Annotated in this window: 47 protein-coding genes; 15 read left to right on the top strand and 32 right to left on the bottom strand. The window is 72.1% G+C overall.

The window, feature by feature from the left end; translation table 11 throughout:
- Positions 1-13: 13 nt before the first annotated feature.
- Positions 14-886, bottom strand: a complete 873-nt coding sequence (locus AB0B72_RS26760) for a DMT family transporter (protein WP_367741805.1) — start codon at positions 884-886, stop codon at positions 14-16.
- A 117-nt stretch (positions 887-1,003) separates the two neighbouring features.
- Entirely contained in the window at positions 1,004-1,363 is a 360-nt protein-coding gene (locus AB0B72_RS26755; RefSeq protein ID WP_367741720.1) for a VOC family protein, read from the bottom strand.
- Positions 1,364-1,499: 136 nt separating this feature from the next.
- Here AB0B72_RS26755 and secA2 point away from each other — a divergent pair, with 136 nt between their 5' ends.
- A complete protein-coding gene (gene secA2 / locus AB0B72_RS26750) occupies positions 1,500-3,776 on the top strand; it encodes an accessory Sec system translocase SecA2 (RefSeq protein WP_367741719.1) in 2,277 nt (758 codons plus the stop codon).
- A gap of 48 nt (positions 3,777-3,824) precedes the next feature.
- On the opposite strand, the gene AB0B72_RS26745 is transcribed toward secA2, so the two are convergent.
- Positions 3,825-4,682, bottom strand: a complete 858-nt coding sequence (locus AB0B72_RS26745; protein ID WP_367741718.1) for a cellulose binding domain-containing protein — start codon at positions 4,680-4,682, stop codon at positions 3,825-3,827.
- A 168-nt stretch (positions 4,683-4,850) separates the two neighbouring features.
- Positions 4,851-5,723, bottom strand: coding sequence for an alpha/beta fold hydrolase (locus tag AB0B72_RS26740; protein ID WP_367741717.1), 873 nt, complete (start codon positions 5,721-5,723; stop codon positions 4,851-4,853).
- 71 nt (positions 5,724-5,794) lie between these two features.
- Between AB0B72_RS26740 and AB0B72_RS26735 the strand changes: the two genes are divergently transcribed.
- Positions 5,795-6,244: a MarR family transcriptional regulator gene (locus AB0B72_RS26735; RefSeq protein WP_367741716.1), complete on the top strand. Its 450-nt coding sequence runs from the start codon at positions 5,795-5,797 to the stop codon at positions 6,242-6,244.
- Here AB0B72_RS26735 and AB0B72_RS26730 read toward each other — a convergent pair.
- The 6 genes from AB0B72_RS26730 to AB0B72_RS26705 all read right to left on the bottom strand — a co-directional run bounded on the left by AB0B72_RS26730 (position 6,241) and on the right by AB0B72_RS26705 (position 12,408).
- Positions 6,241-7,233 carry a hypothetical protein gene (locus AB0B72_RS26730; RefSeq protein ID WP_367741715.1) on the bottom strand — a complete coding sequence of 331 codons (993 nt, stop codon included), beginning with the start codon at positions 7,231-7,233 and terminating at the stop codon, positions 6,241-6,243. The two genes, AB0B72_RS26735 and AB0B72_RS26730, sit on opposite strands and share 4 nt — an antisense overlap.
- A gap of 282 nt (positions 7,234-7,515) precedes the next feature.
- A complete protein-coding gene (locus AB0B72_RS26725; RefSeq protein ID WP_367741714.1) occupies positions 7,516-9,108 on the bottom strand; it encodes a cellulase family glycosylhydrolase in 1,593 nt (530 codons plus the stop codon).
- A 119-nt stretch (positions 9,109-9,227) separates the two neighbouring features.
- Positions 9,228-10,196: a hypothetical protein gene (locus AB0B72_RS26720; RefSeq protein WP_367741713.1), complete on the bottom strand. Its 969-nt coding sequence runs from the start codon at positions 10,194-10,196 to the stop codon at positions 9,228-9,230.
- 117 nt (positions 10,197-10,313) lie between these two features.
- The gene (locus AB0B72_RS26715) at positions 10,314-11,642 is read right to left on the bottom strand and encodes a lanthionine synthetase LanC family protein (RefSeq protein WP_367741712.1); all 1,329 of its coding nucleotides are present in this window, start codon (positions 11,640-11,642) and stop codon (positions 10,314-10,316) included.
- Between the two features lie 107 nt (positions 11,643-11,749).
- Complete coding sequence (locus tag AB0B72_RS26710) at positions 11,750-11,926, bottom strand: hypothetical protein (RefSeq protein WP_367741711.1); 177 nt, start codon at positions 11,924-11,926, stop codon at positions 11,750-11,752.
- Between the two features lie 74 nt (positions 11,927-12,000).
- Positions 12,001-12,408: a VOC family protein gene (locus AB0B72_RS26705; RefSeq protein WP_367741710.1), complete on the bottom strand. Its 408-nt coding sequence runs from the start codon at positions 12,406-12,408 to the stop codon at positions 12,001-12,003.
- Positions 12,409-12,582: 174 nt separating this feature from the next.
- Here AB0B72_RS26705 and AB0B72_RS26700 point away from each other — a divergent pair, with 174 nt between their 5' ends.
- Both AB0B72_RS26700 and AB0B72_RS26695 read left to right on the top strand, forming a co-directional pair.
- Positions 12,583-13,041: a pyridoxamine 5'-phosphate oxidase family protein gene (locus AB0B72_RS26700; RefSeq protein WP_367741709.1), complete on the top strand. Its 459-nt coding sequence runs from the start codon at positions 12,583-12,585 to the stop codon at positions 13,039-13,041.
- Between the two features lie 12 nt (positions 13,042-13,053).
- Entirely contained in the window at positions 13,054-14,139 is a 1,086-nt protein-coding gene (locus tag AB0B72_RS26695; RefSeq protein WP_367741708.1) for a zinc-dependent alcohol dehydrogenase family protein, read from the top strand.
- A gap of 26 nt (positions 14,140-14,165) precedes the next feature.
- Here the strand turns inward: AB0B72_RS26695 and AB0B72_RS26690 are convergent, their stop codons facing one another.
- On the bottom strand, positions 14,166-14,639 hold the full coding sequence (locus AB0B72_RS26690) for an HPP family protein (protein ID WP_367741707.1): 474 nt from the start codon (positions 14,637-14,639) through the stop codon (positions 14,166-14,168).
- Positions 14,640-14,714: 75 nt separating this feature from the next.
- A complete protein-coding gene (locus tag AB0B72_RS26685) occupies positions 14,715-15,368 on the bottom strand; it encodes a CBS domain-containing protein (protein WP_367741706.1) in 654 nt (217 codons plus the stop codon).
- 199 nt (positions 15,369-15,567) lie between these two features.
- Here AB0B72_RS26685 and AB0B72_RS26680 point away from each other — a divergent pair, with 199 nt between their 5' ends.
- The 5 genes from AB0B72_RS26680 (at position 15,568) to AB0B72_RS26660 (ending at position 20,936) form a co-directional block, all read left to right on the top strand.
- Complete coding sequence (locus AB0B72_RS26680) at positions 15,568-17,226, top strand: FAD-dependent oxidoreductase (protein ID WP_367741705.1); 1,659 nt, start codon at positions 15,568-15,570, stop codon at positions 17,224-17,226.
- Entirely contained in the window at positions 17,223-18,641 is a 1,419-nt protein-coding gene (locus AB0B72_RS26675; protein WP_367741704.1) for an ATP-binding protein, read from the top strand. Before AB0B72_RS26680 ends, AB0B72_RS26675 begins: the two co-directional genes overlap by 4 nt.
- A gap of 42 nt (positions 18,642-18,683) precedes the next feature.
- The gene (locus tag AB0B72_RS26670) at positions 18,684-19,547 is read left to right on the top strand and encodes an NAD(+)/NADH kinase (RefSeq protein WP_367741703.1); all 864 of its coding nucleotides are present in this window, start codon (positions 18,684-18,686) and stop codon (positions 19,545-19,547) included.
- 147 nt (positions 19,548-19,694) lie between these two features.
- Complete coding sequence (locus tag AB0B72_RS26665; RefSeq protein ID WP_367741702.1) at positions 19,695-20,552, top strand: cellulose binding domain-containing protein; 858 nt, start codon at positions 19,695-19,697, stop codon at positions 20,550-20,552.
- A 96-nt stretch (positions 20,553-20,648) separates the two neighbouring features.
- Complete coding sequence (locus tag AB0B72_RS26660; RefSeq protein WP_367741701.1) at positions 20,649-20,936, top strand: hypothetical protein; 288 nt, start codon at positions 20,649-20,651, stop codon at positions 20,934-20,936.
- A 24-nt stretch (positions 20,937-20,960) separates the two neighbouring features.
- Here the strand turns inward: AB0B72_RS26660 and mgrA are convergent, their stop codons facing one another.
- Positions 20,961-21,956, bottom strand: a complete 996-nt coding sequence (mgrA, locus tag AB0B72_RS26655; protein ID WP_367741700.1) for an L-glyceraldehyde 3-phosphate reductase — start codon at positions 21,954-21,956, stop codon at positions 20,961-20,963.
- 210 nt (positions 21,957-22,166) lie between these two features.
- Between mgrA and AB0B72_RS26650 the strand changes: the two genes are divergently transcribed.
- Positions 22,167-23,360: a cytochrome P450 gene (locus tag AB0B72_RS26650; RefSeq protein WP_367741699.1), complete on the top strand. Its 1,194-nt coding sequence runs from the start codon at positions 22,167-22,169 to the stop codon at positions 23,358-23,360.
- Positions 23,361-23,380: 20 nt separating this feature from the next.
- Here the strand turns inward: AB0B72_RS26650 and AB0B72_RS26645 are convergent, their stop codons facing one another.
- Positions 23,381-24,010, bottom strand: a complete 630-nt coding sequence (locus AB0B72_RS26645) for an alpha-ketoglutarate-dependent dioxygenase AlkB (RefSeq protein ID WP_367741698.1) — start codon at positions 24,008-24,010, stop codon at positions 23,381-23,383.
- A gap of 106 nt (positions 24,011-24,116) precedes the next feature.
- Between AB0B72_RS26645 and AB0B72_RS26640 the strand changes: the two genes are divergently transcribed.
- A complete protein-coding gene (locus tag AB0B72_RS26640) occupies positions 24,117-24,866 on the top strand; it encodes a trypsin-like peptidase domain-containing protein (RefSeq protein ID WP_367741697.1) in 750 nt (249 codons plus the stop codon).
- A 45-nt stretch (positions 24,867-24,911) separates the two neighbouring features.
- On the opposite strand, the gene AB0B72_RS26635 is transcribed toward AB0B72_RS26640, so the two are convergent.
- The 7 genes from AB0B72_RS26635 to AB0B72_RS26605 form a co-directional block, all read right to left on the bottom strand.
- Complete coding sequence (locus tag AB0B72_RS26635) at positions 24,912-25,835, bottom strand: alkaline phosphatase family protein (RefSeq protein WP_367741696.1); 924 nt, start codon at positions 25,833-25,835, stop codon at positions 24,912-24,914.
- Positions 25,836-25,856: 21 nt separating this feature from the next.
- Positions 25,857-27,977 carry a glycogen debranching N-terminal domain-containing protein gene (locus AB0B72_RS26630; RefSeq protein WP_367741695.1) on the bottom strand — a complete coding sequence of 707 codons (2,121 nt, stop codon included), beginning with the start codon at positions 27,975-27,977 and terminating at the stop codon, positions 25,857-25,859.
- Between the two features lie 117 nt (positions 27,978-28,094).
- Positions 28,095-28,544 carry a hypothetical protein gene (locus tag AB0B72_RS26625; protein ID WP_367741694.1) on the bottom strand — a complete coding sequence of 150 codons (450 nt, stop codon included), beginning with the start codon at positions 28,542-28,544 and terminating at the stop codon, positions 28,095-28,097.
- On the bottom strand, positions 28,541-28,939 hold the full coding sequence (locus AB0B72_RS26620; RefSeq protein ID WP_367741693.1) for an SgcJ/EcaC family oxidoreductase: 399 nt from the start codon (positions 28,937-28,939) through the stop codon (positions 28,541-28,543). The genes AB0B72_RS26625 and AB0B72_RS26620 overlap by 4 nt, the downstream gene beginning before the upstream one ends.
- Positions 28,940-29,080: 141 nt before the next feature.
- Entirely contained in the window at positions 29,081-29,689 is a 609-nt protein-coding gene (locus AB0B72_RS26615; RefSeq protein WP_367741692.1) for a PadR family transcriptional regulator, read from the bottom strand.
- Positions 29,690-29,760: 71 nt separating this feature from the next.
- A complete protein-coding gene (locus tag AB0B72_RS26610; protein ID WP_367741691.1) occupies positions 29,761-30,606 on the bottom strand; it encodes an NAD(P)H-binding protein in 846 nt (281 codons plus the stop codon).
- A 152-nt stretch (positions 30,607-30,758) separates the two neighbouring features.
- Positions 30,759-30,986 carry a hypothetical protein gene (locus AB0B72_RS26605; protein WP_367741690.1) on the bottom strand — a complete coding sequence of 76 codons (228 nt, stop codon included), beginning with the start codon at positions 30,984-30,986 and terminating at the stop codon, positions 30,759-30,761.
- A 168-nt stretch (positions 30,987-31,154) separates the two neighbouring features.
- Here AB0B72_RS26605 and AB0B72_RS26600 point away from each other — a divergent pair, with 168 nt between their 5' ends.
- The gene (locus AB0B72_RS26600) at positions 31,155-32,495 is read left to right on the top strand and encodes a multiprotein-bridging factor 1 family protein (RefSeq protein ID WP_367741689.1); all 1,341 of its coding nucleotides are present in this window, start codon (positions 31,155-31,157) and stop codon (positions 32,493-32,495) included.
- A gap of 37 nt (positions 32,496-32,532) precedes the next feature.
- Here AB0B72_RS26600 and AB0B72_RS26595 read toward each other — a convergent pair whose 3' ends face one another.
- Complete coding sequence (locus AB0B72_RS26595) at positions 32,533-33,186, bottom strand: HAD family hydrolase (protein WP_367741688.1); 654 nt, start codon at positions 33,184-33,186, stop codon at positions 32,533-32,535.
- Positions 33,187-33,436: 250 nt separating this feature from the next.
- On the opposite strand from AB0B72_RS26595, the gene AB0B72_RS26590 reads away from it, so the two are divergent.
- Positions 33,437-34,228 (top strand): class II aldolase/adducin family protein, encoded by a 792-nt coding sequence (locus tag AB0B72_RS26590; protein ID WP_367741687.1) that lies wholly within the window; start codon positions 33,437-33,439, stop codon positions 34,226-34,228.
- A gap of 25 nt (positions 34,229-34,253) precedes the next feature.
- On the opposite strand, the gene AB0B72_RS26585 is transcribed toward AB0B72_RS26590, so the two are convergent.
- Positions 34,254-35,048 (bottom strand): SDR family NAD(P)-dependent oxidoreductase, encoded by a 795-nt coding sequence (locus AB0B72_RS26585; protein ID WP_367741686.1) that lies wholly within the window; start codon positions 35,046-35,048, stop codon positions 34,254-34,256.
- Positions 35,049-35,162: 114 nt separating this feature from the next.
- On the opposite strand from AB0B72_RS26585, the gene AB0B72_RS26580 reads away from it, so the two are divergent.
- The gene (locus tag AB0B72_RS26580) at positions 35,163-35,807 is read left to right on the top strand and encodes an SRPBCC family protein (RefSeq protein ID WP_367741685.1); all 645 of its coding nucleotides are present in this window, start codon (positions 35,163-35,165) and stop codon (positions 35,805-35,807) included.
- A 28-nt stretch (positions 35,808-35,835) separates the two neighbouring features.
- On the opposite strand, the gene AB0B72_RS26575 is transcribed toward AB0B72_RS26580, so the two are convergent.
- The 4 genes from AB0B72_RS26575 to AB0B72_RS26560 form a co-directional block, all read right to left on the bottom strand.
- On the bottom strand, positions 35,836-36,012 hold the full coding sequence (locus AB0B72_RS26575) for an acyl-CoA carboxylase epsilon subunit (protein WP_367741684.1): 177 nt from the start codon (positions 36,010-36,012) through the stop codon (positions 35,836-35,838).
- Positions 36,013-36,062: 50 nt separating this feature from the next.
- Positions 36,063-37,607 (bottom strand): acyl-CoA carboxylase subunit beta, encoded by a 1,545-nt coding sequence (locus AB0B72_RS26570; protein WP_367741803.1) that lies wholly within the window; start codon positions 37,605-37,607, stop codon positions 36,063-36,065.
- Between the two features lie 214 nt (positions 37,608-37,821).
- The gene (locus AB0B72_RS26565) at positions 37,822-39,747 is read right to left on the bottom strand and encodes a hypothetical protein (protein WP_367741683.1); all 1,926 of its coding nucleotides are present in this window, start codon (positions 39,745-39,747) and stop codon (positions 37,822-37,824) included.
- Positions 39,732-40,499: an ABC transporter ATP-binding protein gene (locus tag AB0B72_RS26560; protein ID WP_367741682.1), complete on the bottom strand. Its 768-nt coding sequence runs from the start codon at positions 40,497-40,499 to the stop codon at positions 39,732-39,734. The genes AB0B72_RS26565 and AB0B72_RS26560 overlap by 16 nt, the downstream gene beginning before the upstream one ends.
- Before the next feature lie 267 nt (positions 40,500-40,766).
- On the opposite strand from AB0B72_RS26560, the gene AB0B72_RS26555 reads away from it, so the two are divergent.
- Positions 40,767-41,999 (top strand): cytochrome P450, encoded by a 1,233-nt coding sequence (locus AB0B72_RS26555; protein ID WP_367741681.1) that lies wholly within the window; start codon positions 40,767-40,769, stop codon positions 41,997-41,999.
- A 93-nt stretch (positions 42,000-42,092) separates the two neighbouring features.
- Here AB0B72_RS26555 and AB0B72_RS26550 read toward each other — a convergent pair whose 3' ends face one another.
- The 5 genes from AB0B72_RS26550 to AB0B72_RS26530 form a co-directional block, all read right to left on the bottom strand.
- Positions 42,093-45,173, bottom strand: a complete 3,081-nt coding sequence (locus AB0B72_RS26550; RefSeq protein ID WP_367741680.1) for an amino acid adenylation domain-containing protein — start codon at positions 45,171-45,173, stop codon at positions 42,093-42,095.
- Positions 45,174-45,190: 17 nt separating this feature from the next.
- Positions 45,191-46,012 (bottom strand): hypothetical protein, encoded by an 822-nt coding sequence (locus tag AB0B72_RS26545; RefSeq protein WP_367741679.1) that lies wholly within the window; start codon positions 46,010-46,012, stop codon positions 45,191-45,193.
- Positions 46,013-46,101: 89 nt separating this feature from the next.
- Positions 46,102-46,860 carry a thioesterase II family protein gene (locus AB0B72_RS26540; RefSeq protein WP_367741678.1) on the bottom strand — a complete coding sequence of 253 codons (759 nt, stop codon included), beginning with the start codon at positions 46,858-46,860 and terminating at the stop codon, positions 46,102-46,104.
- Between the two features lie 15 nt (positions 46,861-46,875).
- Positions 46,876-48,261: an acyl-CoA carboxylase subunit beta gene (locus AB0B72_RS26535; RefSeq protein ID WP_367741677.1), complete on the bottom strand. Its 1,386-nt coding sequence runs from the start codon at positions 48,259-48,261 to the stop codon at positions 46,876-46,878.
- Positions 48,262-48,293: 32 nt separating this feature from the next.
- A complete protein-coding gene (locus AB0B72_RS26530; protein WP_367741676.1) occupies positions 48,294-56,447 on the bottom strand; it encodes an SDR family NAD(P)-dependent oxidoreductase in 8,154 nt (2,717 codons plus the stop codon).
- Positions 56,448-56,459: the final 12 nt, after the last annotated feature.

Here is a 56,459-nt window from a genome sequence, read left to right as displayed (position 1 = left end):
TGCGCGGACTCGCTCAGGCGCGGCCGGCGCCGACGGCGTCGGGAAGTCCCTCCGAGACCGCGGTGGCCCGCCCATGGTCGGGGGCCAGGCGGCCCAGTGTCACGGTCCCGGCGATCAGCACGGCCGCGGCGAGCAGGGCCGGGATCGCCTTGCCCGCCTCCGAGGGCAGCGACTCCCCCAGCAGCACGGCTCCCGCGGTGACCGACGTGAGGGGGTCGACCACCTGCACCCCGGCGTAGGCGATTCCGAAGTAGCCCACGGCGTACGACTTCTGGAGCAGCACGATGGCGCAGACGAGCAGGACCGGGATCGCCAGCGTGAACCAGTGGAGCAGCCTGCTCAGGTCGCCGTTCAGCCCGCCGCCGACCACTCGCACGAACGTGGACACCGTCGCGGTGACCGAGCCCGCGCCGATCGCCATGAGCAGCGCCTTGACGGGGCCGCGGAGCCAGCGCGCCACGAAGAAGGTGACGGCGGCGATCCCGCCGACGCAGGCGATCAGCCCGATCCCGTCCCTGTCGGACAGGACCGGGGTGACGTTGTGCGCCGGCACCAGCAGCATGAGCCCGAGCAGGCCGGCCGCCACCGCGACCGATCCCAGGATCTCCGCCCGGCGGGGGCGCCTGCCGTGCAGCGTCGCCGCGAGCGGCACGGCGAAGACCAGCGTCGCCACGCTCACCGGCTGGACCGCGACGAGCGGCGCGAGACTCAACGCCACGGCGTGCAGCGACGCGCCGGCGAAGCCGATGATGCCGCCGATCAGCCAGCGGGGGCGCCGTACGAGCGCGAACGTCGCCCCCTCGCTCACCGCCTCGAACTGCTGCAGCGCCGCGCCCAGCGCGTATCCCAGCGCGCCGACGAGGGCGATCGCCACTCCCACCCACATCATGGGCGCCGGCCGGTGTGTCGGTGGTCGAGGGTCACCCCGCAAGCTTAGGGACAAAGTTCCGCTGCCGTGGCCGCCTGCTGGACAACCTCCCCCTATCGTCGCCCTCCGACCAGATCAGGATCTTTCAGGACAGACGCAGAACAGGTGCCCCTCGGGATCGGCGAGCACGACCCAGCCCTGCCCGGGCTGGAACTCGGGCTTCGTCGCGCCGAGCTCGACGTACTCCTCGACCGCCTTGTCGACGTCCGGCACCCGGAAGTCGAGGTGGAACTGCTTGTCCGGGCCCGGCCAGCTCGGCGCCTCGCGCTCCGGCACGCGCTGGAAGTAGATGCTGGTGGTCCCGTCGCCGATCCCGGCGTACTCCGCCTCGGCGTACTGGACCTCGAATCCGGTGACCTGGGAGTAGAAGTCGGCCATCCTCTTGGGGTCGGCGCAGTCCATGGTCACGGCGATGAGCTTCGCGATTGTTGTCATGCACGCCATCCTGCCCGCCGTACCTGTCAGGCCATGTCAGGTACATACGAAGCCGCGTGCGCGGGCTCGGGACCGGATGATGGCACCATGAACGGGCAGACGGAACCAGTCCGGCGGGCGAGTCGTTGGAGCGAGCATGGCGCGGGTAGGTGCATGGATCAGACGTTTCCTCGACAAACCGGGAAGCGTTGACCTGGCACCGTTTCAGCGGATCGTCGCCGAGGCCGGAAAGCTGGAGGACGAGGTGGCCCGCCGGGCGGACCTGCGCCCCGCACGCCTCGATCCCGCCTGGGTCGGTACCGCCGAGTTCTGCGCCGTTGTCCGCGAGGCGGCCCGGCGGTCGCTCGGCCAGCGGCCCTTCGACGTGCAGCTCGTCGGCGTCCTCGCCATGCTGGACGGGCACGCCGTCCAGATGGCGACCGGCGAGGGCAAGACCCTGGTGGGCGCGCTCACCGCCGCGGGGTACGCGCTGCGCGGCAGCCGGGTGCACGCGGTCTCGGTCAACGACTACCTCGCCCGGCGCGACTCGGAGTGGATGACCCCGCTCTACGAGGAGCTCGGCCTGACGACGGGATGGATCACCGAGGACTCGGCGCCGGAGGCGCGCCGCGAGGCGTACAAGCGTGATGTCACGTACGCGGCCGTCAGCGAGCTCGGCTTCGACGTGCTGCGCGATCGGCTGCGCACCGACCCGGCCGAGCTGGTGGTGCCCTCTCCCCAGGTCGCGCTGGTCGACGAGGCCGACTCCGTGCTGGTGGACGAGGCCCGCGTGCCGCTGGTGCTCGCCGGTGCGGCCGACCCGGGGACCGCGCTGCCGGAGATGGCCGCGCTGATGCGGCGGCTTTCGAGGGGCTACCACTACACGCTCGACGAGGAGGGCCGCAACGTCTTCCTCACCCCCAAGGGCACCGACACCGTCGAGAAGGCCCTGGGCATCGACCTCTACGAGCATCCGCACGCGGTGACCCAGGTCAACCTGGCCCTGCACGCCCACGCGCTGCTCACCAGGGACGTCGACTACATCGTCAGGGACGGCCGGGTCCACCTGGTCAGCGCCTCCCGGGGCCGGGTCGCGATCCTCCAGCGGTGGCCCGACGGCCTGCAGGCCGCCGTGGAGGCCAAGGAACGGCTCCCCGCTTCCGAGACGGGCGAGATCCTCGACTCGCTGACCATCCAAGGCCTGATCCGCAGCTATCCCGAAATATGCGGCATGACCGGGACGGCGGTCGCCGTGGGTGACCAGCTCCGCGAGTTCTACGACCTGAGGGTCGCCGTCATCCCGCCGAACCGGCCCTGCGTACGGATCGACGAGCCGGACCGGATCTACGCCACGGCGGAGGACAAGCAGAGCGCGCTGCTGGAGGAGATCGCCGCCCAGCACGCCACGGGGCGGCCCATCCTCGTCGGCACGCTCGACGTCGCCGAGTCCGAGGAGCTCGACGAGGCGCTCCGCGCCCGCGGGCTGTCGCCGGTCGTGCTCAACGCCAAGAACGACGCGGAGGAGGCGGCGATCATCGCCCGGGCAGGCACCCGCGGCGCGATCACTGTGTCCACCCAGATGGCCGGCCGCGGCACCGACATCCGTCTCGGCGCGGGCGACCCGGAGCAGGAGAAGGAGGTCGCCGCGCTGGGCGGCCTCTACGTCATCGGGACGGGGCGCCACGAGAGCAGCCGGCTCGACGACCAGCTACGCGGCCGGGCGGGACGGCAGGGCGATCCCGGCGGCTCGGTCTTCTTCGTCAGCGGTGAGGACGCCCTTCTCACGGCGTACATCCCCGAGGAGCCGCTGCCCGCGGCGGACGCCGGCGGGGTCGTGCGGGGCGCCCACGCCGCCGAGCTGGTCGCCCACGCCCAGCGGATCGCCGAGGGCGTCAACCTGGAGATCCACCGCAACACCTGGCGGTACACGAGGCTGCTGGAGCGGCAGCGGGCGCAGATCCTGGAGCAGCGCGAGCGGGTGCTGCACGGCGACGCGGGGGCCGAGGCGCTGCGGCAGGCCTGCCCGGACCGGTACCGGGAGCTTGTGGAGTCGGCCGGTGCGGAGGTGGTCGAGGCGGCGGCCCGTCAGATCGTGCTGTTCCACCTCGACCGCTGCTGGACCGAGCACCTCGGATTCCTGTCCGACCTCCGTGAGGGCATCCACCTGCGGGCGCTCGGACGGCTGAACCCGCTCGACGAGTTCAACAAGGAGGCCGTCCCCGCGTACCGGGCCCTGCTGGACGAGGTCGAGCGGCGCTCGAAGGAGACGTTCGAGAAGGCGGACGTCACCAGGGACCTGGCGGAGCAGGGCCTCAAGCGGCCCACCGCGACATGGACCTACCTCGTGCAGGACAACCCGTTCGGCTCCGACTGGGACCGGATCCTCAAGCACGTGTCGAACGTCCTGAAGGGCCGGGGGCGCAGGCGCGGGTGAGACGCGCCCCCGGCCCTTCCCGCTCTCACTGGGAGGGCCCGTGCCGGATCAGACGCAGTGCGCGCCCTTGACGTAGATCTCCTTCGGCGCGGGGTTGGTCCCGGTGTGGGTGCCGTTGAAGCCGACGCGCAGGGTCCGTCCCGGCGCGATGTCGCGGTTCCACTCCAGTCCCCTGGCGGAGACCGCCGGCCCTGTCTGATTCCACTGCGCCGACCAGCCCCACGTCACCCGCTGGCCGGCCGAGGGGAACTCGAACAACAGCGACCAGTCGGTGAGGGGCGTGGACCCGGTGTTGGTGATCGAGATGACGGTGGACATCCCGCCGTTCCACGTCTTGGACTTGTAGTCCACTTTGCACTTGATGGGTGGCGAGACCAGGTCGTTGTAGATCTTCACCATGACCGATCCGGACTTGGGCCCGGACACCCCGTTCGCGTCGGTCGCCACGACGTACAGCTCATGTATCTCCCACGGCACGCCAATCGAGGGGAAGGGCAGAATGATCGACCCCTCGGTGACCGCGGGCCGGAAGGTGGCCCGCAGGATGTCGACGCCCCCCTGCCTCTCGTACACGGAGTAACAGACGATGCCGTCCGGGTCGGTGGCGGGAGCCCAGCGCAGCGTCGCCTGGTTGAGGATCACCTGCACCACCTCGGGCGTCCCGGGTGCGGTCGGCGGGTTGGGCGCCGTCCGGCCGGTGTCGCACGGCGTCGAGCCGGACGGCCCGGGTGTCGGAGTGGACCCCGTCCCGGGCGTCGGGGTGGACGCCACAGTGGATGTCACAGTGGACGTCACAGTGGACGTCGCGCCGGCGGTCTGGGCGGCGGCGTTTCCCACCGCCGGGAACGCCAGGGCGGCGGCCGCCAGCACCGTGCCCGCGCCGACTCCCAGCAATGTCTTGTTCATCGATGTGCCCCCTTGCGTCGACAGACTTGCCAAAAGCCTCATTTCGCGGCCCTGGCACCGTCAACAACGGGTGTCACCCGGACACGGTCAGGCCTGATGGCCTCCGTTCCGCGATGAAAGATTCAGACCACCGGCGCCGGCGACGCCCCTGAGGCCCGCTCGGCCGCCTCATCGCGTATGCGCTCGTGCTCCCGTGGACGGGGGAAGGACCGGGTCTCCGAACAGCTCGCGGACCCGCGCCGCGTAGGCCCGGGGGTGGGTCAGGTTGCCGTTGTGGCCTCCTGGGAACTCCTCCAGCGGGACGCCGGTGATCGCGGCCAGCGCGGAGGCGCACCGCCGGTCGAAGACCGTACGCGGAGTGGCGCGTCCCGCGGCGGGGACGACGCGGGTGGACAAGGTCGCCAGGGCGGCGGCGTCGAGAGCGCCGGCGAGGACCGCGTCGAAGTCGCGCTCGACGAAGAAGGCGAAGTTCGCCGCCCGCTCGGGGGTGAACGGGTGCCGGGTGACTCCCGGCTCCGTCGCCTGCCCCTCGGGATCGATGCCGAGGGACTTCGCGATCTCCTTGACGACCGCGGCCATGCCTCCCCTGCGGTGCGTCTCCTGGATGTCCCGCAGCTCCCGTTCGTGAAGGGCGCGCTCGGCGCCGGGCAACAGCCAGGGCGCGACCGGCTCGTGCGCGATCAGCGCGCTCACCTGGCCGGGATGGTCCACAGCCAGGTGGAGGCCGATCACGGCGCCGAGACTGCATCCGAGCATGAACGCGGGCTCGCCGGTGAGTGAGGCGAGGAGGCGGTGCACGTCGTCCGCGTGCTCCGCGAGGGTCACGGCACGGGCCGGGTCGTCCGGCACGCTGCGCGACAGCCCTCGCCGGTCATACGTCACCACCGTGTGATCCACGGCCAGCCGGTCGGCCAGGTCGACGCTGCGGCCGGCGTCACCCTCCCCGCTCTGGGAGATCAGCAGCAGCGGCCCGTCGCCCCGCACCTCGTAGTACAGCCGCGCGCCGGGAACCCGCAGCACGCCCTTGCTCATGTCAGCCATGCGAGCGAGGCTAATATATCAGAACAGATACATCAAGATTGATGCATCAATGTGGATGTATCTTGGGGGACGTGAACGGAGTCGAGCTGTTCCTGCTTGGACGCACTCTGATGAAGATCGGCGAAGAGGCGATGCCCACGGAGGGCGTCGGGACGCACTCCACCGGCGTCCGCACGGTCCTGATCGTGGCCACCGACGTGCGCGAACATCCGGAGACCTCGGTCGGCGAGATCGCGCGGCGGACCGGCCTGCCGCAGAGCGCGGTGTCGGCCGCGGTGGCCCGGCTTCGGGAGGCGGGAGCGGTCCTGACGGCGAACGACCCCGGCGACCGGCGCCGCCTCCTCGTCTCGGAGGCCCCCGAGGTGTCCGAGCGGGTCGCGACGGTCCGGTCGGCCTCCATCGACGACGCCCTCGGCGCCGCGCTGGGGACGCAGGACGCGCGGCAGATCGGGGAGGTCGCCGCCATGCTGGAGACGCTCGCACGGCGCCTGACTCCAGGCCGCGCCAGGCGGCCGGCTTAGCCCGCGGGCTCCGTTCGCACCTGCTCGCACGTGCCGTGGCCGGGGCCGCGGCGGCGCAGCGCCTTCGCGCCGCCGACGGCGAGCGCGCACGCCACGATGGCGGCGGACAGCACGGGAACCGGCAACCCCTGATCGCCCTGTGGACCGGTCGCGGAGACCGACACGAAGCCCGGCGCCGCCCAGCCGTGCCCGGACCCCCCGCGCCCAGCCTCGGCATGCGCGGCTTCACCGTGCCCGGTCTCACCGTGCCCGGTCTCACCGTGCCCGGTCTCACTGTGCACAGACGCGCTGTTCACAGGCCCACTGTTCACGGCGCCACCGACGCCCTGGGCTTCCATGGATTGCTTCGCCGAGCCGGCCACGGCCGTTTCCGGCGCATTCCCGGCACCGGCGGCGGCGCCGGGGTGATCCGCCGCCGCGGCCCCGGCGAGATCGGCCGGGGCGGGCTTCCCAGCGCTCGCCGTGGCGGTCTGAGGACCGGCCGCCGGGGGCGGAGACGCCGCCGCCGCTGCCGCCGCGGCCGCTTTGGCGGAGCAGAGGGGCGGCGGGGCCGGGTCGCCGGACACTCCGTAGGCGCCGGTGGAGAACGGCATCGGGGCGCCCTTCTTACCGGGTCCCGAGCCCCATCGGGTGATCACGTACTGCACCGGGATGTGGCCGACCCCGCCGGCGTCCTGGACGGTGAGTGAGTCGTCGTCCCAGCTGCCGCCGGTCAGCTTGGCGAACGTCTTGCCGTCCAGGTCGAGCATGACGCCGTCGCTCGACGGTGCTCCCGGGCCGCGGTCGCCGATGAAGAACTCCGCCAGCTTGCCGTTGTGGATGACGTACCCCTTGGTGCCCATCGGCCAGCTGGGGCTGGCCGCCAGGCCCTTCTGCATGGGCTCCCCGGAGGCGGGGGCCCCGGTGTCGCCGTTGACGCCCGAGCCGTCGTCCCAGAAGTACGAGGCGGTCGTAGTGCCTTTGAACAGCACCGGCTCCCCGTTCACCATGGGGCACTGGGCGTGCGTGTGCGTGGCGCCTTCGGCCGGGCTGACCGGCTGCGCGACGGCGTCGTCTCGTCTGTCCGCGATGCTGGAAATGGGGGATCTCCTGACTCAGTCACGGGTGAGTAATCGGACACTAAGCCAGGAACATCGCATCTTGCAGCATTCAGGACGCAGATTTTACTTTCCGACTTCACGGACAGTCAGTCGCAAACCCCCCAGACAGGCCCGGACATGGACGTGCCCCCCTTCCCCGCAGGGGGAAGAGGGGCACGCGGGGGTGTACGGCTAGCTCGACAGGAGTCGCGCCCGGAGGCCGGCCCCGAAGTTCGTCGGGGTGCCGTTGTAGTCGCTGATCAGCGAGGGACCCGAGGAGCAGTCCCAGGCGTTCCAGGTCCAGCCGAGGTAGGAGGCTCCCTTGGCGTCGAACCAGTTCATGACCTGGTCGATGAACCCGTGCGAGCAGGTGTTCTCGCCGATCTCCCCGGCCACCAGCGGGACCTGGGCCGCGACCGGGGCGAGCTGGCTGTCCCAGCAGGAGGCGTTGACGCAGACGTTGAAGTTGTACACGTGCCAGGCCGCCGCCAGGTTGTTCAGCGGGTCCGACGGCTTGTACTGGAGCCACTGGCTCAGGTCGTTCGAGTACGCCAGGCCGCCGATCATGATGATGTTCGCCGCCCCGGTGGCCCGTACGGTGTTGACGAGCGTCTGGAAGCCCGCCACCTGGTACGGGATGCCGGAGCAGGTGCCGCCGTCACGCCAGCAGGCCCAGCCGCTGGACGTGCTGCCCGTGGCTCGCTCGGGGTAGGGCTCGTTGAACAGGTCGAAGACCACCTCGGTCTGGCCCTTGAACGCGTTCGCGACGCCGGTCCAGAACGACGGGGCGTACTGCGCGTCCGGCATCGGCTTCTGGCAGGTGGCGTGGACGTCGGAGCAGCCGGACGACGGGCCGGTGTACTGGCCGTAGTTCCAGTGCATCTCGACGATCGGGGTGATGCCCTTGGCGATCAGCCGGTTGACGAAGGCCTTGACCTCGTTCTGGTAGGCGGCTCCGCCGTAGGCCTGCTGGATGTTGCTGAGACCGAGCCAGCACTCCTCGTTCAGCGGCACGCGTACCGCCCGGACCTTCCACGCCTTCATCGCGTCGATGGCGGCGTCGTCCACCGGGCCGTCCCAGATGCCCCGGCCCTGCACGCACATGAACTCGCCGCCCGACCGGTTGATGCCCAGCAGCCGGTACGCCGCCCCGGTGGACGCGTTGACGATCTTGTTGCCGGAGACCTTCAGCTTGGGCGCCGCGCCCGTCGACGGACTGGGCGACGGAGAGGGGCTCGGAGACGGCGACGGGCTGGGGGAAGGGCTCGGCGAGGGGCTGGGCGAGGGTGAAGGGCTCGGTGAGGGCGACGGGCTCGGTGAGGGCGACGGGGTGGGCGACGGCGAAGGAGACGGCGAGGGGGATGTGCCGCCCGCACAGGTGACGCCGTTCAGCGTGAAGGAGGCCGGCTTGGGGTTGCTGCCGCTCCAGGTGCCGTTGAAGCCGATGCTCGTCGTGGCCCCCGCGCCGAGGGAGCCGTTCCACGACAGGTTGGTGGCCGTGACCTGGCTGCCCGACTGGCTCCAGTCCGCCGACCATCCGGGCGGGGTGAGCTGCTGACCGGCCGGGAAGGCGAATTTCAGGCTCCACCCGCTGACCGGGTCGCCCACGTTGCTGATCGTGATGGCGGCCGTGAACCCGCCCTGCCCCTGGCCGGAGGTCCAGTCGTTGGTGGTGTAGGTGACCTTGCACGCCACGGCGGCGTCCGCCGCCGGCGTGGCCACCAAGGCGAGTCCGCCCGCGGCCAGGAGGCCGAGCGCGGTGAGGATGGCGCCTCTGCGTCGCATGGGTCCGTCCTTCCATCGAAGACCGCTGCGAAGCGTTGTGAACTTGACCGGTTTAGTCAACGCCGTCGACGAAGACCGGCCCTCTTATCAGGGACGACGCGGAGGGCGGCGTGAAATTTTCAGCCGTGCCCTGCCGTCACGGCGCGGCGGGCCGTCACGGCGCGGCGAGCCCACGCGCACAACGCCACAGCGCCGAGGGCGAGCACGACGTCGCTGACCCGGTCGAGGACGGGCGGCGTCTCGACGACCGGCGACTGCACGAAGCCGTGCCAGGCATAGGTGAGCAGGCCTCCGGCGGCCAGGGCGGCGCCCTGGCCGCTCCCCCAGCCCGGCCTCCGGGACCAGGTGACCAGCGCCCACACCGCCCCGGCGTAGAGGCCCGCCTGGACGAGCACTCCGGGGACGGCGGGGAGCATCACCGCGAGCATGAAGACGAGTCCCGCCGCGAGCGAGGCGCACAGGACCGGCACCGGGCCCGGGGCCGGGCGGTCCGAGCCGGCCCGGCCGTCGCGAGGGAGCCTGAAGGCCAGGACGACCAGCGCCACCGTGATCACCACGACCGCCGCCAGCTGGAAGGGCGAGGCCATGAAGTGGTACTGGGCGTAGGTCGTCAGGGTGATGGCGGCCGCGCCCGCGACGAGCAGCACGGCGGTGACGGCGAGCCCGGTCCGGCCCAGCCACGGCTCCGTCCCGCGCTTCCCGGCCAGCTCCTCCACGACGACGATGGGGACGCTGATGCTCCACACGGTGTGCAGGCCGAGCACGAACAGCGTCCACGGCAGCGCGATGCCGAGCGCCGGGACGAAGCCCTTGTCCAGCAGGTGGGCGTGCGCGTAGTCCGGGTTGAACAGGGACTGGGTGGCGATCCCCTCCTCGAACACCCCGTAGGCGAGCGCGAGAACGACCATGGCGGGCCGGCCGCGACCGGTACGGCGGGCGATCTCACGGATGAACAGGGCGCCCCCGCCGTACAGGGGGGCGAGCAGGAGGAGGGCGGCCACATAGGTGATCGGGAAGTCGCCCAGCAGGAACTCGGCGACCACAGGGGCCAGGAAGAACAGCCCCACGGCGGGAAGCAGTCGGCGCATGCGTCAAGCGTCCCCGGCGGGGCGCCAGGCGGCCAGTCTCATCGATCCCGTCCGAAGGCTGACATTTGTCCTAGGAGTCCCTGCCGCGCTCACCGACGCGCGTACGAGAGCGGCGGGTCAGGCCGAGCCGTCCCTGAGGACGGCGGCCGGGATCGGGATGGCGGGGAACGGGTTGTCCGGCAGGAGGATGAGCCGGCGCGGCTCGCCGGGCCGGCCCGCCGCGTCCAGATGCAGCAGCGCCGACGCGATCCCCGCCGCCCCGACCATGTATCCGGTGTCGGCCGTGACCTCCCCCGGCCGCAGGCGGCGGTAGGCCTGGTACCAGCGGAAGCCGGTGTCGTCGTGGTCGGTCGCCCGATCGATGAGGTTCCCGGCGAGCGATCGCGCGAAGTTCAGGTACTGCTCACGGCCGGTGGCGGCCCACAGGCCGATGAAGAACTCCAGCAGCCCCGCCGTCCCGCAGCACTGGCAGGCCACGTTCCAGTAGCCGGGGGTGTGCCGGTCGGGCACGCCGCCCCCCACGATGCCGTGGGCCATCCGCTCGACCCAGTCGAGGTCGCCCCGGTCGCCGGTGACGCGGTGGAGTTCGTAGAACATCCGGGCCACCCCCGCCGACCCGGAGCAGAAGCCCAGGTAGTGGAGCCGGCGCCCCTGCGGCACGTGGTGCGGCACGAGGGCGCAGTCGCCGGTGACCTCGCTGACCGTGCGGACGAAGTCCGCCCCGCGGCGCGCCGCGGTCAGGAAACGCTCCCCGCCGGTCACGCCGTACAGCCGGGCGAGCAGGAAGGCGGTGCCGGCCGTGCCGGACAGGAACCCGGGCGTCACGGCGTCCTCGGGAAGATCGGGGCAGGAGTCGCCGCCGAAGCGGTGGCCGGGGACGGCGAGAGTCGCGATCCGCTCCCCCGCCTCCACCGCCACCTCCTCGTAGACGGGCATGCCGAGGATGCCCGCCGCGTGCAGCAGCCCGAGCACGATGCCGCCGTCCCCCCGCTGAGCGGGATCGCCGGTCCAGCCGATGCCGTCGCCCATGGGGCGCACGCTGCGCACGATCTGGTCGGCGGCGGCGCGGGCCGCGTCCGAGAACTCCTCGTCGCCCGTGGCCCACCCCGTCTCCGCCATCGCGAAGACCGCGCCGGTCAGGCCGTGGTAGAGCGTCAGGTCGGCCTGGTCCCTCCAGGTGCGGGCCAGGTGGCGTGCGCCGGCCCTGGCGTCGTCGAGGTACGCCTGGTGACCGGTGGCCGCCGCCAGCTCCAGGAAGAACAGCACGATCCCCGCCGCCCCGGAGTAGAGGGAGGAGGGGTGGCCGGCCTTGGCCGACCGGCCGCGCGGATCGGGGTTGGCCAGCCAGTGGCGGCCCACCTCGTCGTCGACCGCGGCCGAACGCACCCAGCGCGCGGCCAGGATGGCGGCGGTGATCGGACTCTCAGCGCGTGGCCACGAGCTCATGCCTCAGTGTCCCACATTTTTGGTAGGTAATACGGCTACTTCTGTCTCACTCAAGCGTACGGCCGGGAAGGACGTGATCACACCTGGCGGACTCGCGTGCCCAGGTGTCAGCCGTCGTCCCCGCCGTGGGGAATGTCGTGATCCTCAGCGATCCGCCGCAGCGCGTCCAGGCGGCTCGACAGGACCTCCACTCCGTGGTGGTCGTCGCCGCTTTCCGTGGCCTTCCGCAGCTCCGCCCGCGTCTCCCGCAACCGGGCGTGGAGCTCGGCGGTGAACTCGTCCATGTGATGTCCCACCCTTTCGCCGGGAGCATCCTGTAACGAAACCGACGAAATGCGCAATTCGTCCCTTATTTGGATCACGCCGGTCGCGGGGAGAACGTGCGCTGGTCGCGCCGCAGCGGGTGCCCCTCCGGGATCTCCACCAGCACGATCGGCGTGCCGTCCGGATCCTCGATCCACATCTCCAGCAGGCCCCACGGCTCCATCCGGGGCGCGCGCCGCACCGGCACCCCGGCGGCGTGCAGCCGGTCGTGCTCGCCGTGGACGTCGCGGACCTGCAGCCAGATCTGCGGGCCGGCACCGCCGGGGCCCTGGGCCCGTCCCGAGATCTCCAGGAACCCCTGCCCGAGGAAGAACACCACGCCGGGGTCCTCGACGGGCCCGAACTCCCGGTAGACCGCCAGCCCGAGGGTCTCGCGGTAGAAACGGCGGCTCGCCGCCCGGTCGGCCGGTCGAAGGAGAATCCGGCTGCTCAGCACTTCCATGTGATGTTGGTGCCCATCGTGGGCATGCGGATAAAGGAGGGTTTCCGGCAAGCGGCGGCCAAGGCCACCGAGCCGGGCCTTTCGTCCCACCCGGGAGGGACCGATGGCGGTGCCGCCGGCCCCGCGCGAGCGGGATGCTGGCTGTGTGTCCGCGTTTGCCACCGGAGGTTTCGAATGACTGAGTACGCCGGCCCCGCCGGAGAGCCCGCGCCCCCTGGTATGCCTGCACTGCAGGGGCTCGACAAGGACGAGTGCCTGCGGCTCATCTCCCCCGGAGGGATCGGCCGCGTGGCGTTCAACAACCCGAGCGGGCCGCTGATCCTCCCGGTCAACTACACGATCGAGCAGGGCGCCGTGCTTTTCCGCACGGCCTTCGGCGGCCCGATGGACGCCGATCTCCGCACGGGCGTCGCCGGAGCCGAGTTCATGGTCGCCTTCGAGGTCGACCACATCGACGAGAACACGCGGGAGGGGTGGAGCGTGCTCGTACGGGGCGGCGCGCACCACATCACCGACAGGGAGCGCGCGACCACCGCCGAGCCACGGGTCGACACGTGGGCGGGCGGCGAGCGGGAGCTGTACATCAGGATCGCACCCGTCGACATCACCGGCCGCCGCATCCAGCGTTCCTAGCCGGGGCGCCGCATGACCGCCTCGATGGACGCCTGGGTGGTGGCCCGCCCGGGGCCCGTCATCGGGCCGTCCTCACAACGAGCCCCGGCCGCTTCAGCGGGAGCCGGGCCGAGCCGGGAACGGTTCCCGGCCCCGTCGCCGCTGGAGCGGGTGCGGCTGCCCAGGCCGGAGCCCGGGCCCGGCGAGCTGCTGATCCGGGTGGAGGCGTGCGCGGTCTGCCGCACGGACCTGCACCTCGCCGAGGGCGACCTCGCGCCGAGGCGGCCTCGCACCGTCCCCGGGCACGAGGTGGTCGGGCGGGTGACCGCGCTCGGCCCCGGCACGAGCGGCCCCGCGCCCGGCAGCCGGGTGGGCGTGGCCTGGCTGCGCTCGACCTGCGGCGCCTGCCGTTACTGCCTGCGCGGCGACGAGAACCTCTGCCCCGCGTCCACGTACACCGGCTGGGACGCCGACGGCGGGTACGCGGAGTTCCTCACCGCGCCGGCCGCCTACGTGTACGCGCTGCCGGAGGACGCCCCTGCGGAGACGCTCGCGCCGCTGCTGTGCGCGGGGATCATCGGCTACCGTGCCCTGGCCCGGGCCGAGTTGCCGCCGGGAGGCCGGCTGGGGGTCTACGGCTTCGGCGCGTCCGCCCATCTGACCGCGCAGATCGCGGTCGCGGAGGGGGCGACCGTACACGTCATGACGAGGTCGCGGGCGGCGCGGGAGCTCGCCCTGAAGCTGGGCGCCGCGTCGGCCGCGGGCAGCGCCGGCCCGCCGCCGGAGCCGCTGGACGCGGCGATCCTGTTCGCCCCCGTGGGCGACCTGGTGCCGGTCGCGCTGGCGGCCCTCGACCGGGGCGGCACGCTCGCCGTGGCGGGCATCCACCTCACCGACGTCCCGCCGCTGAACTACGAGCGCCACCTCTTCCAGGAGCGCACGCTGCGCAGCGTCACGGCGAACACCCGCGACGACGGCCGGGAGTTCCTGCGGCTGGCCGCGATCCATCGTCCGCGCGTGACCACCACGCCGTATCCGTTCGAGGCGGCCGGCCAGGCGCTGCGGGACCTCGCGGCCGACCGGGTCGACGGCGCGGCCGTCCTCCTCATGGACGCCTGAACCCCGCGCCCCCGGGGCCGTGCGGCTCAGGAGCGGGGCGGCAGCACGGGCTCCAGGCGGAACAGGCCGCCCTTGACGTCGGCGGGCCCGCCGCCTCGGGGCCCCCTCCCCGCGACCGCCGCGAGCACGTCGGAGGAGGTCACCAGGCCTTCCAGCGTCCCCTCCGCGCCGAGCACCGGCACCGCCCCGCAATCCGCCTCGATCATCAGCAGAGCCAGCTCGGGCAGCGGCGTGTCGGGCATGGCGTGGGGGCACCGCGTGTCGCGCAGGAGCTCCCTGACCCCCGCGCGGGACTGCTCGGCCGGCCCCCCGGTCCAGTGGCAGGCGAGATCCTCGCGACGCAGGACGCCGACGACGCGCGAGTGGGCGTCCACCACCGGCAGGTGGTGCACCGCCGCCCGCCGCATCAGCTCCCACGCCATCAGCGGCGACTCGTCCGGCTCCACGGTGACGAGTGTCCGGCTCATCACGTCCGCCGCGGTCATCGTCTCCACACCCATCGAACGGCCCTCCTTCCCCGGTGATCTCCTCGCGTCCCCTCGGACGCCCGGAACGGCCACGCCGGCCCCCGTCCGTCAGGCCGGGGCCGCCCTGGTGACGTCGTCGGTCGCGTACGAGACGTCGCACTCGACGTCGACGACGCCGTCCACCTGCCACACCTCGTCGACGAACGCCGCGAGCCGGGACCGGCGGTCCACGCTGCCGCTCAGCGACACCACGCCGGCGTCCACCCTCACCGCGCACTGCCGGGAGTACCGCTCGACCACCTGGAGCACGTCGTCGCGGACCTCCTCCGACGGCCGGCAGAAGGCCTTGATCAGGTCGGCCTGCCGTACGAGGCCGGTGACGCGGCCGGTCACCGCGTCGACGACCGGCAGGTGCCGCACCTTGTTGGCGTGCATCAGGCACGCCGCCCGCCGAAGGCCCGTCTCCTCGGTGACCGTGACGGCGGGGCTCGACATGATCTCGGCGGCCGTGCGGCCCCGCGACTTGCGGCGTTCCAGGTGGCGGGCCCGGCCCTCGAACACGAGATCGCCCGCGCGCCTGTCCATCTCCCTCAGCAGCACGTCCTCGTCGCAGACCATGCCCACGACGCGCCGCTCCGCGTCCACGACGGGCACCGCGTCCACACGGAAGCGGCACATGGCGCTGACCACGTCGCCGAAAGAGGCGCCCGTCTCGACGGCCACCACGAACCTGCTCATGACGTCTCCGACGCTCATAGGCATGGCGTCCTCCCTCGTCAGCACCGGCCTTCACCGTGTTCCCCGTCCCGGCGAGCGGCTGAGGTCATCTCTGCCAGGGACTTACGGCCCCTCCGGGCGCGGTCGTCAACGGGGGCGGGCACACCGAGGCGCCGCAGGCCGGCACCGCCGTCGTCGGACCTACCCCGGATTTTCGGTAACAAAGGCGTGATTTGATGGTTTTATGCCGAACCCCGCGATTCTGACCGTCGACGACGATCCGGCCGTGTCGCGCGCGGTCGCCCGCGACATGCGGCGCAGGTACGGCGAGGACTACCGCGTCGTCCGCGCCGAGTCGGGCTCCGACGCCCTCGACGCCCTGCGCGAGATCAAGCTGCGTGGCGAGCAGGTGGCCGTCCTGCTCGCCGACTACCGGATGCCCCAGATGAACGGCATCCAGTTCCTCGAGGCCGCGATGGACCTGTTCCCGCTGGCCCGCCGGGTGCTGCTGACGGCCTACGCCGACACCGAGGCCGCGATCGACGCGATCAACGTCGTCGATCTCGACCACTACCTGCTCAAGCCGTGGAACCCTCCGGAGGAGAAGCTCTACCCGGTGGTCGACGCGCTGCTCGACGCCTGGCGGAGCACTCCCGACGTGGCGATCCCGGAGACCAAGGTCATCGGCCACCGCTGGTCGGCGCGCTCGTTCGCCGTGCGGGACTTCCTGGCCCGCAACCTCGTGCCGTACCGGTGGCTGCTGGCGGACGAGCCGGAGGGCGGGCGCCTGCTGTCCGCCGCGGGGCTGGGCGAGGCGGACATCCCCGTGGTGATCACGGCGGGCGGCAAGCCGCTGGCCCGTCCGGCCGAGGCCGACCTCGCCACGCACGTCGGCCTGACCACGGCCCCCACCTTGGACTTCTACGACCTCGCGGTGATCGGCGGCGGCCCGGCCGGCCTGGGGGCCGCGGTGTACGGCGCGTCCGAGGGGCTCCGGACGCTGCTGGTGGAGCAGCGCGCGACCGGCGGCCAGGCCGGCCAGAGCAGCCGGATCGAGAACTACCTCGGCTTCCCCGACGGCGTGTCCGGGGCCCAGCTCACCGAGCGCGCCCGCAGGCAGGCGCTCAAGTTCAACGCGGAGCTGCTCACCACCCGGCAGGTCGTCGGGCTGGACTCCTGCGGGGCGACCACGCTGCTGCGGTTCGGCGACGGAACCTCCATCGCCTCGCACAGCGTGGTGCTGGCCACCGGAGTGTCGTACCGGCGGCTCGACGCCCCCGGCCTGGCCGACCTCACCGGCCGCGGGGTCTTCTACGGCTCGGCCGCCACCGAGGCCCCGAGTTGCGCCGGCGAGGAGGTCTACATCGTCGGAGGGGCGAACTCCGCGGGGCAGGCCGCCGTCTACTTCTCCCGGTACGCCCGCAAGGTGCACATCCTCATCCGGGGCGACGGCCTGGACTACTCGATGTCGCGGTACCTGATCGACCAGATCGAGGCCAACCCGGCGATCGAGGTGCACACGCGCACCGAGATCGTAGGCGGCGAGGGCCGCGACCACCTGGAACGGCTCATCCTCTGCGAGTCCCGTGCCGGTGGGACGAGGACCGTCGACGCCTCATGGCTGTTCGTCTTCATCGGCGCCCGGCCCCAGACGGACTGGCTCGGCCCCGCGGTCGCCCGCGACGCGAACGGCTTCGTCATGACGGGCACCGACCTGCTCGCCGAAGGCCGCCGCCCGGCGGGGTGGTCGCTTCCCCGCGATCCCTACCACCTGGAGTCGAGCATGCCGGGCGTATTCGCGGCCGGTGACGTGCGGGCCGGTTCGGTCAAGCGCGTCGCGTCGGCCGTCGGCGAGGGCGCCATGGCGGTGTCCCTCGTCCACCGTTACCTGGAGGCCCAATGACACCGCGGCTGACCCCCGACGAGCTGCGCACCCTTTTCCTGTTCGAATCGCTCGACGACGACCAGCTCGCCCACCTGTCCGCGGAGGGCCGGGTCGAGGAGCGGGCCGCCGGCACCGCCGTCTACTCCGAGGGCGAGCCCGCCACCTGCTTCTTCGTGCTTCTCGACGGCACGATCGCGATGAGCAGGCGGATCCACGGCGACGACGTGGAGATCACCCGCACCGAGCAGCGCGGGGTGTACGGCGGCGCCACCCAGGCCTACGTCGGCGACAAGATCGACCAGGTGTACATGAACTCGCTGCGGGCGATCACCGAGGCCCGGTTCTTCGTGCTGCCCGCCGAGACCATGGCCGCCTGCGTACGCGACTGGTTCCCCATGGCCATGCACCTGCTCGAAGGGCTGTTCATCGGGATGCGGGCCAGCCTGACGATCGTCGGCGAGCGGGAGCGGCTGCTGGCGCTCGGGTCGCTGTCGGCCGGGCTGACCCACGAGCTGAACAACCCCGCCGCCGCGGCCGTACGGGCGACGGCCGCGCTGCGCGAGCGGGTGACCGGCATGCGTCACAAACTGGCCATGATCGCCGATGGGCGGCTCGACGGCAGGCGGCTGCACGATCTCGTCGAACTCCAGGAGGACGCCGTCAAGCGGGCCGCCTCCGCCGCGCCGCTGTCTCCCCTGGAGACCTCCGACGCCGAGGACGCCATCGCCGACTGGCTGGACGAGCGTGACATAACGGGCGCCTGGGATCTCGCTCCCATGCTGGTGGCCGGCGGCGTCGACGTGGAGTGGCTCGGCCAGATCGCGGGCGCCGTCGGCGAGGAGAACCTGGAGCCGGCCGTCCGGTGGCTCTGCTACACGATCGACACCGAGCTGCTGATGGGTGAGATCGACGACGCCGTGACCCGGATCTCCGGGCTCGTCGGGGCGGCCAAGCAGTACTCCCAGCTCGACCGCGCCCCGCACCAGACGGTCGACGTGCACGACCTGCTCAAGGCCACTTTGACGATGATGCAGGCCAAGATCCCGCGGGGCGTGCGGCTGGTCAAGGAGTTCGACCGGTCGCTGCCGCCCATCCCGGCGTACGCCGCCGAGCTCAACCAGGTGTGGACCAACCTGATCGACAACGCCATCGGCGCGATGAACGGCGACGGCACGCTCACCATCCGCACATCACGGGAGGACGAGCGGCTGGTCGTCGAGATCGGAGACACCGGGGGCGGCATCCCGGCCGACATCAGGCCCCGGATCTTCGAGCCGTTCTTCACCACCAAGCCTGTCGGCGAGGGCACCGGCCTCGGTCTCGACATCTCCTACCGGATCGTGGTGAACAAGCACCACGGTGACATCCGGGTGGACTCCGAGCCCGGCGACACCCGTTTCCGGGTGTACCTGCCGCTGAACGAGCCCGGCTGACGGCCGTCCTCGCCCGCACCGCCGTGGCCGTACAGTGTGGTCATGGGCATGGTCAGCACGGTCGGCCTCGTACTGCACCCCCAGCGCGACTCCAAGGAGGCCATCGACACCATCGTCGAGTGGGCGCGGGGGCGTGACGGCACCGTCCTCGGGCTCCCCGAGGAGGTCGGCCGGATCGACTGCAGCGCCGTCTCGGTCGACGCGCACGCGCTGGTGAGCCGCGCTGACCTGCTCGTCAGCCTCGGCGGCGACGGCACCATGCTGCGCACGATGCGCCTGATCAGCGGCCGGCCCACCCCCGTCCTCGGCGTCAACCTGGGCCGTCTCGGATTCCTCGCCGAGATCGACGTGGAGGAGCTCGCGCCCACGCTCTCGGCGATCGACAACCACAATTACACGGTGGAGCCCCGTATGGCGGTCCAGGCGATCGACCAGGACGGGCACACGGTGACGGCGTTCAACGACATCGCCCTCGTGCGGATTCCCGGCGACGGCCTGGCCGCGGTGGCGGTGTCGGTCCACGGGCACCCCTTCGTCCGGTTCGCGGCGGACGCGGTCATCGTCGCGACCTCGACCGGCTCCACCGCGTACAGCTTCTCGGCGGGCGGGCCGATCGTCTCGCCCAACGTCGAGGGGTTCCTGGTGGTCCCCGCCGCGGCCCACTCGTCGTTCAACCGGGCGCTGGTCCTGTCGGCCGACGAGGAGGTCACCCTGGAGGTGCTGCCGACCAGCGGGGAGCTCGCCCTCGAAGTGGACGGCGCGATCGGGGGGCGTCTCAAGCCGGGCGACCGGCTCACGGTGACCGCGCTGCGCGCCGCCGCCCGGGTCGTCCGGCTCGGCACCACCACGTTCTACGAGCGTGCCCGGCGCAAGCTCCGTGTGAACGGCAGCGCCGAGGTCGACTGACGTCCGCTCCCGCCGCGGAATGAAAAATTCATCGCACCGCGCCGCCCACCTGTGCGTCCCGCCCTGAGGCTGGGGAGCCGTATTGACCCGCCGGGGCTCCGACATCACGCTTCACTCAGGCAGACACTCTAGGTGAGGGGCGAGTCGATGCGGAGATCGTTGGTTGCGTTCTGGGCCGCCGCCGCGGCGCTCGTCGCCGCCGCCTTCCTCATCCCGGCGGCCGGAAGCGCCTGGGCCGCGGGAACGGCCGGGACGACGGCGGCACCCCCACCGTCGTCGCCGTCACCGTCGCTCCTGTGGCCGTGCTACGACCCCCTGACGTATCCCCCCAGCCGTCCCCCGCTGACCCCGCCGACCGCTCCGGGGACGCCTCAGAAGGTGATGGTCGCGAACAACTACGTGGAGCTGCGCTGGGGAGCCTCCACCGACGCGGAGGGCATCGCCTGCTACCAGGTGTTCGAGGAGCGTAACGGCACCTCGTACAAGGTGGGCACGTTCGGGCCGACGGTCACCCAGGGCACCGTCGTCGTGGAGTACCCCCCGTACGGCACCGCCAGCCGGGTGGCCACCCTCTACGTCGTGGCCGTCGACCGATGGGGCGCGGTGAGCCCCAGGTCGGACACACTCAGCGTGACGATCAACAACGACGTCGTCTTCAGTCCGTCGTGGACCCCTTCACCGACCCCCGCCATCGCCTGCCGTGTGAGCTACGCCTCGTACACGTGGTTCGGCGGGATGACCTCGAACCTCACGATCAGCAACACCGGCCGCACGATCATCGCCGGGTGGCGGCTGACCTTCAGCTTCCCCGACGCCGGGCAGCACGTGACCAACGGGTGGGAGGCCGACTGGGCGCAGACCGGGTCCAGCGTGACGGCCACCGGCCTCTCCAACAGAAGGGACCTCGCCCCCGGGGAGAGCGTGACCGTCGGGTTCAACGGCAGCCACACCGGGGCCAATCCCTGGCCCACCCCCTTCCGGGTCAACGGCGTCACGTGCTCCTGATGACCCCCGCTACCTGGGCGGGCGACCGGCGTTCGCCCAGGTAGCACGGTGGGTAGGCTCCTTCGAGAGCCACCCGCGCGGGGTAGGGGGAATGTCATGACCCATCAGGACCATGGCGGGCACACGCACCAGCATGGGCCGCAGTGCGGCCACCCGGCGGTGCCGCACGGCGATCACACCGACTACGCCCACGACGGGCATCTGCACCGGCCCCACGAGGGACACTGGGACGAGTGCGAGCCGGAGCGCCATGTCGAGCACCCGCACGAGCATCAGCACGGCGAGGGCTGCGGCCATTCGTCCGTACGCCACCACGACCACGTGGACTACCTGCATGACGGCCACCGCCACGCCGCCCACGCGGGCCACTGGGACGATCACTAGGGGTGGCCGGAGAGGCCGCCGGTTCTAGAGAAGGCCGTCGATCTCGGCGAGCTCCTCCGGGGACAGCGCAGGCGCGTCGATGGCCGCGACGTTCTGCTCAAGCTGGCCCACGCTGCTCGCGCCGATCAGCACGGACGTGATCCGCCGGTCCCGCAGGATCCACGCGAGGGCGAGCTGGGCGAGGCTCTGGCCGCGCGCCTGGGCGATCTTGCTGAGCCCGCGCAGCGTCTCCAGCAGCTCCGGGGTGAGCCGGTCGCTCTTGAGGAAGTGGCCGATCGCCATCCGGGAGTCCCCGGGGATGTTCCCGTCGAGGTACCGGCCGGTGAGCAGGCCTTGGGCCAGCGGCGAGTACGCGATGCAGCCCACGCCCTCCGTCTCCAGGGTGTCGAGCAGGCCGTCCTCGACCCACCGGTTCAGCATCGAGTAGCTGGGCTGGTGGATCAGCAGCGGCGTGCCGAGCTCCCGCAGCACGGCCGCCGCCCGCTCGGTCTGCTCGGCCGAGTAGTTGGAGATGCCCGCATAAAGCGCCTTGCCCGAGCGGACCGCCCGGTCGAGCGCCCCCATCGTCTCCTCGATCGGGGTCTCCGGATCCGGGCGGTGGGAGTAGAAGACGTCGACGTAGTCGAGGCCCATCCGGCGCAGCGACTGGTCGAGGCTGGCCAGCACGTACTTGCGCGACCCCCACTCGCCGTACGGCCCGGGCCACATGTCGTATCCCGCCTTGGTGGAGATGAACAGCTCGTCCCGGTACGGCCGGAAGTCGGCTTGAAGGTGGCGGCCGAAGTTCTCCTCCGCGGAGCCGTACGGCGGGCCGTAGTTGTTGGCCAGATCGAAGTGGGTGACGCCGAGGTCGAAGGCACGGCGCAGGACGGCCCGCTGGACGTCGAAGTTGTCGCTGTCACCGAAGTTGTGCCACAGCCCGAGCGAGATTTCGGGGAGCAGCACCCCGCTCCGTCCGCTGCGCCGGTAAGTCATGGACTCGTAGCGGCCGGGGGCTGCGGCATAGCGTGGCGAGATCATGGTGCCCTTCCTGGCATGGGGAACGCGTCCCCCGCGATCCGCGAGGGCCGGACTCCAGGATTACCAGCCGATCGCCCCGTCCCGTCGGGCGGGTACGGCCGGGCCCTTCCCTCGTGATCGACTGCGATCTACGATGCGCCAGGTGCCTAACACCCCAATTGGGTGGTTTTGCGTAGCCGATCGCCGGCGGCACCGGAGGGCAGGAGACACATGCGACCCCAGACGCAGGCCGACCCGCAGGGGCCGATCAGCCTCGAATCGCTTCCGATGGCACAGGACCGCACACTTCCGTACGCCATGCTCCGCGACGCCGGGCCCGTCGTACGCCTCAAGAACGGCGGGTTCGTCGTCACCTCCCGGGAGGCGGCCGACTACGTGCTGCGCAACCCGGAGATCTTCTCCTCCGAGCGGGCGTTCGCGACGCTGGGCAGCCCGGTGCCGCTGCTGCCCATCGCCTCCGACCCGCCCGGCCACACGCGCTACCGGCGCATCCTGCAGCCGTTCTTCACCCCGCGGACCGCGGCACTGCTGGAGCGGTCGTCGCACGGGCAGGTCAACGGCCTGATCGACCGCATCGCGGGCCGCGACTCCTGTGAAGTGGTCGCCGAGCTGGCCCGGCCGTTCCCGGCCCAGGTGTTCCTGACCCTCTTCGGCCTGCCGCCCGAGGACCTGGACCGCCTCCTGGGATGGAAGGACGCGATCGTCGGGTCGGCCGACCTGTCCGGCTCCGCCGCGCCGCCGCCCGAGGTCATGGAGTCGGCGGCGCAGCTGTTCGCGTACACGACCGCCCACGTCGCCGCCTGCCGCGCGGGCACGGGAGGGGGCCTGCTCGCCGATGTGCTCGCCGCCACGCGGGACGATCCACTCACCGACACCGAGGCACTGGGGCTGTGCTTCCTGTTCATCATCGCGGGCATCGACAGCGTCACCTCGGCTCTCAGCCTGATGTTCGCCAAGCTGGCGGCCGACCCTGCCCTGCAGGCCAGGATCGTCGCGGATCCGTCGGTGATCCCGCAGGTGGTGGAGGAGATGCTGCGGATCGACCCCGCCAACTGCACACTGCCGCGCGTCGCCACCACGGACGTCGAGCTGCACGGCCATCTCATCCCCGCCGGTTCGAGCGTCGGCGTCGCGCTGGGGGCGGCCAACCGGGACCCGGCCGAGCTCGACGACCCCGACGCGTTCGACGTCGGCAGGAAGTACAACCACCTGACCTTCGGCGGCGGCCCCCATCGCTGCGTGGGCATCCATCTGGCCCGGATGGAGTTCACGATGGTGCTGCGGGAGTGGCACCGCCGCATCCCCTCGTACGGGCTCGCCCCCGGCTTCCAGCCGCTGGTGGGCTGGCCGGCCGGGGTCATCGGTCTCTCCGAGGTCCCCCTCGTGTTCCCGGCGAGGCGCTGAGCACGTCCCGCACGGGCGGGTCAGCGGACCCCGCGGGGGCGGAACTGGATGCTGATCCGGGCGCCGGCGACCCTGCTCGACTTGGGGACGGCGTGCTCCCAGGTGCGCTGGCAGCTCCCTCCCATGACGAGCAGGTCGCCGTGGCCGAGGTCGTGGCGGAGGGCCGGGCCCCCTCCGCCACGCGGGCGCAGCAGCAGCGGGCGCGGCGTGCCGACCGAGATGATCGCCACCATGGTGTCCTCGGTGCTCCCGCGGCCGATCGTGTCGCCGTGCCAGGCCACGCTGTCGCGGCCGTCCCGGTAGAGGCACATGCCGGCGGTGCGGAACCGCTCGCCGAGCTCCTCCCCGTAGTGCGCGTTCAGCGCGTCCCTCGCCTCGTCGAGCACGCGGTCGGGCAGCTCCTCGTCCTCGTCGTAGAACTTCAGCAGCCGCGGCACGTCGACGACCCGGTCGTACATGTGCCGCCGCTCGGCGTGCCACGGCACGACCCGCGTCAGGCGCTCGAACAGCGCGTCCGCCCCGCTGACCCAGTGCGGCCGGACGTCGATCCACGCCCCCTGGCCGAGCGGCGCCCGCCGCACCGACGATCCGAGGGGGCCCACGCCGGTCTCCTCGCACCAGTCCAGCAACGACCCCTGAAACGAACTCATACGCTCAGGATACGCACTGCTTTCAAACACCCATTCGATCTTCGGTGGCTGGTTGACCGGCCATCCATGGATCTAAGGTGAGCGGGTGCGGACTTCGACTCGAGTCATGGCCGCTCTCGTGGCCCTCCTTCCCGTGGCGGGCACCGGCGCATGCGACGCCGGCCCGCCCCGGCGGCAGGCGGTGTACGGGCCGTCCGCCGCACCCGCCCTGCCCTCCGCGTCCGCCGCGGGTGTCGCCGTGGCGCTCGGCGGCGTCGTCCACGTGGCCGGATACGCCACCGGTTGCCGGAGGCACGCCGAGGGGGCCGGCTTCGTCTACGCCCCCGAGCGGATCATGCTCACCGCGCACACGGTGGCCGGGGTGGACCGCGATCTCGAGGTCGTCCTCGGCGGCGGGCGGCGCCTGCCGGCGAAGGTCGTGCTCTTCGACTCGCGACTGGACGTCGCCGTGCTGCGGGTGCCGGGACTCCCGGCCCGGCCGTTGCGACTCCTCCCGAAGGGCGCGGAGGACACCAAGGACATCGGGCAGGCGTCCATCGTCTACTTTCCACCGGGGGCGACCGCGCCGGTCCAGTTCCCCGCTGTCCTGGGCCATGTGTCGCCGGCGTCCGGACCCGACATATACGGTGCGGGCGACGTCACCAAGGAGGTGCGGGTGTTCACCGGCCCTCACGTCGACAGGAGCACGGCCGGTGCGCCGCTGGTCTCCGAGTCGGACGTCGTCGGAATGGTCTTCGCCGCCGACATGGACTCGAAGGCCGACAAGGGATACGCGCTGCCGGCCGGCCAGTTGTCGGCGGCGGCGACGGCGGGAAGGCAGGCCACCACCCCCGTGTCCACGCGACGCTGCTCGTGAGGCGCGACGGCTTCCGGCGCGCCGTCCCCTCGGCGTACGCGCCGGCTAGCGCCAGACGCCGGTCAGCGGATGGCGCTTGGCGGCGTTGCCCAGGGGGGCCAGGCCGTACATCTCCTCGATGGTGCGCAGGATCGTGTAGTGATCGATGCGCTGCCTGTACGTGCCGGGCCTGACCCGGCCGCCGACGAGGACGGTGGGGATGCGGTTGTCACCCCGGTAGTCGTCCTCGTCGAAGGTGACGATCAGCAGGCTGTCGCCGGCCGTCGCCCAGGTCGCGTACGCGTCGAGGTGGTCGCGGAGCCAGTCGTCGCCGGTGGAGATCGTGCAGTCGTGCATGTCGCCGCACATGTCCGGGATGACGAACGACACGGTCGGCAGGGCGGCGAAGTCGCGGGGGAACGCCGTGAACGGCTGGTTGGCGGAGGCCGGCACGGTGCCGAAATCGGTCCACGGCACGTGCTTGCGCGCGTAACGCCCGTTCTTCGCCGTACACCCCATGAACCCCGCACGGGGCAGCGCCTCGGAGTAGCCGGCGAAGGTGAGTCCGGCGTCGAGGAGCTGGGAGGCCAGGTTGGCGGCGGCCGGGAACGACTGCGGGCAGGAGTCGTCGGTGACCCCCTGGGTCGAACCGGAGAACAGGGCGAGGTAGTTGGGCTGGCTCGGGTGCGTCTCGGCGAACGACGCGGTGAAGTTCGCCCCGCGCCGCGCCAGCAAGGTGATGTACGGCGCGGCCGGGTCACCCACCACGCTGCTGTACGACTTGTTCTCCATGACCACGATCACCACGTGGGCCGGCCGCCAGATCGCCGCTGTGCCGGCGGGTGAGGCCGCGGGCGCACGTGACGCCGTCGCCGGACCGGTGGGGACGCCCGCCCCGGCCTCCCCCGTCGCGCCCGTCCCGGCCTGGCAGCCCGCGATCGCCAGCGACATCGCGCACACCAGCGGGACCCGGATCCGGCGCTTGAGCATGCGAGCCATCGTAGGAGATCGTCAGGCGGGCGCGTCGAGGATCATCCCGGCGGGCAGGCCGGTGACGGTAGGGCGTCCGGCGGCGTCCACGGCGACGTCCACCGCGGAGCCCGCCACCCGCAGGCCCCGCACCGCCAGCGGGCCCAGCGGCGCCCCCGCCAGCGGCCGCACCCGCGCCCGGCCTCCCGGCACGTCAGGACGCAGGCCGGTCGCCGCGTGGACCACCGTCACCGCCGCCGCGGCCGCCCATGCCTGCGGCCGGCACGCCGCCGGGTACGGCAGGGGCCGGCCCATCGGCGCGCGGGAGTCGCCCGACCAGAGCTCGGGAAGCCGGTAGCCGAACGCCTCGGCCGCCGACAGCAGGCCCTCCGCCAGGCCGGCGGCCTGCGCCGCGAACCCCTCCCCGGCGAGCCCGGCGACCACGATCGCGGTGTCGTGCGGCCAGATCGAGCCGCAGTGATAGGACGTCGGGCTGAACCCGCCGTCGTCCGCCGACATGGTCCGCAGGCCGAAACCGCCGGCCATCGCCGGCGAGGCCAGCAGCCCGGCCACCGCCGCCGACTCCTCGGCCGACAGCAGGCCCGTCCCGAGCAGATGGCCGATGTTGCTGGTCAGCGCGTCCACCGGCCGCTTGTCCCGATCCAGCGCCAGCGCGGGGAACCGGCCGTGCCGGCCCTCCACCCAGAACCTGTCCCGGAACCGCTCCGCCAGCCCCTCGGCGTGCTCCTCCCACCGGGCGGCGCCCGGCCGCCCGAAAGCGTCCAGCAGGGCCGCCGCGTGCCGGGCCGCCTGGTAGGCGTACCCCTGCACCTCCACCAGGGCGATCGGCGCGTTCGCCCGGGACCCGTCGGCGAACCGGACGGCGTCGCCGGAGTCCTTCCATCCCTGGTTGACCAGCCCGTGGCCGGAGGCGTCCACGTACTCCACGAAGCCGTCCCCGTCCGGGTCCGCGCCGCCGCCCAGCCAGCCCAGCGCCGCCTCCAGGCTCGGCAGCAGCGCCGCCACCTCATGCTCGGGCATGCCCCAGCGCCAGGCGTCGTGCAGCAGGGTGATCCACAGCGGGGTCGCGTCGATCGTGCCGTAGTACGCCGCCGGCAGCCGCAGCCCTTCGCCGTCCACGACGAACTCGTGCCGCCGCAGCTCATGCATGATCTTGCCAGGCGCCTGTCCCGACGCCGGGTCCGCCCGGACGCCCTGCCGCCGGGCCAGCACGCGGAGGGTCCCCGCGGCCAGGCCGGTGCCCAGCGGCAGCAGCATCCGGGCCGCCCAGACGCTGTCCCGCCCGAACAAGGTCAGGAACCACGGCACCCCCGCCCCGAGGAACGTGTCCCCCGGCGCGCCGGGCTCGGCCAGCCGGAGCGACCGCAGGTCCTCCAGCGAGCGGTCCAGCAGCCGGGCCAGCCGGGGGTCGGCGGCCACCACCTGGGGACTGCTCCACTCCACGCCGCCCGGCGGGTGCACCACGACCGCGCCGGGATCCTCCACCACGGCCTTCCAGCGCAGCGTCACCCGGCCGCGCGGCGGCAGGGTCACCGTCCAGCACAGCCGGGCCGTCTCCGCCGTCTCGGCCTCGGCGCCCTCGCCGGTGACCGTGACCCGCACGGTCCCCGCCTTCCACGACAGCTCCCCCGGCCCGGCGCTGTACGGCTCCGCCGGCATGGCCGGGGCGCCCGACTTGACCAGCTCGATCGGGGCCAGGTCGGAGCCCAGCTCCACGGTGACCGATGTGGTCACCTCCGTGGACGCGGTGGAGGTGATCTCCACCCGCTCGCTCATGCCGTACGCGGCGACCTCTCGGACGCGGTCGACGCGCACGGTGGGGTCGAGGTGGCGGTCGCCGAGCCAGCGGGCCAGCGACGCGAAGCGGGTGCGCCCCGCCTCCTGCTGGGCATGCCCCACCCCCTCGGGCTCCCGGCCGTCCAGCAGCAGCACCGCCCGCGACAGCGCCCGGCAGTCGGCGTGGAAGAGCCCCTGCACCCCGGCCCCGCGGATCTGCCCGTCCGGGGCGCTCAGCACGCTGCTCGGAGCCATGACGGTCACCACCAGGTCGTGCAGCGACGGCTGCGGCCGGTACGCCACGGCGGCGTGGGCCGGCTCGGGGGTGTGTCCCCCGGCCGGCTCGGACATGCCTGCGACGAGCACGTGCGCCCTCCCTCGGTCGACGATCGGAGGGAAGACCGTTGCCAACCAGGCCCGGCCGCATACGCGCCCCTTACCTCCGTTTGGTCTTTACGCAGGTGAACGGGCAGGTATTCCATCTCAAGGGCAAAGCTCCGACCGGCATCCCAGCTCGGCGCTCACCCGGTCGAGCAGGCCGGCGACCGCCTGCCGGGTCGAGGGCCGCAGCTCGACGAAGAACCGGTTGGCCAGTGGCACGCCCCACCGCATCCACTGGGCGACGTTGTAGACCCGGTGGACGAGTCGCGTGCCCCGGGGGTCGGGCGTGAGATGGTATTCGCCCCGGTACCACCAGCCGCCCTGCGCCGCCAGCCTGCCGGGACCCACCTCCACCGTCATCGAGTGTCCGGGCGCGGCGAGCGTGAACCGCTCGGGGCCGCCCGTGAGCGTCCCTCCGTGGCCGGCGAGCAAGAAGCAGTTTCCCGGCCCAACAGGTCCGGGACGGACGCGCAGCAGCAGGTCGGCCACCCGGCCCACGGGAGCCTCGATCACGCCCTCGACCTCGCACAGAAGGGTGCCGGTGGCCGTCACGGGGCGGAGATCCGGGTGTTGTGGAAGGACGCGAAGCGCCACCGCCCGCCGTCCGAGACCGCGGTCAGGGTCATGATGGAGTCGCGGCTGGGATCGGGTGCGCCGCCCGCGAGCGCCGACCCCCCGGTGACGACGACGAGGGCGACGCCGGGACCGAGCGGACGGATCTTCGCCCCTCCCTCGCCGGATGCCGGGCTCGCCAGGCGCGACCCCCTGAGCGGGCCCTCGAACAGCGCGCGGTGGCCCTCCTCGATGGCCCGGCGGCCCTCGGAGTGATGGCCGAAGAACGTGACGTAGTCGGCGTCCTCGGTGAACAGGTCGGCGTACGCGGCGGCGTCGCCCGCGTTCCAGGCGTCCGTCAGCGCGGCCAGCAGGTGATGGATCTGTTCGGACATGGATCGGCTCCTCGATGTTCGTGAGCCGCGAAGCCGTCCTATCCTGGGGAATGCGAGTCCCTGATCGGCCGCTTCGCGGGTGGTCGGGACGGCCGGCCGGATGTTGGCGCATCCGGCCGGCCGCTTACTGGGATTCACCTCTTACTTGGGGGGCGCCTCGTCGAGAAGGCCGGCGGCCTCGGTGGCGCTCCACGCGATGCGCCCGGACCGGATCCCGGCGAGGGTCGTGCGGATCCACTCCAGCTCGGCGGCCTTCATGGCCCGGTTGTACTCCACCTCCAGCAGCAGGATTCTGGGCAGGCCGGTCGCCACCAGGGACTCGACATGGGCGTCCGCCGCCACGATCGCGCCCTCCAGCGTCGCCGCCCGCGTTCCCAGGGCGCGCTCGGCCTCCCTTTCCGGCAGGCAGCCCATGAGGGAGACCGCCGCCAGGAAGACCTTCGTGTCGGCGTCCGGCTGCTCCAGCAGCCGCCGGAGCCGGGTGGCCAGCTCCGCCCTGCCCTCCTCGGTGATGTCGTAGACCGTACGCTCCGGGCGGCGGCCCTCACGGCGCGTCTCCACGGGCGCGATCAGCTCCTCTCCCGCGAGCCGGTCGACGCTGTGGTAGAGGCTCCGGGGAAGGCCTCCGATGTAGTCCTTGTGCGTGTCGACGATGAAGCGATGCAGCTCGTAGGGATGGCTGGGCCGTACGGACAGCAGGGCGAGGACGGTCAGCCCGACGAGGTCCCGGTCCGCACGCCTGAGCGCCATGGCCTCCCCTTGCTGCGGAAAACTTTATTGCATTCCGCACTATAGCGGCATACTTGACGGAGATCCATGGGTCAACGGAAGTCGGCGGCGTGATCGGCCGCCCACTGCCGGAACGTCCGGGGCGGGGCGCCGGTCAGCTCCTCGACGGCGCCGCTGACGGGCTCGGGCGCCGCCATGAGACCGGCCCACCCCCGGAGGGCGCCTTCCGCGAACGCCGGAGGCCAGCCCTGCGCCACCAGATGCTCCCGCGCCTCGCCGGGTGGCATCTCCTCGAACCGCAGCGGACGGCCGACGGCCTCGCCGATGGCGCGGACCTGCTCCGCCTGCGAGATCAGCTCGGGCCCGGTCAATCCGTACGCGGCGCCTTCATGGCCCTTTTCCGCGAGCGCGCGTGCCGCGACGGCGGCGATGTCGCGCTCGTGGATCAGCGGGCGGGCCATCCCGGCGTACGGCCAGCGGACGACGTCGCCGGCCCGGATCTGGGGCGCCCATCCCAAGGTGTTCGTGGCGAACCCGCAGGGCCGCAGGAAGGTCCACTCCAGCGGCGACCCGTCCACCAGGCGCTCGATGTCGGCGTGGAACTGGCTGATGGGATCGGCCTGCCGCTCCACGTCCTCGCGGACGCTCATCGAGGAGAGGTAGACGACCCGGCGGGCCCGCGCGGCGATGGCGTCGACGACCGGCGGGGCCGCCTCCGCCGTGCCGAGCGGCCACACGAGGAACACCGCCTCCACACCGTCGAGCGGTGCGGCGAGGCTCTCCGGAACGGACAGGTCTCCCCGCACCACCTCCACCCCCTCCGGCAGTCCCAGCGGCCCGGGGCGCCGGGCGAGCGCGCGGACGGGAGCCCCCGCCTCCGCCAGCAGGGAGACGACGTTCCTGCCGACATTTCCGGTGGCACCTGTGACGAGAATCATCCGATCGCACCTTTCGTGAGCGAGCATGGTCCGCCCACGGTGCAACTTGAAGGAATGTTCATGTCAAACCGGCCCGGCACAGCGGTAAGGGCGTCGGCAGCGGAGGATGCCGGCGCCCTTACTCGATCATCCGTACGACCGGACGGGGCCTGTCAGCGAAGGTCGAGCTGAGCCTCGGCCATCGTGCCGGCGAGCCTCTCCTGCGCGCTGAGCTCGGCGGCGAGCGACTCGGGGTCGTCCGCGTCGAGCGTCATCGCGCATCCCTGGCGAATCGCCTCCAAATCGACCGACCCCCGTCTCGTCGCCCACCACCGGCCCAGATCCGACCTCCAGATGATCCAGCCGGTGTGAACCCGTGCGATGTCCTCCAACGTGGTCATTGCGACTCATCTCCAACGGCTTCTCGCGGGGGGTGGGCCAAGCAAAGCGTGTCCGCGCCGGGAGGAGTATCAGCCAGGACACGTCCAATCACAGCCAGTAGCCACACGGTCACGGAAATCCCCGTAGTGTCGGGGTGTCACACGACCGCCGGGAGCTGGGGGTGCGACATGCCCGCGAACCGCCGCCATCCACCCAACCGGCAGCTCGCGTGGGAGCGCCTGCAACGCGGGTGGTCCTACGAGGAGCTGTGCGAACGCATCCGCGCCGCCATGAACGCCGCCGCGGAGACGGACACCGGCCTGACGGCCAACACGGTCCGTCGCTGGGAGACGGGCGAGCGCTGGCCGGACCCCCGCTACCGCAAGCATCTTGTGACCATTTTCGGCAAACCCGCGAGCGAGCTGGGACTGCTCACCCCCGACGAGCTGGCCATGCGTCCGGTCGCGGAGGTGGTGAACGAGATACGGAGGCTGCTGAACATGATCGCCGCAGAAGGCATCGACCGCTCCACTTTCCTGCGGGGGCTGTTCGGCGTCGGGGTGCTGGCCCCGTTGCTCAACGAGGGCGGCGACCGCCTCCCGGCCCTGCTCGACGGCCGCCGCGGGGTGGACGCCGAGTCGGCCGAGGCGTTCGCCAGAGTGGTCGACCAGCAGGCGGCCCTCTACTGGACCTCACCGGCGACGGAGATCTTCGAAGCGTCCATGGCGCACACCAGGCTCGGCATGAGCCTGCTCCGTACGGCGCCGGCCGGGCCGGTGAAGCAGACCGTCGCTGAGGCGGCCGCACGGTCGGCGTTACTGTCCGGCCGGGCGGCCTTCTTCGACCTCGACGAGCCCGTGACCGCCGCCCGGCTGTTCCAGACCGCGCTGTCGGCGACCAAGGAGTGCGGCGACCACCCGCTCGCGGCCACGGTCCTGGCGCACGCGGCGTTCGTGCCGGGGTTCGCGGGCCACCGCTCCGCCGCCATGGGCCTGCTCGACGCCGCGTTCGCCCACGCCTGGCACGGCGTGGGCCCGCTCACCAGGGCCTGGCTGCACTGCGTCGCCTCCGAGATCGCGGCCAGGTGCGGCGAGCCGAAGGAGTGCATGCGGCACATCGACAGGGCCGATCGGACGGTCGAGGGCACGGGAGACGACCCCCACTGGCTCGACTTCTTCGAGCGGGCCCGGCTGGACGGCTTCGCGGGCTACAGCGCGCTGACCGCGGGCAACCACGCCGAGGCGGCCCACCGGCTCCGCCTGGCACTGGAGCACCTGGGCCCCAACGGCGGCAAGCAGCGCTCGGTGCTGCTGGCCGACCTCGCCGCGGCCAAGGCCCCGGCCGACGTGGACCAGGCCGCCGACCATCTCCGGCAGGCCGTCGAGGCGCTTGAGGACACCTGGTACGTGGTGGGCCACGACCGGGTCCGGCGCACGCTCGGCGCCCTCCCGCGCGGCGCGGCGACCGAGGCGCTCGGCGAGCGCCTGGTCGAGCTGGACCGGACGAAACGGCCGGAGCTCATCCCGTGACTGCGCCGAACCCGGCCGGGGCGAGACGGGCCGGCGGTCAACCGGCGTTGTGCTTGCGCACCAGCGCGGGCAGCTCGTCGAGGGAGTCGACGCGGAACAGGCACCGCTGCGTGACCGCCGGGTCGTGAAGGATGTGCCCCCATGGGCCGCGGCGTACGAGGGCGGTCCGCAGCCCCGCCTCCTGGGCCGGCCTGATGTCGTTGTCGAGACGGTCGCCCACGTAGAGGACGGCCTCGGGCGGACATCCCGCCTCCGCCACGACGCGCTCGAAGAAGGCGTGCCCCGGCTTCTCGACCCCCCAGCCGTCGGACGTGCCGACGACGTCCACAGGCAGGCCGAGGGAGCGCAGGATCAGCTCCGCCCGGGCGGTCTGGTTGCCGGCCAGGCCGACGCGCAGCCCCATCGCCCTGAACTCGGCGAGGCAGGCACGCGCGTCGGGGTAGAGATTCTCCTCGCCGAACGTCTCCGCCTGCCCCTCCCTGGCCCGCCTCTCCCGCTCGCGGGTGAGGTCGAAGCCCGGCTGGAACAGCTGAAACGTCTCCCGGTAGTCACCACCACGCGCGATCACCGCACCGAAAACGGCCGAGAAGGTGTGGCGCGGCACGCCGAGCCAGTCGGCCCACGTCCCGTACTCGCGCGTCTCGTCCACCAGGGTCTCGCCGACATCGAAGAAGACCGCCTCCAGCGCCATTCCACGCCCCGTCCGTGATCGCCTGCCGACTTCCACACGGCACCCTACGAAATCAGGACGTCCGAGACGACAGGAATCGGCCTCACACAACGCCGTGACGCCGATTGCACCGGTCCTTTCTCGCCGTGGCCCGCCGGGGGCCCGCCGAATTCGGTTCGGTAAGTCGTGGACAGGGCGGCGGGGAGCGGAGAGGCTGGACGCAGTCACCTGCGTGGATCAAGCGTCCGCGACCGCCCCGACGGGAGATCAGATGAGCCTGTCCGACCTGCGGCCCGTACCGGCCGACCGACTGACCTTCCGGCTGCCGCAGACCTTCGAGACGGTGGAGGAGGAGCGCAGGCACCGCAAGGAGCGCCTCGCCGCGGCCCTGCGCCTGTTCGGCCGGCTCGGCTTCGAGGAGGGGGTGGCGGGGCACATCACCGTCCGTGACCCCGAGCACACCGACCACTTCTGGGTGAACCCGTTCGGGATGTCCTTCAGGCAGATCACGGTGAGCGACCTGATCCTGGTCAACCACGAGGGACAGGTCGTCGAGGGGCGCTACCACGTCAACCAGGCCGCCTTCGCGATCCACTCGATGGTCCACCAGGCCCGGCCCGACGTGATCGCCGCCGCCCACTCCCACTCGGTGTACGGCAAGGCCCTGTCGGCACTGGGCACGCCGCTGGAGCCGCTGACCCAGGACGCCTGCGCCTTCTACGAGGACCACGGGCTGTTCGACGACTACACCGGCGTGGTCGTCGACACCGAGGAGGGCCGCCGGATCGCCCGGGCCCTCGGGTCGTACAAGGCCGTCATCCTCCGCAACCACGGCCTGCTCACCGTCGGCGACACGGTGGACGCCGCGACGTGGTGGTTCATCACGATGGAGCGCAGCTGCCAGGCCCAGCTCCTCGCCAAGGCGGCGGGGCGGACGGTGCCCATCTCGCACGAGAACGCCAAGCTCACCCATGGCCAGATCGGCAACGACCTGGTCGGCTGGATCAACTTCCAGCCTCTGCACGACCAGATCCTCGCCTCGGAACCCGGCCTGCTGGACTGAGCCAGGCGCGCGTCATCTCGGCCGGTCAGGGGACGATGAAGTCGACGTAGCCGCCGTCCGCGCGCAGGGCGCCCCCCGTCGTGGCGGAGGAGAGGCCGGAGGCGAGGTAGACCACCATGTTGGCGATCTCGTCGGGCTCGATGAAACGCCGGATGAGCGAGGTGGGGCGGTGGTCGCGCATGAACTCCACCTGGGCCTGCTCCCAGGGCAGGTCACCGCCTGTCACGTCGCGGACGAAATCCTCGACGCCCTCGGTGTGCGTCGGCCCGGCGATCACGGCGTTGACCGTCACCCCGGTGCCCGCCATCGCCTTGGCGAAGCCGCGCGAGACGCCGAGCAGCGCCGTCTTGGTGACGCCGTAGTGGACCATCTCCTCCGGGATGACCAGCGCGGAGTCGCTGGCGATGAACTGCACCCGGCCCCAGCCGCGTTCCCGCATGCCCGGCAGGTAGTGCCGCGTCAGCCGGATGCCCGACATGACGTTGACGTCCCAGAACCGCTGCCAGGTGTCGTCGTCGACGTCGAGGACGGGCTGAGGAGAGAAGATCCCAAGGTTGTTCACCAGGATGTCGAGCTCGGGCAGGGCCTCGAAGACCGTGGCGGCCCCCTCGCGGGTCGACACGTCCGCGGCGACGCCGTCGATCCGTCCGCCCTCGATCTCGTCCCGCAGCTCGGCCACGACCGCGTCGACGCGGCCGGCGTCCCTGCCGTTGACGGTCGTGGCCGCGCCGGCGGCGGCCAGCCGGGCGGCGATCGTCCGCCCGATTCCCTGTGTGGAGCCGCTGACGAACGCCGTCCGCCCCCCGAGGTCGATCCGCATGACGGTCCCCTACCCCGGCCTGTGCCGCCGAGTCACCCGGGCCGGGGCCTATGACATGACGATCACATGGGATATAAGCGATCTGCACCTTTCATCCTGCGATCGCGAGGTCCCGTGAAGCAGCTCGTCCGCTTTCTCGCCGCCCTGTTCGCCGCCGCCCTCCTCCTGCCCGCGCTCTCGGCCCCCGCGCGCGCCGACACCATCGAGACGGACGCCCAGATCGCCGCCGAATGGCAGGCCGCCTGGGACTTCTACAAGTTCTACCAAGTCGCCACCGCACCCCTCCCGTACACCGGGCGAAGCCGGGTCGAGCGTGACATCTCCATCGACATCGACGCTCCGCGGGAGCATGTCTTCGAGGTGTACTCGAACTTCGACAACCATGTGGGGCGGCACTCGTTCCTCCAGCGGATCGTGACCCACAAGGACTGGACCGACGGGGGCGTCCACTACGTGAACTTCACCGCCATCGAGAACATCCCGATCGCCGGGGTGCCCGTCACCACCAAGACCCACGGCCAGCAGCGCGTCCATCCCGACGGCTTCTACTACGAGACGGACAGCTGGACGCTGCCGAACGTCGTCACACACCAGAAGATCGTCTTCACGGACCTCGGCGACGGGCGGACACGGGTCACCGAGCACCTCATGTTCGAGGCGAGCGTCCTGCTGATCGACTTCACCGTGACGAACGGCGTCGCCTCCCACCAGGAGACCCAGGCGGGCCTGAAGGAGGCCATCGAGAGCGGCGAGCTGTGACGACACCCCCGGGCGTGGGCGGCCCCTCTCAGCCTCGCGCCACGCGGGGGGTGGACCAGGAGCGGGGTGAGCGGTAGCCGTACGCCTGCCTCCGGGGGGTGACGGCGGGCGGACGCGCGGTGGGACGGGAGGAGCTCAGGCGCAGCGCGCACAGCAGCGCGCAGAGCTCCTCCCCCGTCGGCTCGCCGGACAGGACGCGAAGCACCGGGGCTCCGGGCGCGCCGGAGGGTACGGCCGATGGCTCATGAAGGCCCATCACATCGGAGGGTTTCCGTGCTTGCGCTGGGGGGCGGCCGCGTGCTTGGCGCGGAGCAGGGCGAGGGCGCCGATCAGGGTGACTCTCGTCCTGCGGGGGTCGATGACGTCGTCCACCAGGCCGCGCTCGGCCGCGTAGTAGGGGTGCATGAGTGTCCGGCGGTACTCCTCCACGCGCAGGGCCCGCTGCGCCGCCGGGTCCTCGGCGGAGGCGATCTCCCTGCGGAAGACCACGTTGGCCGCGCCCTCGGCCCCCATCACCGCGATCTCGTTGGTCGGCCAGGCGAAGGACAGGTCGGCGCCGATCGAGCGGGAGTCCATCACGATGTAGGCGCCGCCGTACGCCTTGCGCACGATCACCTGGATGCGGGGGACGCTCGCCGCGCAGTAGGCGTACAGGAGCTTGGCGCCGTGGCGGATGATGCCGCCGTGCTCCTGGTCGGCTCCCGGCAGGAAGCCGGGAACGTCGACGAGGCTGATGAGCGGGATGTTGAAGGCATCGCACATCTGGATGAACCGGGCGCCCTTCTCCGACGCCTTGATGTCGAGCACCCCGGCCAGGTTGCTGGGCTGGTTCGCGACGATCCCGGTGACCTGGCCGTCGAGCCTGGCCAGTCCCACGATCAGGTTGCCCGCCCAGCCGGCGTGGAACTCGAAGAACTCGCCGTCGTCCACGATCTCCCTGATGACCTCCGACATGTCGTACGCCTGGGCGGGGTCGGCGGGCACCAGGTCCAGGAGCACCTCGTTCAGGCGGTCGGGAGGGTCGGCGCCGTCCACCGTCGGGGGAAGCTCCTGGTTGTTGCCGGGCAGCAGGGACAGCAGGTAGCGCACGTCCTCCAGGCAGGAGACCTCGTCGGGGTAGACGAAGCCGGCGACGCCGGACAGCGTGCCGTGCACCCCGGCGCCGCCGAGGTCGTTCTGGCTGATGTCCTCACCGGTCACCGCTCTCACGACGTCCGGGCCGGTGATGAACATCTGGGCGGTGTCCTGCACCATGAACACGAAGTCGGTCAGCGCGGGAGAGTAGGCCGCCCCTCCGGCGCAGGGGCCGAGCATCACGCTGATCTGCGGGATCACCCCGGACATGCGCACGTTGCGCTGGAAGATGCCGCCGTACCCGGCCAGCGCCGTGACGCCCTCCTGGATGCGGGCCCCGGCCCCGTCGTTCAGGCTGATCAGCGGCACACCGGCGGCCTCGGCGATGTCCATCACCTTGTGGATCTTCTCGGCGTGGGCCTCGCCGAGCGCCCCGCCGAACATCCGGAAGTCGTGCGCGTAGACGACGACGTCACGCCCGTGGACCCGTCCCCAGCCCGCGACCACGCCGTCGGTGTGCGGCCGCCGCCGCTCCAGGCCGAAACCGGTGGCCCGGTGCCTGCGGAACGCCTCGATCTCCGCGAACGACCCGCTGTCGAGGAGGACGTCGAGGCGTTCCCTGGCCGTCAGCTTGCCCTTGGCGTGCTGCTTCTCCGTCGCCTCCGGGTCGGGGCCCTCGTGCACGCTGGCCCTGATGAGCTCAAGCTCCGTCACCCGGTCGCGCATCGTCTCGCGCGGCAACGCGGTGACCGGAGTGGGGGCTATCCCTGCTTTCTCCTTCGTACGCATGCGAGCTCCCCTTTTCGCGGCCAAATCAACCGGCACGCTGAACAATTGGATACGCCAGGGTATTCAGGTGGCGCTTTTCGATGACACCCCTATAAAAATCGGCCCGCGGGCGCGTGGTCGGCGCTCGCGGGCCGTATGGCCGAAGGACAGGTCAGGCGACTTCGACGGGCACCTTTTCCTCCTCGACGGCCTCCCGCCTGAGGCGCTGGGCCTTCGCGTTGCGCACGGTGATCGAGACGATTCCCCAGATTCCGAGCGCGCCGAGAAGGATGAAGGCCACCGCCGCCGGCACCTGATAGGCGTGGGGCAGGTAGAGGGCGGCGAACCAGGTCCGTACGTTCGATCCGGTCAGCGAGAGGATCAGCGCGACGATGCCCTGCGGGATCAGCAGGATGGGGGCCAGCAGGATGAGCAGCGTCAGCACCACGACGACGCCGCGCGGCAGGTCCACCTTGGCCGCATCCGGGTCCGAGGCGGACGACGCGGAGGCCGCCTGGGCCTGCGCACGGGCGCCCTTGCGCATGAGGAGCAGCAGCTCGGAGCCGCGCAGGTGCAGGCGCTGGGCGGCCAGGCGGCCGAAACCCCACCAGTAGAGGACGCCCGTCACCAGGCCGAGCGCGACGCCGGCCCACTGGATCGGCGCGTTGTCGCGCAGCATGCCCAGCATGACCACGAGGACGGCCGGCGCCGCCGTGACGATCTGCAGCAGCAGCATGGAGAAGATCTGCATGCGGACCTGGTCGGCGCTCTCGTCGTTGAAGCCGTCGAGCGGGTTGCTGTCGCGCCGGTCGGGGAAGGGGGCGGCCGCGAGCAGCGAGACGAGCGGGATCAGGCCGGCGGCCGCGCCGAGCAGGGCGGGAACGGCGGCCAGGACCCATGGCCAGGCCCACGTCTGCCCGCTGATCGCGGTGAAGACCACGGTGACCGCGATCGTGAACGGGCCGACCATCAGCAGCCAGGCGAGCTGCCGCCCGCGCACATCCGCCTTGATCACACCCGGTGTGACGAGGGTCAGCCACAGGCCCGTGCTGTCGAGGCCGTACACGTTGGCGGAGAAGGCGCCGGCGAAGACGAGCGTGACGAGGCCCGCCCACGGCAGCATGATCGTGTGACCGTCGACCAGGGGCATCAGGCCGATGAGAAGGCCCACCCACATCGCGATGCGGAGGAAGCGGGCGCGCCGGGGGTCGCGCACCCATAGGCGCATCTCCTTGCCGACGACCGCGCCGGCCGGGTTCTTGGGCAGGATGCGCCGGCGGGCGGTTCCCACCACGATCGGCCGCTTGACCTTGGTGCCGCTCGACGAGCGGGTCATGTGGCGCGAAAGCAGCAACGCCCAGACGGCCAGCAGGAGGCCGCAGACGACGACCAGGCCGAGCAGCGCCTCGCCGACCGCGAGCCAGTCGGAGCGCTGGGCGGCCTCGACGGCGAGGACCGGCCAGGTCGAGGGCAGCGCGTTGACGAAGCTGACCACCGTGGAGGCCCACTGGCCGCCGAACACCCTGCCGAGGAACTCCAGCATGAACCACCAGGTGTTGCCGAAGGCGATCACGAACGCCAGCAGCAGCGCGGACAGCTCCCAGCCGACGCGGGTCTTCATCGCCGAGCCGAGGAGCTGGACCGCGACCCTCGAGATCAGGACCACGAAGAGCAGGAGAAGGACGGCGCCGGGCACCGCGACGAGGGCGGGCACGACGCCGTAGCGCGCGCCGTACACGACCAGGGCCAGGAAGCCGAGCAGGGTCATCACGGGCGGGACGCCGACGAAGGACGCCCCGAACAGGCCGACGGCGAGCCGTCCAGGACGCACCGGGAGCGGCGTGAAGTAGTCGAGCCGCAGGGTCGCGTCGCCGCCGGTGAGCATGGGGCCGAGCAGCCAGCCGAGCGTCCATCCCAGGAACACCAGTGACAGCAGGCCCGAGGAGATGGGAGAGGGGTCGATCCTGACCGCGAGCACGATCGTCCCCACGGCGAGGGCCAGGCCGATCAGCGCGCCGGTCACCATGCTGGCCGCGCGGCCCGCGCTCATGGAGCGCCGCAGGACGGCCAGCTTCATGCTGATCAGGACGCCAACCACGACAGCCCCTCCGCTCCTCTGGTGCGGGCGCCGACGAGGTCGACGAAGACGTCTTCCAGGTTGCGGCCCTCGCGCACCTCGTCCAGCGTGCCCTTGGCGACGACCCGGCCCTTGGTGACCACCGCGACGCGGTCGCAGAGCTTCTCGACCAGCGCCATCACGTGACTGGAGAAGATCACCGAACCCCCGGAGGCGACGAAGCGCTCCAGGATCGTACGGATCGTCGCGGCCGACACGGGGTCGACCGCCTCGAACGGCTCGTCGAGGACCAGCAGCCTGGGGCCGTGCAGCAGGGCGGTGGCCAGGCCGATCTTCTTGCGCATGCCCGTCGAGTACTCGACGACCATGGTCCGTTCCGCCTCGTCCAGCTCCAGCACCGACAGCAGCTCCTCGGCCCGCTCGTCCACCGTCTCCGGGGCGATGCCGCGTAACAGACCGGTGTAGGTGAGCAGCTCCCTGCCGGTGAGGCGCTCGGGCATGGACATGCCGTCGGGCAGCACGCCCACGAGCGTCTTGGCCTGTACGGGGTCGGACCAGACGTCGACACCGAAGATCTCGGACGTGCCCCGGTCGGGTCGCAGCAGACCGACGGCCATCGACAGTGTCGTGGTCTTGCCGGCGCCGTTGAGACCGACCATGCCGTAGAAGGAACCCTGGGGGACCACCAGGTCGAGGTCGTCGACGGCGACCTTCGAACCGTAAACCTTGCGTAGACCCGCCAGCTTCAGCGCAGAAGCTCCCTGGTCACCCACGGGTAAGTCTGACTTTCTCAATTGCGTCACTGACTGCACGGGTTCCTCCCACGGTGACAAGTCCTGATTCGAGCACCCAACAGTGATAGCACAGCGATTTGACATCCAGAAGAAAGGTTCCACTGGCCGGGGGAGGCACGTCACCCCGCCACGGCGGGAATAGGGGGCGGCAGGGGGCGAACAGGGGGCGTCACGTGCCGCGGGCCTGAATAACGTGAGTGTAAATCGACTTCGCGAATTATGGCGAGCCCCGCCTGAGGAGCTGTGGTGACGACAACGGAATCAGAGCTCGGCGCGCAACTGCGCACGGCACGCGCCGCGCTGAAGTCCCTCGGCGCCGTCGGCGACCACTACGCCCGGTTGCTGCTGGGCCCCGACGACCCGTACCCGATCTACGCGAGGATGCGCAGGCGCGGCCCGCTCCAGGTGAGCAGGCTCGGCTCCTTCGTGGTGGTGAGCCACGACCTGGCCGACAAGGTGCTGCGTGACCGGCGGCTCGGCCTGCGCAGGACCGACGGGGAGCGGCCCGTCCGCGGCTTCTCCGACTTCGACAACTCGCTGCTGGGCCTGGACCCACCCGACCACACCCGCCTGCGCGCCCTGGCCGCGCCGAGCTTCAGCCCGCGAGCCATCGCCGGATTCCGGGCCGACGTGGAGCGGGCCTGCGACAGCCTGCTCGACAAGGTCACGGCCGGCGGGTTCGACCTCATGCGCGACTACGCCTCGCACATCCCGGTGGCCGTCATCGGCGACCTCTTCGGCATCCCCGAGGAGCACCGCCCGCGCTTCAACCACCTGGCCGCCGGCCTCAGCCTTGTGCTCGACGGAGTCGTCTCCCTGGAGGAGGCCACCCGGCTCCAGGAGGCGGTGACCGGCATGCGCGAGCTGTTCACCGAGCTGCTGGCGCTGCGCCGCACCGAGCCCGGCGCCGACTTCGTCAGCGGCATGCTCGGCCCGCTGGGCGACGACAAGCTCACCGCGGACGAGCTGGTGGCCATGTGCGGGATGCTGGCGCTGGCCGGCACGGAGACGACCGTGAACCTGATCGGCAACGGCACTCTCGCCCTGCTTGAGCATCCCGACCAGTGGGCGGCCCTGCGCGCCGACCCCGATCTGGCGCCGCGCGCGGTGGAGGAGACGCTGCGCTACGACGCGTCCGTGCTCATGCAGACCCGCGTGGCGCACGAGGACCTGGAGCTGATGGGCAAGCGTGTCCCCGCCGACACCCAGGTGGTGCTGCTGACCGGCGCCTGCAACAGGGACCCCGACGCCTTCCCCGATCCCGACCGCTTCGACATCACACGGGAGCCGGGCGCGAGCCACATCTCCTTCTCCAGCGGGATCCACTACTGCCTGGGCGCCCCCCTGGCCAGGCTGGAGGGCGACGTGGCGCTGCGCAGGCTGGTGTCCCGCTTCCCCGGTCTGCGCCGTACCGGGCCCGTCGTGCGGCGGTCCTCCCCGTTCATCCGGGGACTACGCGCCCTGCCCGTCGCCGGTTAGCGCGTACGGCGGGCCGCCCGCCGGGAGGCCCCACATGCCGGAGGCCGCGTCCCCCTTCCCCCGGGTGGGCCGCGGCCTCCTTCCGTTCGCCTGTCAGCGCAGGCGGCGGGCGATCCCTTCGGGTGTGGCGTCGGCGAACAGGTCGGCCAGCTTGAGCCGGACCCCCGTACGCTCGTGCAGCGTCTGCAGCATGCGCGCGCCCAGCAGGGAGTGGCCGCCGCTGGCGAAGAAGTTCGACGCCGGGGTCAGCCCCCCGGTGCCGAGCAGCTCCCCCCACACACCGATGATCATGTCGATGGTCTCGTCGCCGCTGCCCGGATCGGCCGCCTGACCGCGCGCCCGGGTGCGCCGTTCCGCCGCCAGGCGGGTCAGCGCGGGATAGTCGACCTTGTCGTTGCCGGTGGTCGGGAAGGCGTCGATCGGCACGAACTCCTGCGGCACGGCCGAGCGCGGCAGCAGCGTGCGCGCGTGGTCCCACAGGTCGCCGGCGATCTCCCCGCCGTCCGCGGGGATGACGAAGGCGGTCAGCACCCCGCCGGTGTCCGGGTCGTCGACGACGACCACGGCGGCCGCCTTCACCGCCGGGTGACCGCCGAGGACCGACTCGACCTCCCCCAGCTCGATCCGGTTGCCACGCAGCTTGATCTGCCGGTCGAGGCGTCCGACGATCTCCAGGTTGCCGTCGGGCAGCCAGCGGGCCAGGTCGCCCGTCCGGTAGAAACGCCCGCGCGCCGGGTTCTCGCCGAACCGGTCGGCGGTCAGCTCCGGCCTGCCGTGGTACCCCACGGCCACGCCCGTGCCCGCGATGCACAGCTCGCCCCGCAGGCCGACGGGCAGCTCGGAGCCGCCGGGCCCGGCGACGAAGATCTCGGTGTTCGCGATCGGACGGCCCACGTGGACGCGCCCCTCCCCCGTACCCTCGATCAGCCCCGAGGTCGACCAGATGGTCGTCTCGGTGGGGCCGTACACGTTGCGCAGCTCGCAGCCGGTGGCGGCGAGACGCGCGGCGAGGGCGGGCGGCAGCGGCTCGCCGCCGGACAGCACCCGCACCCCGGCGAGGTGGGAGGCGACCTCCGCGATGACCAGACGCCAGGTGGTCGGGGTGGCCTGCACGATGCCGGGCCGGTGCCGCAGCAGCGTGTCGCGCAGCGCCGAGCCGTCGGTGCGGGCCTCGTCGGGGGCGACGATCACCCGTCCGCCCGTGGCCAGCGGCAGGAACAGCTCAAGTGCGGAGATGTCGAAGCTGAAGGTGGTCAGCCAGAGCGTCGCCGCGTCGGGCGACGCCTCCAGCTCGGCGGCGAAGTGCTCGATCAGGTTGACCAGGTTGGCATGGGTGACGAGGGTCCCCTTGGGCCTGCCGGTGGAGCCGGAGGTGTAGATGAGGTACGCGCACTCGGGCAGGGGCTCCCGGTCGCCGGGCCGCGGCGCCTGTCCCGCCTCTCCCACCGGGACCGGGTGGAGGACGGCTCCCGGCACGTCGAGCCCCGGGTCGGCGATCACCACGCCAGCCGCGGAGTCCTCCAGCTGGTAGGCGATGCGCTGCTGCGGATGGTCGGGGTCGAGCGGCAGGTAGACCGCTCCGGCGAGCCAGACGCCGAGCGCCGCCGCCGCCAGCTCGGGGCCGCGCCGCGTCAGCAGCGCCACGACGGAGCCGGGCTCCACACCCGCGCCGCGCAGCAGGTCACGGGTGGCCAGGGCGGTGTTCCACAGCTCGGCGTAGGTCACCTCCCTGTCCCCGTCGGTGAGGGCCACGGCGCCGGGTGACGCGGCGACCCGGGCGGCGACCAGGTCCAGGACCGAGGCGGCCGGCAGCTCGGCGGCGGTGGCGTTGGCCCCGCCGATGATCCGCCTGTCGCGCTCGCTCCAGACCTGGATCTCGCCGAGCGGCCGGTCCACGTCGTCGCCGAGGGCGGCCAGCAGCGCGTCGTAGCGCTCGACCATCAGCTCCACGTCGCCGCGTTCCATCGCCTCGGTGTAGTAGGCGGCCCTCACGCGCAGCGCGTGCGCCGAGTCGGTGACGAAGAACTCCAGGTCGAACTTGCTGAAGCCGTTCTCGGTGAGCAGCAGCCTGGCGGGGGCGCCGGCGAGCTTGAAGTCGGTCTGGTCGCCGTCGGGGATGTAGTTGAAGACATGCCTGAACAGCGAGTTGCGCCACGAGGCGTCGGCCCGGGGCACCAGCTCCAGCAGGTCGTCGACGGGGAAGTCGGCGTGCTCCACCGCGTCGAGGAAGACGTCCCTGACGTCGGCGACCAGATCCCGGAAGCTCCTGGCGGGATCGACGAGGACCCGCAGGGTGAGGACGTTGATGTGGTAGCCGATGGTGCGGGCCCGCTCCCTGCCGCGCACGTTCAGCGGGGAGCCGACGGTGAGGTCGGGACCCGCGCCGTGCGCGGCGAGCAGCGCGTAGTAGGCGGCGAGCAGCACGACGGCCTGGGGGGCGCGCAGCTCACGCTGCAGCCGCCGGGTGACCGCCGTCGCCTCGGCCGACAGGACGCGGGTGACCTGGTCGCCGGCCAGCGTCGTCTCCGCCGCGCCGACGCGGTCGCAGGCCAGGCCCAGCCTGCCGGCGTCGAAGCCGCGCAGCCGCTCGCGCCAGAACGTCCTGCTCCGCTCGGACGGCTGGGGCTCCCGCCAGAGGGGAACCTCGCCGAGCAGCTCGGCGGGAGCCGTCCTGCCCTCCGCGAACGCCTCGTAGACGGCGGCGAACTCCTCCAGGAGGATGCCGACCGACATGCCGTCGAAGACGGCGTGGTGGAGGGCCAGGCAGAAGGCGTCCCCGTCGGCGCGCCGCAGGTGCAGGGCGCGCAGCAGCGGCCCGCCGTCGGGGGCGAACGGCGCGCCGACGAAGGCGGTCAGCTCGGCCGCGAGGTCCTCACGGGCCGAGTCGCGGTGCTCCACCGGGATCTCGATCCGGTCGGCGGCGAGGGTCTCCCTGCTCAGTCCGTCGTCGTCGACGTGGAAGACCGTGCGGAACACGGCGTGCCTGCCGACGAGGAGGGAGACCGTCCTGTCCAGCGCCGCCGCCTCCAGGTCCCCGCCGGCCTGGAAGGCGAAGGACAGGTTGTTCACCCCGCTGCCGGGGACCAGCTCCTCCAGGAGCCACAACGACTTCTCCTTGGTGGTGGCCGGCACGCGGACCGGGCCGCCGCGTGCGGTGTCGCCCAGGAATCGCATCTCCGCTCCCTCTTCCCTCAGGCCGCGAGCAGTTCCACGGCGGCCGCGGCGACGACGTCGCTGCGCAGGATGTCGACGTGCTCGACGTCGAACTTGATCTCGCGTGCCACCACCACGTCGCCGGTGAAGGACGCGCGGACCCGGTTCAGCCCGCTCTGCGGGCTGGCCGAGGTCAGCGCGGTCGCGCTCGCCCACAGCGGGAGCGGGTCGATCTGGTCGGCCACCGCCAGGTACGACATGAAGGCGCCGAACACGTCGATCAGCTCCTGGGCGTACTCCACGCCGAGGCCCATGCGGGTGAAGGCGGCCTCACCGGCCCTGCGGAAGATCGCCATCAGTGCCTCGGTGAGCTCCGCCAGGTCTTCGGTCTCGTCGAAGGCGTCCTGGCCCTCGGCCTGCACGTCGGCCGCCTCCTCCGGGGTCAGCACCTGGGACAGGCTGCCGACGAGCTTGTAGAACTGCCAGAAGATCGTTTCGGCGTTGACCAGCTCGGGGTCGAAGAGCAGCACCTCGGGGGCGTCGTCCTGCCACTTCGCGATCTCGGCGGCCATCGCGGCGGCGTACACGCCGCCCACGCAGTAGCCGAGGATGGCACGGACCCGAAGACCGCTGGCGCGGATCTCGGACAGCCAGGGCTCAAGGTAGCTCTCGGCCGTGACGTCGACACGCAGGCCCGTCGCCGGAATGACCGTCTGCAACACGGAGAAGGCCGGGCCCACCTTGGGCGCCAGCTCGTGGAAACCCGCCTCGGCGCGGCCGGTGCCGTAGAAGTCGACGCTGAGGATCACGTCGCCCGAATCACCTTTCGCGAGCACACTCCATGCTTCGAACTCGGACATGGAAATCCTTTCATCAATCAACGTCAGTAAAAATGCTATGGAGCAGCGGACCCCGGCATAACCCCTATTAGTCATGCCGGGGCGGCGATTCACACGCGGGCGCCGCTCAACTTATCGGCGACCGCGGAGATCACCCGGGCCTGCTGCGAGGCGAGATAGAAATGGCCGCCGGGGAAAATCGTCATCTCGAAATCGGCGGTCGTGTGCGCCGCCCAGGCACGTGCCTCGTCCAACGTGGTCTTGGGGTCGTCGTCCCCGACGAACACGTCGATCGGGCAGTTCACGGTGGCCCCCGGAGCGCAGCGGTAGGTCTCGATCGCCTTATAGTCGCTGCGGATCGCGGGAAGGATCATGCTGAGCAGCTCCGGGTCGCCCAGGAGCCGCGAATCGGTTCCGCTGAGCGACTGCAACTCGGACACGATGCCGCTGTCACTGCGCCGGTGCACCGACTCCACCCGATGGGACGACGGCGAGCGCCGCCCCGAGGCGAAGATCCGGATCATCTCGGTGCGGTCGTGCCACTCGAAACGGCGCGCCACCTCGAACGCCAGGATCGCGCCCATGCTGTGCCCGAAGAACGCCAGCGGGCGGTCCGCCCAGGGCCACAGCGCCTCGTGGATCTGGTCGGCAAGGTCGGCGATGTCGTCCACGCACGGGTCGGCGCGCCTGTCCTGACGGCCCGGATACTGCAGGGCCAGCACCTCCACCGTGCCGGACAACGCCTCGGAAACGGGGTGATAGAAGCTCGCCGAGCCGCCGGCGTGCGGAAAACAGACCAACCTGACGTCGCTTCGCGGCGTCTGGTGGAACCTGCGGACCCACAGGGAGTCGTCGTTGGTGTTCGTCATGATCTCCTCCTTCGGTCAGAGCGGGATGTTTCCGTGATGGCCGCGGATGGCCGGCGCGGAGGCCAGTGCCTCGGCCAGCCGGTAGCGGGTGTGCGCCGGGTCGATGACCTCGTCGACCACGCCGATGGCGAGGGCCCGGCTGACACCGCCCGCCAGGCGCTCCTGCTCGGCGACGAGCCGGAGGGTGAGGCCAGGCCGCTCCGCCTCCGGCACGGCCGCCAGCTTCTTCCTGTGCAGGATCCGTACGGCCGACTCGGCGCCCATCACCGCCACCTCCGCCTCCGGCCAGGCGAAGACGGCGGTCGCGCCGAGCGAGCGCGAGTTCATCGCGATGTAGGCGCCGCCGTACGACTTGCGGGTCACGAGGGTGACCCTCGGCACGACGGCCTCGCCGAAGGCGTGGAGCAGCTTGGCGCCACGCCTGATCACGCCCGACCATTCCTGGCTGACTCCGGGCAGGTAGCCGGGGACGTCCACGACGACGACGAGGGGCACGCCCAGCGCGTCGCACATCCTGACGAACCGCGACGCCTTCTCGGCGCTGAGCGAATCCAGGCAGCCGCCCATGCGGATCGGGTTGTTGGCGAGGACGCCGACCGTGTGGCCGGCCAGGCGGCCCAGCCCGATGACCATGTTCGGCGCCCAGCGCGCCTGCAGCTCCTCGAACGCTCCGTCGTCGAGGAGCTCCTTCACCAGCGGCCGCACGTCGTACGCCCGGCGCGGCCTGTCGGGCAGGAGCTGCCGCAGGGCCCGCTCCTCGTGGACGGACTCCGGGTCGAAACGACCCTGCCGCGTGAGAAGCGTGGTGATCCTGCGGGTCCTGGCGTACGCGTCCGCCTCCGAATCGGCCACGACGTGCGCGACTCCGGACTTGCGCCCGTGCGTCTCGGGGCCGCCGAGCCCCTCCATGTCGATCTGCTCGCCGGTGACGCTCCGTACGACCTCGGGGCCCGTCACGAAGGCCCGCCCTTCGGGGGCCATGACGACCAGGTCGGTCAGCGCCGGGCCGTACGCGGCGGCGCCCGCGGCCGGCCCGAGCACCACCGAGATCTGCGGGATGCGTCCCGACGCCCTCGTCATGGCGGCGAACATGCGCCCGACGCCGTCCATGGACTCCACGCCGTCGGCCAGTTTGGCCCCGCCCGAGTGCCACAGCCCGATGACGGGGCACCGTTCGCGGGCGGCGAGGTCGATGGCGTGGACGATGTGGGCGGTGCTGTCGGCGCCGATCGCGCCGCCCATCTTCGTGGCGTCGGTGCAGAAGGCGACGACCGGGTCGCCGTCCACACGGCCGCTGACCGCGAGCACCCCGCTGTCGTCGGGTGCGTGCAGAGGCGTGACGGAATCGGCGTCCAGCAACCCGGAAAGGCGTGCGACCGGGTGACGGTGGTCATGGACCACGCTTTTCAGTGACGGCGATTCCATTGACGTCGTCATGAGTTCCTCCCATCTGAAGAAATGCCCGACAGCCATTCCTCGACGGCTGCCGCTGTCTTCTCCGCGTTGTCCTCCATCAACGTGAAGTGGTTTCCAGGGACCTCGGCTCCGGCGTGGGGCATCCTCCATCCGGCCTTCCGGCCTTCCATGGGTTCGGCCGCCCCGACCAGGAGGGTGGGGGCGGAGATCGGTTCGGGTGTCCAGTCCGCGAACAGGCGGAGGTAGGCGCCCATGGCGGTGAGCCGCTCGTCGTCCAGCGGGGCTCCCACGTCGGCGCGTTCGAGCAGCCCGGCCATCAGGGTGGGCAGGAGCCCGCCCAGCGCGCCCGGCTCGTAGGTGTCGAGCAGCACGACCCCGGCGACCGGCCGGTTCTCCGCCTCCAGCCGGGCCGCCACGGCGTGGGCCAGCACGCCGCCCGAGGAGTGGCCGAGCAGCACGGCGGGACCGCCGTCCCCGGCCGCCGCGGCGAGCATGTCCACGACCGCCGCGGCGGTGGCGGGCAGGGGGCGGCCGTCGCCGAAGCCGGGCAGCGGCAGCGCCGTCACCTGGCGCCCGCCCCGGAAGGCGGCGGCGAATCTCGCGTACTGGTGAGGCCCGGAGATGGCGGTCAGCGAGGGAATCGCGATGATCGCGGGCCGCGCCCCGCCACGGGCCAGGGTGACCGGCGCGACTTCGAGGTCGCTGGGGTCGGCCGAGGCCGGGCGGAACTCCGAGGCGGTCATCAGCATGCCGAGGAACCCTTCTGCCCGGCCCGCCGCCGTGGCGTGCCGCAGGAGCGTGGCGAGGGTGCTCGGGGACGCCCCGGTCACGGTGCCGACCAGCTCTGCGTCCAGCAGCTCGGCGATGGCGGCGGGTGTCGGGTACTCGTACACCAGGGCGGTGGGCAGGTCGAGCCCGGTCCTGACGTTGAGCCGGGTGCGCAGCTCGACGGCCGACAGGGAGGCGAAGCCCAGCTCAAGCAGCTCGCGCTCCGGTTCGATCTCGGCCGGCGAGTGGTAGCCGAGGGCTGCGGCGACCTGGGAGGTGACCAGATCCAGCAGGATCGTCCGGCGTTCGTCCGCCGAGGCGGCTGCCAGCCGGTCGGACAGCGCGCGGTGGTTCCCCGGCTCCTCGGCGGTCCCGGACGTCCCGGCCGGAGCCCCGGTGCCTGTCGGGCTCTGGGAGGTCGCCGGTGGGGTGGCGGAGGCCGCGCCGATGACGATCGAGGTGTCGTCCTCGCCGAGTGCCTGCCGCAGTGCGGCCGTCGCCTGACTCGCCGTACAGGGGTCGAAGGACACCGCCAGCGCCGGCAGCCCGCGCGCCATGCGGCGGCGCGCCGTCGCGTCGAAGAAGGCGTCAGCGACGCCGCCGTGCGAGGACGCGAGCACGAGCATCCCCGCGTCCGCCGGAGCATCCCCGGCCCCGGCGGCCCCGGCGGTATCGCCGAGCAGCTCGTCGAGGACGGTGGCGCCGATGAGCTTCGCGGCGAGCGCGTCGGGGGCCGTGGGGTCGTCCGGGCCCGACAAGTGGAAAGCGGCACTGAACGGGCCCTGCTCGCTCACCAGGGTGGCCCAGGCCTGCCGGTCCGCCGGGTCGAAGGCGGCGACCTTCAGCTTGACGTTGGCCGCCGCTAGCTCCGCCTCCAGCACGGCGCCGTCGGTCGCCGTGGCGCCGGCCAGGACGACACGCTCCGCGCCGGCCGTGGCCAGCCAGCGCGCGACGTGCGCGCCGAGCTCGCCGGTGTCGTCGTTGACGAGGACCGTGCCGCTCGGCCGCCAGGCGGCCGCGCCCGCCGCCGGCGCGGGGGCCAGCCGCCGCGCGAGCAGACCGCCGTCCCGTACGGCCAGCGCCCGGGCGGGCGATCCGCCGTCCCGTACGGCCAGCGCCCGGGCGGGCGATCCGCCGCCCCGTACGGCCGGTGCGGTCGGTGCGGTCGTGGTGGCGGGGCCACTCGCCGAGGTGTCCGCCGCCCCGCCGAGCACGCCGGCCAGGAGGGTCAGGACCCGCGAGCCGGAAGCCTCCTCCGCCGGGACGTCCGGGGCGGAGGCGTGCGGCAGGTCGATCAGGCCCGCGAGGTGCTCGCCCAATCCCCACACCTGGGCCTGGGCGGGGTCGCCCGGAGCGTCGGCGCGGGCGGCGGCGACGGCTCCCCTGGTCACCGCCCACACCGGTGCCTGGATCCCGGCGTCGCCGAGCGCCTGCGCCAAGGCCAGCGTCTGGACGAACCCGAGCCGGAGCCCGGGCCTGGCCGTGTGCTCCCCCGTCTCCAGGGCGAGCAGCGACACGACTCCGGCGACCGGACCGGACAGCATCTGCCCGAGCCCGTCGGCCAGCCGCGCCCGGTCGGTGTCGGTCTCGTCCAGCACGATCCCGACGGCGGTGGCGCCCCGCTCGTTCAGCGTCCGTACGCAGCCTTCGACGAGTTCGTCGTCGGCGTGCGCGGCGGGGGCGACCACCAGCCAGGTGCCCGGGAGCCCGTCCACGGCCTCCTCCGGGGACGTCGCGGAAAGCGGGGCCCAGGTGACCCGGTGACGCGGAGCGTCGAGGCCGGACCGGTCGCGGCGGTCCCGGTACCAGGAGGCGAGGGCGGGCAGGACCGTGCGGAGCGCGGCGTCGTCCGCCACGTTCAGCGTGCCGGCCAGCGCCTCCAGGTCCTCCCGCTCGACCGCCTCCCAGAAGCCGCCGTCCACCAGTGCCGGAGCGCCGGCGAGGTCGGCAGCGGTGATCGGCGACTCCATCCAGTAGCGGCTGCGCTGGAAGGCGTAGGTGGGCAGGTCCACACGGCGCGCGCCGGGCAGGATCCGCTCCCAGTCGAGGGTGACGCCGTTGACGTGGAGCCCCGCCAGCGCCGACATGACGGTCTCCGGCTCGGCTCTGCCGCTGCGGAGCGCCGGGATGAAGGTGCCCTTGGCACAGTCCTGGCCCATCGCGGTCAGTACGGCGTCAGGCCCGAGCTCCAGGAAGACCCGTACTCCTTCGGCTTCCAGCGTCCGCATGGTGTCCAGGAACCGGACCGGCTGACGGACGTGGGCCACCCAGTAGTCCGCGTCGTGGCCGAACGTGATCGGGATCCGGGGAGGGTTGTAGGTGAGGGATTCGGCGACCCGGCGGAAGTCCTCCAGCATCGGGTCCATCAGCGGTGAGTGGAAGGCGTGGCTGACCTTCAGCCGCTTGGACTTGCGGTCGGGGAATTGCGCGACCACGGCGTCGACCGCGTCTGCGTCCCCGGCCACGACGACCGACGAAGGGCCGTTGATCGCGGCGACGCTCACCCGGTCGGTGAGGTGGGGCAGGACCTCCTCTTCCGAAGCCTGGATCGCGATCATCGCCCCACCTTCCGGAAGGGCCTGCATGAGACGGCCCCGTTCGGTGACCAGGGTGCAGGCGTCCTCCAGGGACAGAACGCCAGCCACGTGCGCGGCGGCGATCTCCCCGATGGAGTGCCCGGCCAGGAAGTCCGGCACGATGCCCCACGACTCCACCAGGCGGAACAACGCCACCTCGATCGCGAACAGAGCGGGCTGGGTGAACTCCGTACGATCCAGCAGCTCACCATCGATGGCGGGCAGATGAGCACACACCCGGTCATACGCCTCAGCGAAGGCAGGGAACGCCTCGTACAGCTCCTGGCCCATCCCGGCCCGCTGGGACCCCTGACCGGTGAACAGGAACGCCACCTTGCCGGCCGTCCCCGTTCCCTGGAACAGGCCGGGGGCGTCCTGGCCGGTCGCGAGCGCGTCGAGCCCGGCCAGCAACTCCGGGACGTCCCTGCCCGCGACCGCGGCCCGGTGCCGCAGCGCGGACCTGGTCGCGGCCAGGGAGTAGGCGACGTCGGCCGGACGCCACTCCGCGTCCGCGGCGAGCCGCTCGCGAAGCCGTACGGCCTGCTCCTGGAGCGCCCGCTCGGAGGCGGCCGACAGCACCCACGGCGCGAGCGGCCCGTCCACGGGCTCGGGGACGGCCTCGCCGCCCGGCGGGGCCTGCTCCAGGATGGCGTGGGCGTTGGTGCCGCTGATGCCGAAGGACGACACGGCGGCCCGGCGCGGACGGCCGGTCTCCGGCCAGGCGATCTGCTCGGTCAGCAGTTCCACCGCACCCGCCGACCAGTCCACGTGCGGGGTCGGCTCGTCCACATGCAGCGTCTTGGGCAGCACGCCGTGCCGCATCGCCATGACCAGCTTGATCACGCCCGCCACGCCCGCCGCGGCCTGGGTGTGGCCGAGGTTGGACTTGACGGAGCCGAGGTAGAGCGGCTCGTCCCGGTCCTGGCCGTACGTCGCGAGAAGCGCCTGCGCCTCGATCGGGTCGCCGAGCACGGTGCCCGTGCCGTGCGCCTCGACGGCGTCCACCTCGGCCGCCGTCAGCCGGGCGTTGGCCAGGGCCTGGCGGATGACCCGCTGCTGGGACGGGCCGTTGGGGGCGGTGAGGCCGTTGCTGGCGCCGTCCTGGTTGACCGCGCTGCCGCGCAGGACCGCCAGGACCGGATGGCCGTTGCGGCGCGCGTCCGACAGCCGCTCCAGCAGGAGCATGCCGGCGCCCTCACCCCAGCCGGTGCCGTCGGCGGCGGCGGCGAAGGACTTGCAGCGGCCGTCGAAGGAGAGGCCGCGCTGGCGGGAGAACTCGGCGAACACGCTCGGCGTGGACATCACCGTGACGCCACCCGCCAGGGCGAGGGAGCATTCCCCCTGCCTGAGCGCCTGGGCCGCCAGATGCAGGGCGACCAGCGACGAGGAGCACGCGGTGTCGACCGTCACGGCCGGGCCTTCGAGACCGAAGGTGTAGGCGATCCTGCCCGAGGCGACGCTGCCGGAGTTCCCCGTGCCGAGGTAACCCTCGACTCCCTCGGGAAGAGCGAACAGCCTGGTCGCGTAATCGTGGTACATCACGCCGGCGAAGACACCGGTCTGGCTGCCCCGGACCGTCGAGGGATCGATTCCCGCGCGCTCGAACGCCTCCCAGGAGGTCTCCAGCAGCAACCGCTGCTGCGGGTCCATCGCCAGCGCCTCACGCGGCGAGATCCCGAAGAAGGCGGCGTCGAAGTCGGCCGCGTCGTACACGAAGGAGCCTTCGAGCGCGTAGAAGCTGCCGGGCTGGTCGGGGTCGGGCGAGTACATGCCCGCGACATCCCAGCCCCGGTCGCCGGGGAAGGCCGACATCGTGTCGCGTTCCTCGGCGACCAGCCGCCACAGGGCCTCGGGGCTGGTGGCCCCGCCCGGGTAGCGGCAGCTCATCGCCACGATCGCGATGGGGTCGCCGGTCGCTCCCACGGTGGCGGTCGCCGCCTTCGGCGCCTGTACGCCCGACAGCTCGGCGCCGAGATGGGCGGCGATGGCCGACGGCGAGGGGTAGTCGAAGACGAGAGTGGCGGGCAGCCGGAGCCCGGTCACGGCCTTGAGCCGGTTGCGCAGCTCGACCGCGGTGAGGGAGTCGATGCCGAGCTCCTTGAACGCCCTGCCCGGCTCGACCGCCTCCGGCGAGCCGTATCCGAGGACGACCGCGGTCTGGCCGCGCACCAGGTCGAGCAGCGCCTTGTCCCGCTCGGCGCGGGACAGCCCGGCCAGGCTCTGTGTGAGCAGCGAGGCGTCGGGCGTGCCCGCGGCCTCGACGGTCCGGCGGAGCGGAGCCCGGACCAGCCCGCGCAGCAGCGGCGGGATCATCCCGGATGCGGCGTGCGCGTTGAGCGTGCCGAGGTTCAGCTTGATCGGCAGCAGGACGGCGTGGTCCACCGTGACGGCCGCGTCGAACAGGGCGAGGCCCTCGTCGTCCGACAGCGCGCCCACCCCGGAGCGGCTCATCCGGACGAGGTCGGCCTCCGCGAGGTGGCCCGTCATGCCGCTGCCCTGGGCCCACAGGCCCCACGCGAGGGACTGGGCGGGCAGCCCGGCGGCGCGCCGGTGCGACGCGAGCGCGTCGAGGAAGGCGTTGGCCGCCGCGTAGTTGGACTGGCCCGGGTTGCCGAACGTGCCCGCGGCGGAGGAGAACAGGACGAAGGCGGCCAGGTCAGCGGTGAGCTCGTGCAGGTTGACCGCGGCGTCGATCTTCGGTTTGAGTACGGCGTCCAGGCGCTCGGGGGTGAGAGCCGGGATGACGCCGTCGTCCAGGACTCCTGCCGCGTGGACCACGGCGGTGAGCGGGTGGGCGCCGGGGATCCCGGCGAGCAGGGCGGCCAGCGCGTCACGGTCGGCGGCGTCACAGGCGGCGACCGTGACGGTCGCCCCCAGCTCCGTCAGCTCCTCCAGAAGCTCAGCCGCGCCTTCGGCGGCCAGGCCCCGGCGGCTGGTGAGGAGCAGATGGCGCACGCCGTACCGGGTGACGAGGTGGCGGGCGAACAGCCCGCCCAGCGCGCCCGTCGCACCGGTGACGAGGACCGTGCCTTCGGGGTCGAGCCGGAGGGGCTCGACGGCGTCGGCTGTGGCGGCCCTGACGAGCCGGGGTGCGCGCAGCGCGCCGCCCCGAACGGCGACCTGCTGTTCGCCTCCGGCGAGGGCCGTCGCGAGCGCCTCGGCGTCGGCGGCGTGCCGGTCCGTGTGTCGATCGGCGGCCGGATCCAGGTCCACGAGGACGAACCGGCCGGGGTTCTCCGACTGGGCCGACCTGATCAGGCCCCATACGGAGGCCCCCGCGAGGTCGGCCACGTCCTCACCCGGAGCGGCGGCGACGGCCCCCCTCGTCACGAGGACCAGGCGGGAGTCCGCATACCGCTCGTCGGCCAGCCATTCCTGAACGAGGGTGAGAGTGCGGCGCAGCAGGTCGCGTGCCGCCGTCGCGGTGTCCCCGGCGCCCTCCGCGTCCGGGGTCAGGTGGGCGACGACCACGGGCGGGCATGTCTCCGCGGTGCGCGCCTCGTCCATCGTCGCCCAGGCGACGCGCTCTGCTGCGGGATCGGCGGCGGGGCCGACGGGGACGGGTGCCCACTCCACGCCGAAGAGCGACTCGTGGTGGGCGCGGCGTGCGCCCGCGAGCCGGTCGAGGGAGACGGCCCGCAGCGCGAGGCTCTCCACCGACGCGACGGGCCTGCCGGTGGAGTCGGCCAGCTCGATCGTGACGCCGCCCGAGTCGCCGGGCGCGAGCCGTACGCGTGCGGCGGCCGCGCCGCCGGCCAGCAGCGAGACGCCGCTCCAGGAGAACGGCAGCAGGCCCTGGGCGTCACCGGTCACGAAGTCGCCGAGGCTGATGGCGTGCAGGGCGGCGTCGAGGAGCGCCGGGTGCAGGCCGAAACCCGTCACGTCCGTTCCTTCGGGCAGCGTCACCTCGGCGAAGACCTCGTCGCCGCGCCGCCAGGCCGCCGTGAGCCCGCTGAACAGGGGGCCGTAACCGAAGCCCAGGTCCGCCAGCCGCTCGTAGACGCCGTCCATCGGCAGCTCGGCGGCGTCGGGCGGCGGCCATGACGACAGGTCGAAGGACGCGGCGCCGGATGACGTGGCAAGCACGCCGGTGCCGTGGTGGGTCCACGGGGCGTCGGGGTCGCCTTCGGAGCGTGAGTAGATCGTGAGGGTACGGCGGGCCGAGTCGCCGGGCGGGCCCAGCCAGAGCTGAAGCTGGACGCCGTCGTCCGCCGGGAGCACGAGGGGTGCCTGGAGTGTGAGCTCCTCAAGCAGGTCGCAGCCGACCTCGTCTCCGGCCCTGATCGCCAGCTCGACGAAGGCCGTGCCGGGCAGGATCACCGATCCCATGACGGCGTGGTCGGCCAGCCAGGGGTGGGTCTTGAGCGACAGCCTGCCGGTGAACAGGAACCCGTCGTCGCCCGCGATGGGGACGGCGGCGCCGAGCAGCGGGTGCCCGGCCTGCCCGAGCCCGGCGGACGCGACGTCCACGAACCAGCCGGCGAAGGGCTGGAGCCAGTAGTGCTCCCGCTGGAAGGCGTAGGTGGGCAGCTCGACCCGGCGGCCGCCGGGGAACAGGCCGGTCCAGTCGACCTCGATGCCTTGGACGTGGGCCTCGGCGAGGGAGGTGAGGAACCGGTCCGGCCCCCCGTCGTCGCGGCGTAGCGAACCGACCACCACCGTCGCTGGTGCCTGCGCTTCCGTGGGCGTTATGTCGTTGGTGTCTTCTGGGTGGTGGGCGTCGAGGGTTTCCTGGACGGCCATGGTCAGCACCGGATGCGGGCTCATCTCGATGAAGGCGGTATGTCCCTGCTCGGCCAGCACCCGTACCGTCTGCTCGAAGGCCACCGGCTCACGCAG

This window comes from Microbispora sp. NPDC049125, from assembly GCF_040802045.1.
In the GTDB taxonomy this organism is placed as follows: Bacteria; Actinomycetota; Actinomycetes; order Streptosporangiales; family Streptosporangiaceae; genus Microbispora.
This window is presented reverse-complemented; position numbering and strand designations above follow the sequence as displayed.

What these genes read in the sequence shown, in the direction of transcription:
- AB0B72_RS26710 (WP_367741711.1), bottom strand. Translation starts at nt 11,926, where the DNA reads ATGGACGAGTTCACCGCCGAGCTCCACGCCCGGTTGCGGGAGACGCGG.
- AB0B72_RS26685 (WP_367741706.1), bottom strand. Translation starts at nt 15,368, where the DNA reads ATGCCTATGAGCGTCGGAGACGTCATGAGCAGGTTCGTGGTGGCCGTC.
- AB0B72_RS26605 (WP_367741690.1), bottom strand. Translation starts at nt 30,986, where the DNA reads ATGACCACGTTGGAGGACATCGCACGGGTTCACACCGGCTGGATCATC.
- AB0B72_RS26730 (WP_367741715.1), bottom strand. Translation starts at nt 7,233, where the DNA reads ATGGTGAACGGGGAGCCGGTGCTGTTCAAAGGCACTACGACCGCCTCG.
- AB0B72_RS26740 (WP_367741717.1), bottom strand. Translation starts at nt 5,723, where the DNA reads ATGGCTGACATGAGCAAGGGCGTGCTGCGGGTTCCCGGCGCGCGGCTG.
- AB0B72_RS26640 (WP_367741697.1), top strand. Translation starts at nt 24,117, where the DNA reads ATGGCCGCTCTCGTGGCCCTCCTTCCCGTGGCGGGCACCGGCGCATGC.
- mgrA (WP_367741700.1), bottom strand. Translation starts at nt 21,956, where the DNA reads ATGATCTCGCCACGCTATGCCGCAGCCCCCGGCCGCTACGAGTCCATG.
- AB0B72_RS26550 (WP_367741680.1), bottom strand. Translation starts at nt 45,173, where the DNA reads ATGCGATTCCTGGGCGACACCGCACGCGGCGGCCCGGTCCGCGTGCCG.
- AB0B72_RS26610 (WP_367741691.1), bottom strand. Translation starts at nt 30,606, where the DNA reads ATGATTCTCGTCACAGGTGCCACCGGAAATGTCGGCAGGAACGTCGTC.
- AB0B72_RS26570 (WP_367741803.1), bottom strand. Translation starts at nt 37,607, where the DNA reads ATGCGCGACCGGGTGACGGAGCTTGAGCTCATCAGGGCCAGCGTGCAC.
- AB0B72_RS26650 (WP_367741699.1), top strand. Translation starts at nt 22,167, where the DNA reads ATGCGACCCCAGACGCAGGCCGACCCGCAGGGGCCGATCAGCCTCGAA.
- AB0B72_RS26600 (WP_367741689.1), top strand. Translation starts at nt 31,155, where the DNA reads ATGCCCGCGAACCGCCGCCATCCACCCAACCGGCAGCTCGCGTGGGAG.
- AB0B72_RS26695 (WP_367741708.1), top strand. Translation starts at nt 13,054, where the DNA reads ATGACCGCCTCGATGGACGCCTGGGTGGTGGCCCGCCCGGGGCCCGTC.
- AB0B72_RS26635 (WP_367741696.1), bottom strand. Translation starts at nt 25,835, where the DNA reads ATGCTCAAGCGCCGGATCCGGGTCCCGCTGGTGTGCGCGATGTCGCTG.
- AB0B72_RS26540 (WP_367741678.1), bottom strand. Translation starts at nt 46,860, where the DNA reads ATGACGAACACCAACGACGACTCCCTGTGGGTCCGCAGGTTCCACCAG.
- AB0B72_RS26545 (WP_367741679.1), bottom strand. Translation starts at nt 46,012, where the DNA reads ATGTCCGAGTTCGAAGCATGGAGTGTGCTCGCGAAAGGTGATTCGGGC.
- AB0B72_RS26615 (WP_367741692.1), bottom strand. Translation starts at nt 29,689, where the DNA reads ATGGCGCTCAGGCGTGCGGACCGGGACCTCGTCGGGCTGACCGTCCTC.
- AB0B72_RS26670 (WP_367741703.1), top strand. Translation starts at nt 18,684, where the DNA reads ATGGGCATGGTCAGCACGGTCGGCCTCGTACTGCACCCCCAGCGCGAC.
- AB0B72_RS26745 (WP_367741718.1), bottom strand. Translation starts at nt 4,682, where the DNA reads ATGAACAAGACATTGCTGGGAGTCGGCGCGGGCACGGTGCTGGCGGCC.
- AB0B72_RS26590 (WP_367741687.1), top strand. Translation starts at nt 33,437, where the DNA reads ATGAGCCTGTCCGACCTGCGGCCCGTACCGGCCGACCGACTGACCTTC.
- AB0B72_RS26645 (WP_367741698.1), bottom strand. Translation starts at nt 24,010, where the DNA reads ATGAGTTCGTTTCAGGGGTCGTTGCTGGACTGGTGCGAGGAGACCGGC.
- AB0B72_RS26585 (WP_367741686.1), bottom strand. Translation starts at nt 35,048, where the DNA reads ATGCGGATCGACCTCGGGGGGCGGACGGCGTTCGTCAGCGGCTCCACA.
- AB0B72_RS26680 (WP_367741705.1), top strand. Translation starts at nt 15,568, where the DNA reads ATGCCGAACCCCGCGATTCTGACCGTCGACGACGATCCGGCCGTGTCG.
- AB0B72_RS26720 (WP_367741713.1), bottom strand. Translation starts at nt 10,196, where the DNA reads ATGCGCCGACTGCTTCCCGCCGTGGGGCTGTTCTTCCTGGCCCCTGTG.
- secA2 (WP_367741719.1), top strand. Translation starts at nt 1,500, where the DNA reads ATGGCGCGGGTAGGTGCATGGATCAGACGTTTCCTCGACAAACCGGGA.
- AB0B72_RS26705 (WP_367741710.1), bottom strand. Translation starts at nt 12,408, where the DNA reads ATGGAAGTGCTGAGCAGCCGGATTCTCCTTCGACCGGCCGACCGGGCG.
- AB0B72_RS26620 (WP_367741693.1), bottom strand. Translation starts at nt 28,939, where the DNA reads ATGTCCGAACAGATCCATCACCTGCTGGCCGCGCTGACGGACGCCTGG.
- AB0B72_RS26660 (WP_367741701.1), top strand. Translation starts at nt 20,649, where the DNA reads ATGACCCATCAGGACCATGGCGGGCACACGCACCAGCATGGGCCGCAG.
- AB0B72_RS26760 (WP_367741805.1), bottom strand. Translation starts at nt 886, where the DNA reads ATGTGGGTGGGAGTGGCGATCGCCCTCGTCGGCGCGCTGGGATACGCG.
- AB0B72_RS26725 (WP_367741714.1), bottom strand. Translation starts at nt 9,108, where the DNA reads ATGCGACGCAGAGGCGCCATCCTCACCGCGCTCGGCCTCCTGGCCGCG.
- AB0B72_RS26755 (WP_367741720.1), bottom strand. Translation starts at nt 1,363, where the DNA reads ATGACAACAATCGCGAAGCTCATCGCCGTGACCATGGACTGCGCCGAC.
- AB0B72_RS26715 (WP_367741712.1), bottom strand. Translation starts at nt 11,642, where the DNA reads ATGAGCTCGTGGCCACGCGCTGAGAGTCCGATCACCGCCGCCATCCTG.
- AB0B72_RS26665 (WP_367741702.1), top strand. Translation starts at nt 19,695, where the DNA reads ATGCGGAGATCGTTGGTTGCGTTCTGGGCCGCCGCCGCGGCGCTCGTC.
- AB0B72_RS26690 (WP_367741707.1), bottom strand. Translation starts at nt 14,639, where the DNA reads ATGGGTGTGGAGACGATGACCGCGGCGGACGTGATGAGCCGGACACTC.
- AB0B72_RS26700 (WP_367741709.1), top strand. Translation starts at nt 12,583, where the DNA reads ATGACTGAGTACGCCGGCCCCGCCGGAGAGCCCGCGCCCCCTGGTATG.
- AB0B72_RS26675 (WP_367741704.1), top strand. Translation starts at nt 17,223, where the DNA reads ATGACACCGCGGCTGACCCCCGACGAGCTGCGCACCCTTTTCCTGTTC.
- AB0B72_RS26595 (WP_367741688.1), bottom strand. Translation starts at nt 33,186, where the DNA reads ATGGCGCTGGAGGCGGTCTTCTTCGATGTCGGCGAGACCCTGGTGGAC.